41 protein-coding genes (1 of these 41 only partly in view) are annotated in these 57,671 nt (G+C 42.8%); 15 read left to right on the top strand and 26 right to left on the bottom strand.

Annotation, left to right across the window (positions count from 1 at the left end; all coding sequences use genetic code 11):
- The 5 genes in view from B5Y40_RS09000 to B5Y40_RS08980 are tightly spaced (at most 29 nt apart) and all read left to right on the top strand, a layout consistent with a single transcriptional unit that may run on beyond the window.
- Positions 1-2,226 carry the 3' portion of a SusC/RagA family TonB-linked outer membrane protein gene (locus B5Y40_RS09000; RefSeq protein WP_079686344.1) on the top strand. It extends 1,086 nt beyond the left edge of the window, so only the last 2,226 of its 3,312 coding nucleotides appear in the window; its start codon lies beyond the left edge, outside the window; it ends in the stop codon at positions 2,224-2,226.
- A gap of 12 nt (positions 2,227-2,238) precedes the next feature.
- Positions 2,239-3,693 carry a RagB/SusD family nutrient uptake outer membrane protein gene (locus B5Y40_RS08995; protein WP_079686343.1) on the top strand — a complete coding sequence of 485 codons (1,455 nt, stop codon included), beginning with the start codon at positions 2,239-2,241 and terminating at the stop codon, positions 3,691-3,693.
- A 29-nt stretch (positions 3,694-3,722) separates the two neighbouring features.
- A complete protein-coding gene (locus B5Y40_RS08990) occupies positions 3,723-4,589 on the top strand; it encodes a substrate import-associated zinc metallohydrolase lipoprotein (RefSeq protein WP_079686342.1) in 867 nt (288 codons plus the stop codon).
- Positions 4,586-5,941: a DUF4302 domain-containing protein gene (locus B5Y40_RS08985; protein WP_079686341.1), complete on the top strand. Its 1,356-nt coding sequence runs from the start codon at positions 4,586-4,588 to the stop codon at positions 5,939-5,941. Before B5Y40_RS08990 ends, B5Y40_RS08985 begins: the two co-directional genes overlap by 4 nt.
- A 20-nt stretch (positions 5,942-5,961) precedes the next feature.
- Complete coding sequence (locus B5Y40_RS08980; protein ID WP_143785663.1) at positions 5,962-6,999, top strand: hypothetical protein; 1,038 nt, start codon at positions 5,962-5,964, stop codon at positions 6,997-6,999.
- A 72-nt stretch (positions 7,000-7,071) separates the two neighbouring features.
- On the opposite strand, the gene B5Y40_RS08975 is transcribed toward B5Y40_RS08980, so the two are convergent.
- From B5Y40_RS08975 to B5Y40_RS08940, 8 genes are all read right to left on the bottom strand, one after another.
- Positions 7,072-9,747 (bottom strand): ABC transporter permease, encoded by a 2,676-nt coding sequence (locus B5Y40_RS08975; RefSeq protein WP_159453636.1) that lies wholly within the window; start codon positions 9,745-9,747, stop codon positions 7,072-7,074.
- 21 nt (positions 9,748-9,768) lie between these two features.
- Positions 9,769-12,459 (bottom strand): ABC transporter permease, encoded by a 2,691-nt coding sequence (locus B5Y40_RS08970; RefSeq protein ID WP_079686338.1) that lies wholly within the window; start codon positions 12,457-12,459, stop codon positions 9,769-9,771.
- The gene (locus B5Y40_RS08965) at positions 12,459-12,791 is read right to left on the bottom strand and encodes a PadR family transcriptional regulator (protein WP_079686337.1); all 333 of its coding nucleotides are present in this window, start codon (positions 12,789-12,791) and stop codon (positions 12,459-12,461) included. The genes B5Y40_RS08970 and B5Y40_RS08965 overlap by 1 nt, the downstream gene beginning before the upstream one ends.
- A 443-nt stretch (positions 12,792-13,234) precedes the next feature.
- The gene (locus B5Y40_RS08960) at positions 13,235-15,598 is read right to left on the bottom strand and encodes a transglycosylase domain-containing protein (protein ID WP_159453635.1); all 2,364 of its coding nucleotides are present in this window, start codon (positions 15,596-15,598) and stop codon (positions 13,235-13,237) included.
- 68 nt (positions 15,599-15,666) lie between these two features.
- Positions 15,667-16,191, bottom strand: a complete 525-nt coding sequence (locus tag B5Y40_RS08955) for a Dps family protein (protein ID WP_079686335.1) — start codon at positions 16,189-16,191, stop codon at positions 15,667-15,669.
- A gap of 101 nt (positions 16,192-16,292) precedes the next feature.
- Entirely contained in the window at positions 16,293-16,949 is a 657-nt protein-coding gene (locus B5Y40_RS08950) for an SGNH/GDSL hydrolase family protein (RefSeq protein WP_079686334.1), read from the bottom strand.
- Between the two features lie 67 nt (positions 16,950-17,016).
- Positions 17,017-17,730 carry a LytR/AlgR family response regulator transcription factor gene (locus tag B5Y40_RS08945; RefSeq protein ID WP_079686333.1) on the bottom strand — a complete coding sequence of 238 codons (714 nt, stop codon included), beginning with the start codon at positions 17,728-17,730 and terminating at the stop codon, positions 17,017-17,019.
- 3 nt (positions 17,731-17,733) lie between these two features.
- A complete protein-coding gene (locus B5Y40_RS08940; protein WP_079686332.1) occupies positions 17,734-18,756 on the bottom strand; it encodes a sensor histidine kinase in 1,023 nt (340 codons plus the stop codon).
- A gap of 176 nt (positions 18,757-18,932) precedes the next feature.
- Between B5Y40_RS08940 and B5Y40_RS08935 the strand changes: the two genes are divergently transcribed.
- Positions 18,933-19,553, top strand: coding sequence for a dioxygenase family protein (locus B5Y40_RS08935; protein ID WP_079686331.1), 621 nt, complete (start codon positions 18,933-18,935; stop codon positions 19,551-19,553).
- 21 nt (positions 19,554-19,574) lie between these two features.
- Here the strand turns inward: B5Y40_RS08935 and cysM are convergent, their stop codons facing one another.
- Positions 19,575-20,453, bottom strand: coding sequence for a cysteine synthase CysM (cysM, locus tag B5Y40_RS08930; RefSeq protein ID WP_079686330.1), 879 nt, complete (start codon positions 20,451-20,453; stop codon positions 19,575-19,577).
- Positions 20,454-20,491: 38 nt separating this feature from the next.
- Complete coding sequence (locus B5Y40_RS08925; RefSeq protein ID WP_079686329.1) at positions 20,492-21,451, bottom strand: tryptophan 2,3-dioxygenase family protein; 960 nt, start codon at positions 21,449-21,451, stop codon at positions 20,492-20,494.
- A 71-nt stretch (positions 21,452-21,522) separates the two neighbouring features.
- Between B5Y40_RS08925 and B5Y40_RS08920 the strand changes: the two genes are divergently transcribed.
- A complete protein-coding gene (locus B5Y40_RS08920) occupies positions 21,523-22,743 on the top strand; it encodes an acyl-CoA dehydrogenase family protein (protein WP_079686328.1) in 1,221 nt (406 codons plus the stop codon).
- 85 nt (positions 22,744-22,828) lie between these two features.
- Here the strand turns inward: B5Y40_RS08920 and B5Y40_RS08915 are convergent, their stop codons facing one another.
- Genes B5Y40_RS08915 through B5Y40_RS08900 form a run of 4 tightly spaced genes read right to left on the bottom strand, consistent with a single transcriptional unit; the run spans position 22,829 to position 25,677 of the window.
- Entirely contained in the window at positions 22,829-23,479 is a 651-nt protein-coding gene (locus B5Y40_RS08915) for a response regulator transcription factor (RefSeq protein ID WP_079686327.1), read from the bottom strand.
- A gap of 3 nt (positions 23,480-23,482) precedes the next feature.
- Positions 23,483-24,277 carry a sensor histidine kinase gene (locus B5Y40_RS08910; protein WP_079686326.1) on the bottom strand — a complete coding sequence of 265 codons (795 nt, stop codon included), beginning with the start codon at positions 24,275-24,277 and terminating at the stop codon, positions 23,483-23,485.
- The gene (locus B5Y40_RS08905; protein WP_079686325.1) at positions 24,247-24,891 is read right to left on the bottom strand and encodes a hypothetical protein; all 645 of its coding nucleotides are present in this window, start codon (positions 24,889-24,891) and stop codon (positions 24,247-24,249) included. The genes B5Y40_RS08910 and B5Y40_RS08905 overlap by 31 nt, the downstream gene beginning before the upstream one ends.
- Positions 24,892-24,912: 21 nt before the next feature.
- Entirely contained in the window at positions 24,913-25,677 is a 765-nt protein-coding gene (locus tag B5Y40_RS08900; RefSeq protein ID WP_079686324.1) for a hypothetical protein, read from the bottom strand.
- A 356-nt stretch (positions 25,678-26,033) separates the two neighbouring features.
- Between B5Y40_RS08900 and B5Y40_RS08895 the strand changes: the two genes are divergently transcribed.
- From B5Y40_RS08895 to B5Y40_RS08885, 3 genes are all read left to right on the top strand, one after another.
- Complete coding sequence (locus B5Y40_RS08895) at positions 26,034-27,908, top strand: transthyretin-like family protein (protein ID WP_143785662.1); 1,875 nt, start codon at positions 26,034-26,036, stop codon at positions 27,906-27,908.
- A 94-nt stretch (positions 27,909-28,002) separates the two neighbouring features.
- The gene (locus B5Y40_RS08890) at positions 28,003-28,260 is read left to right on the top strand and encodes a hypothetical protein (protein ID WP_079686322.1); all 258 of its coding nucleotides are present in this window, start codon (positions 28,003-28,005) and stop codon (positions 28,258-28,260) included.
- Positions 28,244-29,722, top strand: a complete 1,479-nt coding sequence (locus B5Y40_RS08885) for a multinuclear nonheme iron-dependent oxidase (protein ID WP_079686321.1) — start codon at positions 28,244-28,246, stop codon at positions 29,720-29,722. Before B5Y40_RS08890 ends, B5Y40_RS08885 begins: the two co-directional genes overlap by 17 nt.
- A 110-nt stretch (positions 29,723-29,832) precedes the next feature.
- Here the strand turns inward: B5Y40_RS08885 and B5Y40_RS08880 are convergent, their stop codons facing one another.
- Complete coding sequence (locus B5Y40_RS08880) at positions 29,833-31,539, bottom strand: amidohydrolase (RefSeq protein WP_079686320.1); 1,707 nt, start codon at positions 31,537-31,539, stop codon at positions 29,833-29,835.
- Positions 31,540-31,581: 42 nt separating this feature from the next.
- Between B5Y40_RS08880 and B5Y40_RS08875 the strand changes: the two genes are divergently transcribed.
- Both B5Y40_RS08875 and B5Y40_RS08870 read left to right on the top strand, forming a co-directional pair.
- On the top strand, positions 31,582-33,453 hold the full coding sequence (locus B5Y40_RS08875; protein ID WP_143785661.1) for an LTA synthase family protein: 1,872 nt from the start codon (positions 31,582-31,584) through the stop codon (positions 33,451-33,453).
- A 95-nt stretch (positions 33,454-33,548) separates the two neighbouring features.
- On the top strand, positions 33,549-34,268 hold the full coding sequence (locus B5Y40_RS08870; protein WP_079686318.1) for a hypothetical protein: 720 nt from the start codon (positions 33,549-33,551) through the stop codon (positions 34,266-34,268).
- Positions 34,269-34,328: 60 nt separating this feature from the next.
- Here the strand turns inward: B5Y40_RS08870 and B5Y40_RS08865 are convergent, their stop codons facing one another.
- Both B5Y40_RS08865 and pdeM read right to left on the bottom strand, forming a co-directional pair.
- Positions 34,329-35,486, bottom strand: coding sequence for a CapA family protein (locus tag B5Y40_RS08865; RefSeq protein WP_079686317.1), 1,158 nt, complete (start codon positions 35,484-35,486; stop codon positions 34,329-34,331).
- A gap of 67 nt (positions 35,487-35,553) precedes the next feature.
- Positions 35,554-36,201, bottom strand: a complete 648-nt coding sequence (pdeM, locus tag B5Y40_RS08860) for a ligase-associated DNA damage response endonuclease PdeM (protein ID WP_079686316.1) — start codon at positions 36,199-36,201, stop codon at positions 35,554-35,556.
- Positions 36,202-36,459: 258 nt separating this feature from the next.
- Between pdeM and B5Y40_RS08855 the strand changes: the two genes are divergently transcribed.
- Positions 36,460-37,872, top strand: coding sequence for an inorganic phosphate transporter (locus B5Y40_RS08855; protein WP_079686315.1), 1,413 nt, complete (start codon positions 36,460-36,462; stop codon positions 37,870-37,872).
- Positions 37,873-37,920: 48 nt separating this feature from the next.
- Here the strand turns inward: B5Y40_RS08855 and B5Y40_RS08850 are convergent, their stop codons facing one another.
- The 7 genes from B5Y40_RS08850 to B5Y40_RS08820 form a co-directional block, all read right to left on the bottom strand.
- On the bottom strand, positions 37,921-38,982 hold the full coding sequence (locus tag B5Y40_RS08850) for a protein-glutamate methylesterase/protein-glutamine glutaminase (protein ID WP_079687135.1): 1,062 nt from the start codon (positions 38,980-38,982) through the stop codon (positions 37,921-37,923).
- A gap of 230 nt (positions 38,983-39,212) precedes the next feature.
- Positions 39,213-39,590 (bottom strand): response regulator, encoded by a 378-nt coding sequence (locus tag B5Y40_RS08845; protein ID WP_079686314.1) that lies wholly within the window; start codon positions 39,588-39,590, stop codon positions 39,213-39,215.
- 462 nt (positions 39,591-40,052) lie between these two features.
- Positions 40,053-41,141, bottom strand: coding sequence for an ATP-binding protein (locus tag B5Y40_RS08840; RefSeq protein ID WP_079686313.1), 1,089 nt, complete (start codon positions 41,139-41,141; stop codon positions 40,053-40,055).
- A gap of 31 nt (positions 41,142-41,172) precedes the next feature.
- Positions 41,173-43,863, bottom strand: coding sequence for a PAS domain-containing protein (locus B5Y40_RS08835; RefSeq protein WP_079686312.1), 2,691 nt, complete (start codon positions 43,861-43,863; stop codon positions 41,173-41,175).
- A gap of 117 nt (positions 43,864-43,980) precedes the next feature.
- Positions 43,981-44,730 (bottom strand): LytR/AlgR family response regulator transcription factor, encoded by a 750-nt coding sequence (locus B5Y40_RS08830; protein WP_079686311.1) that lies wholly within the window; start codon positions 44,728-44,730, stop codon positions 43,981-43,983.
- A gap of 42 nt (positions 44,731-44,772) precedes the next feature.
- A complete protein-coding gene (locus B5Y40_RS08825; RefSeq protein ID WP_079686310.1) occupies positions 44,773-48,600 on the bottom strand; it encodes a PAS domain S-box protein in 3,828 nt (1,275 codons plus the stop codon).
- 144 nt (positions 48,601-48,744) lie between these two features.
- Entirely contained in the window at positions 48,745-50,241 is a 1,497-nt protein-coding gene (locus B5Y40_RS08820; RefSeq protein ID WP_079686309.1) for a sensor histidine kinase, read from the bottom strand.
- A 452-nt stretch (positions 50,242-50,693) separates the two neighbouring features.
- Between B5Y40_RS08820 and B5Y40_RS08815 the strand changes: the two genes are divergently transcribed.
- Positions 50,694-52,082, top strand: coding sequence for an alanine/glycine:cation symporter family protein (locus tag B5Y40_RS08815; protein ID WP_079686308.1), 1,389 nt, complete (start codon positions 50,694-50,696; stop codon positions 52,080-52,082).
- On the opposite strand, the gene B5Y40_RS08810 is transcribed toward B5Y40_RS08815, so the two are convergent.
- Together B5Y40_RS08810 and B5Y40_RS08805 are read right to left on the bottom strand one after the other, a co-directional pair.
- Positions 52,054-52,899: an HAD family hydrolase gene (locus B5Y40_RS08810; RefSeq protein WP_079686307.1), complete on the bottom strand. Its 846-nt coding sequence runs from the start codon at positions 52,897-52,899 to the stop codon at positions 52,054-52,056. The genes B5Y40_RS08815 and B5Y40_RS08810 overlap by 29 nt on opposite strands.
- A gap of 107 nt (positions 52,900-53,006) precedes the next feature.
- On the bottom strand, positions 53,007-56,303 hold the full coding sequence (locus tag B5Y40_RS08805; RefSeq protein ID WP_079686306.1) for a DUF7948 domain-containing protein: 3,297 nt from the start codon (positions 56,301-56,303) through the stop codon (positions 53,007-53,009).
- A 471-nt stretch (positions 56,304-56,774) separates the two neighbouring features.
- Between B5Y40_RS08805 and B5Y40_RS08800 the strand changes: the two genes are divergently transcribed.
- A complete protein-coding gene (locus tag B5Y40_RS08800; protein WP_079686305.1) occupies positions 56,775-57,557 on the top strand; it encodes a hypothetical protein in 783 nt (260 codons plus the stop codon).
- The last annotated feature ends 114 nt before the right edge of the window (positions 57,558-57,671 follow it).

Genomic DNA, 57,671 nt, shown 5'->3' with positions numbered 1-57,671 from the left:
TCCGGAACTGAAAAACATAATAGCTATTATTCCATCAGCTATATGAATGACAATGGCCAGACTATATCAGACAATGTAAAGCGATATATAGGTACAGCGAAAAACAGCTTTCAGTTCTCCAAAGATTTTGCCCTGGATCTGAAACTCACAGCAAATTATCGTGATCAAAAGGCACCCGGTACACAGAACCGTGATTTCGATCCGATTACCGGGAGGTATAAACGTGACTTTGATATAAACCCACTCAGCTATGCATTGAATACTGCACGTTCCATACGGCCGTATGATAGCAATGGTAACCTTGAATATTTTAGAAGGAACTACGCTCCGTTTAACATCATCGAAGAGTTACAGTTAAACTATATTAAGATCAATGTAGCCGATATATCTACACAAGCCGATGTAACGTACAACATCCTCGATAACTTAGTGTTCCGCAGTACAGTACAAGGACGTTATGCTACAACAAAACGTGAACACATCATTCATGAAAGATCGAACCAGGCAGAAGCATATCGTGCCGATGGCACACAATATATACAGGACGCAAACCCGCTGCTATATAGAGACCCGGCAGATCCTTCCGCACAGCCGAAGGTAGTGTTACCCGAAGGCGGCTTTAACAATCTCAATGAAGATGATCTTCGAAATTTCTATGTACGGAATAGTCTCAACTGGTCACACACGATCAACGCCATTCATTCCATCAATGTATTTGCAGGCCAGGAATTGAAATACACCAACCGGCAAAGCAGACGTGCAGATGGAATCGGTGTCGTATATGATAACGGTGGCGTTGTGAATACGGATCCGAACATGATTGCTTTTCTGAACAGCCAGGGAATTAGTATCTATGCCTTGGGAATTGATCGCGAGAAATTCGCAGGGTTCTTCCTGAACGGTGGCTACTCCTTTAAAGAAAAGTATATATTTAATGGTACCATTCGGTACGATGGTTCCAATCGCCTGGGAAAAAGTAAAAGCTCCCGTTACCTGCCTACATGGAACGTAAGTGGTGCGTGGAATCTTGATAAGGAAACGTTTATAGATTTCTCTTTTTTCAATTACCTGAAGCTGCGCGCAACGTATGGCCTATCTGCCAACCTCGGTCCGAACACCAGCGCATTATTGAACATACGCTCAGGCGTAACCTTGCGCCCCACAGATGTTGAGACTTACCTCTATATACAAGATCTTGCAAATACGAACCTGACTTGGGAGAAGTTGAAAGAGTTTAACGTTGGTATTGATTTCGGGATTCTTGGAAACAACGTTACGGGTACTGTAGATTTTTACAGACGTGATTGCTACGATCTGGTTGGCCTCTTGCAAACCAGCGGTGTTGGTGGTAATGCCTTTAAAAATGGAAACTATGCTGATATGAAAGCAACCGGTATAGAATTCGCCATCAACACGCTAAATCTACGGTTAAGAGATTTCTCATGGTCTACAAATTTCAATATCGGGTATACACATGATCAGATCACACGATTGGATTTCAATCCACGCATTGGCGATGCCATCGTACAGGGAGGCGCTGCTGTATTGGGCGGACCGCGAAGAGGTCTGTTCTCTACTAAATTTGCAGGGCTTGATCAACGCGGTATACCTACATTCTATGATGGCTCCGGTGAAGTGGTATATAATTATGATTTACAGGATCGCGATAATCTGACCAGTATATTAAAGTATGAAGGTCCTGCTGAACCACGTGGTGCGGGCGGACTTAACAACACATTCCGCTATAAAGGATTTTCACTCAGTGTATTTTTATCTTTCAAGTTTGACTACAAGATCAGACTTGATGATGCGTTCAGTCCGAGATATACCGACTTCAATTCTCTTTCGAAAAGCTTTGTAAATCGCTGGTCGGTTCCCGGAGATGAGAACGTAACAGATATACCTGTTATACTGGATCGTCAGATTGTAAATGGCAGCAATCCGGATTACCTGAGTGCGTACGATCTCTATAATAAAAGCACGGTACGCGTTGCCGATGGTGACTATGCGCGATTGAAAAGTGTTCGCCTGAGCTATACGTTCCCGGCTGCGCTCGTCCGCAGAATTGGTGCTGCATCTGCACAGTTCTCAATCGAAGGACAAAATCTGGCGCTTCTCTATTCTGACAAAAAACTTAATGGACAAGATCCTGAGTTCTTCTCAGCAGGTGGCGTGGCTTTACCACAGCCTAAACTTATTACGGCATCAGTATCATTAGGATTTTAAGATATACTACCCATGCGTAAATCCTTATATAAAAATATAGCAGCACTCGCCACAGGCCTGGTGCTTTTGAGCGGATGTGATAATTACCTGGAAGAAAATCCAGATAACCGCGTTGAACTTAACACACCTGAAAAGGCGGCACAGCTTCTCACCAATGCATACTCGAGTGCCGGATATACTTTCACTGAGTGGATGGGCGACAATGTTACGTTCACTACCGGTACGACCAAACTTACGGAGCATGTACAATTATACCAATGGGAAGATGTTACCAGCATCAACCAGGATACACCGGCTAATTTCTGGACATCAACGTATGATGCTATAGCACATGCGAACGAAGTGCTGGCTATAATAGACCAACTGCCCGGTGATCAGGCCAGGAAAGATGCCGTGAAAGGTGAAGCACTTCTCACCAGAGCATACGGACACTTTATGCTGGTGAATCTCTTCGGGAAACATTTCAATGAAGAAACAGCAGACGAAGATCTAGGTATACCGTATGTAGAAGAACCTGAAACGGAATTCATAAAGAAATATGATCGCCTTTCTGTAGAAGAAGTATATAATAAAATCGAAGATGATTTATTGGACGGGCTTGAACTGGTTGATGAAAGTTTTTATGCCAACTCCGGTAAATATCATTTTTCACGCAACGGTGCGCTTGCTTTCGCTTCACGGTTCTATCTCTATAAAGCAGACTATACCAATTGTGTAAAATATAGTTCTGAAATGCTGGGCGCAGATCCGGATGTATTTTTAAAAGATATACAGACTCTTCTGTCAGAGAGTGCTAACCCGGAAGACTTTATCCGTTCATTCGCAGATCCTACAGACCAAAGCAATTTACTTGTCGTGCGCAACGTTACGAACTTCCCGGTGAGCGTTGGTTTCTGGCCGGATCAGACATTGCTTCGCAGAATCTATAATAACAATCCATGGAGTACAGATGATGTACGCACAAGTCTTAACTACCCGATCTTTGTACGCGGTAATAATGGACTTGCTCTTGCCAAATATCAATTCCTGTTCGAGCGTACGAGTCTTACTTCAAATGTAGGGCTATACTATACCATTATGCCTGCCTTTCGCGGGGAAGAAGTATTGCTGAATCGTGCAGAGTGTTATGTATTTCAAAACAGAGTAAGCCAGGCATTAGCCGATCTGCAAGTGTTGGTTAACAAGCGGTATAGCGGCAATCGTGTAATCAATACTCAAACTTTACGTAACTACTACCAGACCACGAATGATCGCCTGAATATATTCTACTTCATTTTAGATGAGCGCCAAAAAGAGTTTATGCATGAAGGACTGCGCTGGCTCGACATCAAGCGATTCCAGATTGAAGTGACACATCCATTGGCGGACGGCAGTACTATTTCTCTTGATGCTGATGATGACCGACAGGTTCTCCAGATTCCACAGGCAGCTATAGATATAGGAGGCCTGAAACCTAATCCACGATAATTGACATTGAAGACTTCATAGCACAAAATATGAAAACGAAATTTTTAGCATTTATTTTTATAGTGGCAGCATACATTACCACATCTTCCTGTAAAGAGGATGATGTTAACGCTCCTATAAAAACCCACGAGGAGTCTGACGATGAAATCGATCAGTATATACAAACCAATTTCACCGATAAATATGGCGTTGCCGTCCGGTATACTTATGTAGATCGGTATGTTGATCCTGATAAGCGCGTAACACCTCCGAAACGTGAACTTGTAGAACCGATGCTCGACTTCCTGACGGATTTTTGGATCGAGCCCTTCGAGGCTGTGGACAATGGCAAAGTATTCTTTGCAAAACATGTTCCTGCCGAAATGGTATTCATTGGTTCAACGATCTATAATTCGGATGGAACCGTAACCCTGGGTACTGCCGATGCTGGTGCGCGCATCACACTCACGGAAGTGAACGACATTGACGTTGAAAATATAAACTGGATCTTTCGCCAGCTTGGAACGATCTACCATGAGTTTGCACACATCGTTCATCAACGGTATAACCTCCCTCCTAACTTTCAACAAATTTCCCCGCAAGGGTATACATCTGCCGGATCATGGTATAATCTAACGGAAGACGAAGCGCTGGCGCGTGGCTTTGTATCACCGTATGCTACGAGCTCCTTCAATGAAGATTTCGCGGAGACAGTTGCCCACTTACTTTTTTATCCGGAGTTCTATGAACGCTATATCGATGACGAAGTCTGTACGACTACCGATTGCCTTGCACGCAATGAAGGCCGTGCATTGATCAGAAAGAAATACAATTCGATCCTGGCGCATTACAAACAATATACCGGTGTTGATCTGTTAAAGGTGAGAGAGATAGTCCAGGCAAAATTACCATTATGAAAAAGCTTTACATCCTGTGGATATTGATCATCGTGCTGACGTCTTGTAAAGACGATGATATCAACGTGTTTGAAGAAACTGCTGATGAACGTGTAGCGGCTGCCATACAATCATTGAAAGACGATCTCGCAGCTCCTGCTAACGGCTGGCGACTCAAATATAGACCTGAAGATGGGGGCGGCTCTTTTTATGTGCTCCTGAAGTTCGATGACGAGAACAAAGTAAATATCAAAACAGACCTCGGCTCTCAGGATGGCGAATTCTATGAACAGAATTTAACGTATCGCATCGACAGTTCCCTTGGGCTTGAGTTGATCATAGAGAATTATTCATTTTTTAGTTTTCTGTTTGAACAAGACCAGGCAACGTATGGCGCTGAATTTGAATTTAACTATGCCAATAAAACTCCGGAGGGAGATCTCGTCTTCGTAAGCAAAACGGATCTATCGAATCCTACTACGCTTGTTTTCGAAGAAGCCTCTGCTACCGATGCGAATCTTCTTGGCAAGGAGCTTTCAGGGAATTTAAATGACATGAGTGACGACCTCGCTATATTCAGCTCTTCGTTCAAGCTTACATTTGAAACACGCGACCTGCTCCTGTTCCTGGCGCTCAACGAAAGTAAAAGAACAATAGACATCGGATCGGCCGCGAAAAAATCCAATACAGCAAGTATACAGTCCATTGATTTTGTATCCGGGTATACCATCAAAGGCGATTCGCTTATATTGGATACTCCTTTAGCAGGGTCTTTTGCAGGAACGAGTATATCCCTCAAGAGTATTGCGTTCAGTTCTTTCACAAATGAATCTATAGATATATGTGTAGACCCGATCACTACGCATGCTTATACGGGAGTAACGAATGCAAATTTACCGGTAACATTGGAGACAACGCTTCAAAATGCAACCGGAAAACTCTTCGCTACAGAATCTGATTTTTACTATGCACCATTGAGCTTTATCATTGATAACGGTGTATCTGCTGCCAGCGCTATTCAACAAGACATTCAAGGTGCTGTTGAAATGGATCTATTCTACAACACTCAACTGAACGATGGTTCAAGACTATACGGACTAGGTTTCACCATTATCAATAGTGATAACTCACAGACGTTTGCTTATCGCAAGTTTACACCTGTGCTGGAGGACAACAAAATCACCTTTAACTTTGATTCACAAATCTCAACACTGGGAAATCCGGTAACGGACGCAGACATTTCTAAAATCGATATATATTTAGATAAGCTCACCGAAGGCGATAACACGTTTGTATTTAAACTCATTACCGACCGTTATGAATTCAATAACCCCTGCACGGGCTGGAGCTTTGTGTTTATCAATGCGAATTAATAATTAAACTATATATGATCATGAAAAATAAACTACTCTTACTTTTATCCCTGAGCACGGTAATCGTGACGGGTGTGGGGCTGTCATCGTGCAAGGACGATGATGAGCCTTTTGTTAAACCCAAACTCTCCTTTGAAAAAGCAACACAAACAGTCAATGAAGCGGACGGAACTATTGAAGTAAAAGTAATTCTTGACAAAGCCTATAGCGAGGACATTAGTATAGACTTTGAACTTAGCGGATCTGCTCAAGACGAAGAGACAGCAACCAACAGCACTCCAGCAGCTGACTATAGAATTGAAAGCGATCATGATGAAGTAGAGATCAAAGCTGGTGAGACAGAAGGAATAATTGAGATTCTGATTGGCTCTGATACGCGTTTAGAAGATGCAGATGTAAATACTGATCCTTTTGATCCGGAAACAATTGAAATTAAAATTACCGATGTTGACAATGAAAATATTGAAATAACAAGAGATGATGAAACTGAAGTCCTGATTGAACAAGAAGATGGATTGATAGTTTACCTTGGTTGGGAATCACCGGATAATACAGATCCTAATAATATCAAACAGGCGGACATGGACTTGCTTGTAAGAGCAGGCGCTAACACAACGACATGGGAGGGAATCTTAACCGGATCCGCACAAACCAGCTATCAATCTCCTGAAATAGCTTTTATACCATCCGCCAGTCAATACGCAGCGTATGGATTTAGTTATGTATACTATGACGGCACATACGATCCGCTCGATTTTGCAGTATCTTTTATAGATTTCAAGGACGGAGCGCTCGAAGACGAGAGCGGTGTTGAATCATTTGAAGCTACCTATACAGCCGCTAACAAAAATAAATGGACGAATGAGACAATCGCCAGTACACAAGTAGTTCAGACATTAGAAAAATCAGGAACAACGTTTGGTTCTCCTTCTGAAAACATTACCATTCCACCAACCGGAAGCAGAATTGGATCATCAGACAAATTCGCTTTCTCGTGGGTAAAACGTGAACCACCTCATGATTTGAATGCTATATTGAGACGACTAAGAGTCAAGTAAGAAGCAACACCTATACCTATATTATTAAAGGTGGCCTCAGCCACCTTTTTTTTGTCCCTTTTGTTCTTCCAATCACTCATACTTCAAGGTAACCGCAGGATTTATCAACGCTGCTTTTATAGCGTGGTAACTTACCGTTATAAGCGCAAGTGACAGACCTCCCAGCATACTCAACGCGAATAGCTCCCACCCTACTTCAACCTTGAATTGAAAATCGGCAAGCCACCACTTCGTCATAATATACCACGATATTGGCGTTGCTATAACAAAGGCGATAGCCGATAGCGCTATATATTGCTTGTTCAGCAGTACAAATATACTCGCAAGCTCCGCTCCCATCACTTTGCGAATGCCGATCTCTTTTGTTCGGTTCACTGCGTTGATTCCGGCAAGACCAAATAACCCGAGACAGGCAATGATGATCGCGAAGGTTGTAGACAATCCCATTATATTCATCCAGCGGGTATAGGATGCATACTGGTGTGCTACGTCCTCATCTACGAATGTATACCCAAAGGGCTTATCAGGGAATAACGTTGTCCAGATTTCCTTTACGTGCTCAACGTTTCCGGGTATATCACCGGATGCGATTTTAACGAGGATCGTTGTAGTATATCCAACCTCTCTTTTATTTATCGACAAAAACATGGGCTCGATCTTGCGCTCAAGCGACATGAAATGGTAATCTTTCACAACGCCGATAATTTTTGCACCGAGTCCTACGGAATCCTCACGCCAGTTCAGGTGTTCGTTTAACGGATCTGCCCAATTCATTTCTTTTACTAACGCTTCGTTAACAATCAGCGCATTACTATCGGAGGCTATACGCTCATCAAAGTTCCTGCCTGCAACGAGTTCAATGCCTAATAGCGGTATATATTCAGGATCAACACGGTATACATACGCATTTTTATCTTCACCATTCACACGAAATCCATTGCGCGACCATCCACCATTGAAAGAAAAATTGGCACCTGCTACGCCCTGAATAGAAGGATCTCCTTTAGTCGTGTTTCGGAATTTTTCAACAGCGCGATCCGCTTGTTCATTCCATCCAGTTTGTGTTCCTATCACCAATACTTGCTCTTTATCAAAGCCAAGATCTTTTGTCGTAATATATTTCATCTGCCGGTACATAATAACAGAACAAATGATCATGGAAGCTGACAGGAAAAACTGAAACACCACCAACGGCTTTGTAAAGTTTGCCTGAAGCCTGGAAGTGAACCGCCCTTTCAAAACAGCAGCCGGTAAAAATCCTGACAGATATAGTGAAGGATATATACCCGCCAATACTCCTACCAACATTGAAAGTAAAAGAGTAACTCCGGAAACCTTCAGCATGCCAATAATGGTAAGCTCAATGTTCTTCCCGGTAAACTGATTAAAGAAAGGTAAAAAGAGTGCTACAAGTGCAAGGCCGATGATCATTGAAATCAATGCAAGTATAATAGACTCAAATCCAAATTGCTGTACCAGTTGCTTCCGGTGTGCGCCTACTACCTTTCGGATACCAACTTCTACTCTTCGCGTAGCGGACGTTGTCAGTGCCAATGCTATATAGTTGATACAGGCGATGATCAAAATGAGTATAGCAATTCCTCCCAATATCCATGAGTATTGCGGGTCGCTTACTTTATGCCAATCTATCTTTTTCTGGAGATGAATATCGTTCAACGCAGTAAGACCATATTCATATCCTTTGAAACCAGGAACAAGATTACGCACGCGCCATTTCTTTGTGTCCACGTCAACATGCTTTTCATAAAGCCGGTTTAAGTTATCGCTGAGCGTTTTTAAATGTGTACCAGGATATACCTGTATAAATGTAGGGTAAGAATAATTAGACCATCGCTCGCGATTACGAACGAACCACGGATTAGCCTCTATCGGCAATATCATTTCGAAATTAATGCTGGAGTTTGCTGGAGGTGCCTGTATAATTGCTGCTACTCGCAGAGTCTTCTCTCCTTCTATATCTATTGTAAACATCTTGCCAATCGGATCCTCATCACCAAAGTATTTCTTAGCGGTGGCGGGCGTTAACACGGCATCCGATAAATTTCTAAAAAGATGATCACGGTCACCCGCCAGAATTGGAAAAGAGAACATCCTGAAAAAACCACTATCAACCGATATATACTTTTGCTTCAATATTTTATCCTGGAAACGCATAACACCTTCACCGCCCTCGCTATACCGCGTCATATACTGCACTTCTGCCAGTTCATCCAATGCAGCGTAACCCAATGGTGCAGGCAAATGTGCAAATCGTTCGTAGGGATCTTCGCCTCTTTTATACTTCTCCAGATTGAAACCCGTATCATGAATACGATATATCAGGTCTTTATTTACCTGAAATTGATCGAAACTCTTCTCGTCCTGGACAAAGAGGTATATCAGTGTACAAAAGGCAATGGCGACACTGAGCCCAAACGCGTTGATAAAAGAATATAGTTTTCTTTTAGCGATGTTGCGCGCAGCAACTTTAATATAGTTTCCAAGCATGATCGTATTCATTACCGCGAATGATAATTTATTGCGTAAAATGATTTCAGGCCGGAAGAATCTGAGTACATTCAAAAAAAATCTTCGTCTTGCTTTTCTCTCTCCCCACTGCTCAACATCACACTCAAATTCTTCCAACAAATCACCTTCAACACCTTCATATAGGGCCGGAGGGCAAAACCACTCCAGAAAATTCCTTGCAAACTCCGGTGGAGATGGCTTTGATCTATCTTTGTTCATACCTGGCATTTTGCTACACGATCATTCATACTTCAACGTGTCAGCCGGATTGGACATCGCTGCACGCAATACCTGGGCGCTGATTGTAAACAACGCAATCACCAGCACCACAAATACAGGCATTACAAAGAGCATCCAGCTTAACGTTATTCTATAGGTATATCCCTGAAGCCAGTTCTGCATACTATAATACGCTATCGGCAATGACAAGAGGGCCGCAATGCATACCAGCTTCATAAAATCAACTGACAGAAGCGTTACAATGCTATAGATGGACGCACCCAATACCTTACGAACTCCGATCTCTTTGGTGCGCTGCACCGCTGTATAGGACGATAATCCAATTAGCCCCAAACAGGAAATAATAATTGCCAGTACGGTAAATATGCTGATGACCTTTCCAAAGCGATTGTCATCATTATACTGCCGCTGATAACTGTCTCTCAGAAAGAAGTATTGAAATGAATTTCCTGGAAAAAAGTTCTTATATATACCTTCAATATCAGCGATTACCTTTTGTGTATCCGCAGTCTTCAGTCGAATTGACGTTGGATTATTAGCACCATACGATGGTCTGAAGATCATAGGCTCCATGGGCTTCTTTAAAGACTCCTGATGAAAATCACCCACTACACCCACGATTGTCCACTTGCGAGTGCCGTCACCGCCCCATACAATTTCTTTTCCGACTGCATTCTGAACACTGTCAATCCCCAAGAGTTTAACAGCATTTTTATTAATGATCACTGTATTGAGATCATCGAAGTTTACTTTATGATCCGTTGGTAAAAATTTTCTTCCTGCCAAAAGCGCTACATCGTAGGTATCAAAAAAGCTATAGTCTACACCCATGTTGCTCATCGTGTAGTGTGAAGAAGAGGGTTCTTCCGCTAACCGTATACCAAACGATCTGCCTAACCGGTTACCGGGTATATTGTTTGAAGTCGCTGCGTTTACCACACCATCAATTTGCAACAACGCATGTTTATAACTTTCAGCACGTTGAATAAATGTTGAATCGTATCCGCTCAACTCCGGACCTTGTACAATCAGCGTGTCGTGTATATCAATCCCCAGATCGGCACTATTCATATATAACAGCTGGCGTGAAACAATGATGGTGCCTGTGATCAGCGCTGCAGATGCCGTGAACTGAAATATTACCAAAGCCTTACGCAGGAAATGCCCGCGTGACGAATGCTGAAATTTACCTTTCAATACAACTGCAGGCTGATACGATGAAAGTATAAATGCCGGATAAAACCCGGATAGTATGACACAGGCTATAATAACCGCCACCACGATGAGTATATTGCCAGAGCTCAGGGAAGTAACAATCGTTGCAAGGGAAAACTTATTATTTACAATCTGGTTAAAAGAAGATTGAAGCGTTATCACCAGTATAAATGCAAACACAAACGCAAGCACGGTGATGAGGAATGACTCGAAAATAAACTGTTTAATCAATTGTGATTTTACCGCTCCCATTACCTTGCGTAAGCCAACTTCCTTGGCTCGATCTATAGCGCGTGACGTGGTGAGGTTTATATAGTTGATCCAGGCAATCAGGAGTATAAACAATGCCACGATTAACATGGCCCATACAGCTTTTCCGTTTGCAGTCCTGGCGATATCATATTCATAATCGGAATATAAATGAGCGTCTTTCAGAGGCTGTAAGAAAAATTTCTCCACACTACCCGATACTTTGTCACCTTGGAAATACTTTTCACTGAAAGCTTCAAATTTTGATTCAAGGGCTTTATAGTCTGCTCCTGGCTTTAATACCAGATAATGTCTCATGTCCGACCATGTCCAACTGTTGTCGGCACCAGACTCCTCTGCACTTATCAGGGTCGAGTAAGAAACTAATCCTTCAAACTGTATATGTGAATTAGGAGGCGGGTCCATACATACTCCGGATATAGTGTAGGGCTGAACATCCAGTCCCCAATATAGAGTCTTGCCTATAATATCCGTATAATTCCCATCAGTAAGACCGAAATACTTCTTAGCAGTTTTCTCCGACAGCACAATGTTAAAGCGATCTTTCAATGCAGTGGTCTTGTTACCCGCTAACAACGGAAACGTAAACACGGACAGAAAATGTTCGTCTACAAAATGACAGTAATCGCCTCGGTAATTTTTATCGTTTACCTTTACGTTTAACTCACCCCCTGGCATTAATCGGGTATACTCTTCTATCTCCGGGTAGTCTTTCGCCATGGTCGGTCCTATAGTAGGATACATGATGGTGCCATGTTGTATAAGTTTACCATTTTGATAGCGGTCATTCGTCACGCGATAGGTGCGATCAAATTTTTCATTGAACTTATCATAACTCAACTCAAAAGATACAAACTGAAAGATGAGCAAACAGGCGGCCAGGCCTATACCAAGACCACAAACATTGATCGCTGAAAAAGCTTTGCTCTTCCGTATATTCCGGTAAGCAACGATGAGGTAGTTTGTAAACATAATGAGGTCGATTAATTGAAATAAAAATCTGTTCCTTAGAATTATACCGGGCCGAAAGAATTTAAATATATTCAACACCAGTCGCCTCCGGGCATATTTATACCCGTGGGCTTTTATATCCATATCAAACTGTTCCAGCAGATCACCTTCTATACCTTCGTATAAAGCCGGAGGACAAAACCATTCGAGAAAACGAAGTGGTATAGGGGGCGGATCGCGCAGCGGCTCTTTCATCAGCTTCCTGCAATCTTCAATTGCGGTATTAATTTCCAGAGGTCCATGCGGACTTCTTTCATAGCGCGCAGCATGGCAAGCCCTGCATTGGTAATGGTAAATATTCTTTTTCGTCTTCCTCCTCTTGCATTGGTAGCGCCGCCCATGTGTGATTTTATGAGTCCCTTATCTTCGAGTCGGTAGAGTGTTACGTGTACGGCGCTGAGGTTTACGTCTCTGCCGATACGGTCTTTTATTTCGGCAACAATAGCGTTACCATAGGAGTCTTCTGCCAGTATACCTACCATTGTTAAAACGAGTTCTTCAAATTCGCCAAGATATTCCTTGCCCATTTCTATATGTTTTGTAAGACTAATGTACGTGATTTCTATATGTTTTGTTAAACTAATTGAGAATTATTTTTGAAAGACGGCTCTTTTTTCTCGGATTGTACAGATTTTTTTAAGATAACCTAGCAGGTTATATACCCTGAGGTGGACGTCTGGAGTGGTGACATTAAATATCCGGAAGTGCATTTTAACAGGTGTGTTAGCTCCCGCAGACTGCGCAGATTTTCGCAGATGAAGTAGGTTATATACTTGAGAGAGGCGCCAAGAATTGTGACACTTAAATATAATGGATGTAGTTTAACAAATGTACTCTGGGTTTTCTCCCGCAGATTGCGCAGACTTTCGCAGATAAATACAGTAAGCTCCATATATATGTATAGCTAGCTTACAGGGTGATGGCGTGACTACTTGTATTAATCTGTATGTGTTTGAGACTACTTTACTGTTTAGCCTTTGCCGAATAGTTTTTTGAAGAAGCCTGGCTTCTTTTTCTTTCGGGGGCGGGTTCCGAAGGTTTGCTTTTGTTCTTTCTCTTCTTCCTTCTTGCCAAAGATGCGCTCGAATATATTTGTGTCTGATTTATATAGATCGCAGGAAATCCGGCTTTCAAGTGATGGTGAGAGATCTGCAAAATGTGCGCGGCTAATATAGGCTAGTTCGCGGTCGGCATTTACGCGTTTAAAAAAAGTAGCAACAATAGGCAATGCAGTTCGGGCACCCTGCCCTAATGCAGTGGTGCGAAAGCGTATGCGTGGATCGTCTGCTCCTACCCATGCTCCTACTACCAAATGTGGCGTCATCGCCATGAACCATCCGTCTGCATTGGACTGTGTTGTGCCGGTCTTCCCAGCCATATCGTTAGTTATACCGTAGCGTACACGCATGCCTGCTGCGGTGCCTTCGTCAATGGTATGCTTCAGCATGTGTACCATCATGCGTGCATTGTCGGGTGATAATGCTTGATTCGTTTTTGTATTGGGTTTGAATTTTTCAAGTACGGTGTTCTGCTGATCGGCAATGGCAGTGATATAAAAAGGTTCTACTTCTTTGCCGTTGTTCACCAGGCATGCATAGGCGCGTACCATTTCTATCATGGATATATTTGCGACTCCCAAGGCAATAGAAGGCACAGCGGGTAAGTCACTTTGAATTCCCATCTTCCGTGCAAGTGAAATTGTATTACCTATACCCGCTTGCTCAAGTACACGAACGGAGACGGTATTAACAGAATATGCGAGCCCACCTGTTAACGAATACTTGAGGTCGTAGTTATCTTCTGAATTCTCCGGACTCCATCCATCCATTTCATCATACTCAATACGTGCAGCTGAAATAAAATCACATGGATCTATACCTTTTTCCAACGCAGCAGCATATACTATAGGTTTAAAGGTAGATCCGATCTGGCGCTTGGTCGATTCACGCACGTGATCGTATTGAAAATAATGATGATTGATACCTCCTACCCAAACCCGTATAGCACCGCGTCTGGGTTCCATCGCGAGCATACCGGCCTGCAAAAATTTAAGGTAATGTTTAATTGAGTCTACAGGACTCATCATTTTTTCTTGCTCACCATTATAAGTAAGGACACTCATAAGCACCGGAGTCTTCATGATCTTTAATGCAGCCTCATGTGAGTTGCCTTCCTGAATCAATGCTTTATAGCGATCAGATCTGCGGATCGCTTCATCGAGCAAGGTCTTTTGACTTCCCCATGGATCGCGCTTTCCCCAATGACCCAGAAATACTTTTTGCAGCGATGCCATCTGCTGAGATACCGCTTCTTCCGCATAGCGTTGTAATCGGGAGTCGATGGTAGTATAGATCTTCAAACCATCGGTATATAGATTATAGGGATCTCCGTTTGGCTTCTTGTGCAGCTTACACCATTCGCGAAGTTCAGGACGTATATATTCACGAAAATACGGAGCCAATCCTGTATGGTGTGTGATCTTGTTATAGGCAAGCTTCAACGGAGCTTTCTTCGCGTCATCCGCTTGTGTTATGGAGAGCTTTTCATATTTCCGCATTTGCATCAACACCACGTTCCTGCGTTGGAGCGAACGATCCGGAAAAACGCGCGGGTTATAAAAATAGGTTGACTTCAGCATGCCGATCAACACGGCTGATTGCTCTACGCGAAGATCTTTTGTATGAACAGAAAAGAACCGCTGTGCTGCTGCTTCGATGCCAAAGGTATTATCTCCAAAGGGAACTGTATTCAGATATAGCGTTAGAAGAGCGTTCTTATCATATATATCTTCCAGGCGTGACGCAATGATCATCTCTCTAAACTTGTTGATGAGCATGGAAAACATGAAATAATTTTTGCGCGGGTATAAATTCTTGGCAAGCTGTTGCGTCAGTGTACTTCCGCCTCCGGAAGATTCCTTCTGCATCAATATACTTTTCACGATTACACGCATCACACTTTTAGTATCTATAGCGCCATGGTCATAGAAACGTATATCTTCCGTAGCAAGCACCGCATCGATCAGGTGTTTCGGAAGATCTGCATGTTGTATATTGGAACGTTCCTGAATAAAATATTTTCCGAGTAAAACGCTATCGGAACTATATACTTCTGTCGCGAGTGGATTTTCAACCGCTTTGAGATCTTCTTTTCCGGGCAGCGATCCAAACGCTCCTATCCAAACAAGAATATAGACTAAAAATATCCCAACAATAAAAGCCCCTGCTAAAAAGCCTGCCGGCAGCAGTATCTTTTTAACAGGGGATTGATTTTTATATATAGAAATAAATCTATTCCAGGTATCCTTCAAATACATCCACAGTCGGTCCGTCATTCTACGCATTTTAATCAGAACGCAATTTTGACAAAATTATTCCTTAATGCCGAATCAATTGTCGATTACTATTTTGCCAAGAATGCCGTCAACATCCAGTGATGCTTCTCTATTCTCTTAATATATCCTTTTATCATCTGTTCTGTTCCCGCATCATCATGCTCGGAAACAATGCTTAATACACTCACCAGATATCCTAATAGTATTCTGAAATCACTTAGCACTTCACGCGCCATCACTTCGGCCGTAAGGTCTGTTCCGGTTTCTTTTATAGCAGAGTGCTCCAGGTAATCACGCAACGTACTAAGCGGTGTATGGCTGAATACGCGGATACGTTCCGCGATTTCATCGATATTCTGATTTGCCTCGGTATATAAAGTTTCAAACTCTTCATGTAAATCAAAGAAGTCCGCACCCTTCACATTCCAATGATAGTTTCTGAGTTTCTGATAATGTACCTGGTAGTTGGCGAGCAATTCGTTCAGCGCACTGGCGATTCTCTCTGTCTCATCATCCGACCATCCCAGCTTAATTGGTTTGGCTTTGGCGAGACGAGTGTCCAATTGTGTTTTTGCTACATTCTCGATATTCATAATAATACAGCGATTGGTTCAACTGTATCAGGCTAAAGAATTATTCCTTCTGCAAATTCATGTAGCAACAATCGAATCGTAGACTTAATTACACACTAGCCTTATGGCAGATATGGTTTTATAGTTGCTGCCCAGATCTCATATCCCTTTTTATTCAGATGGAGTCCGTCTTCAATGAAGATATCGCTTTTAGGCTGACCGCTTGCGTCAAGCAACGGTGTCCATACATCTATATACTTTACATTCTTTTGTTTCTTGGTCCAGTCCTGAAGCATTCGATTATAGGCGATATACTGGTCTTTCAGTTTCCACCGGGCCAGGCTTGGCTTTGGTGAAATAAACAGAACAGGTACTTTTCTGGATACCTTTGTACGAATCAATTTTAATAAACTGTCTGTATCGGCAAGAATTTGTTCAGGGCTTTTTCCTCCGGCAAGATCGTTGTCACCTTCGTAGATATAGATCTGTTTGGGATGATGCGGAAGAATAAGTTTATCGAAGTAATATATTAGATCTGATGTGAGCGATCCACCGAAGCCACGGTTCACTGCATTATACTCCGGATAGTATGCTTTTATATCGCCCCAAAAACGGATGCTTGAACTGCCGGTAAAGAGAATAAGTTTCTTTTCCTTAACGGCACTATCCGATAGAACAAGTTTGTTCACTTCGTTTTGCAAACGCAAAGGATCTTGTGCCAGAACTATATTTGCTGCGAACAGAAGCGCGAATACAAAATTAATACGAGGGAGACGCATAGTTTTTTTCAGGTGAAGTTACTGTGCAGGCGCAGATTCTCAAACGTGTTTACACCAGTGGTTAAGGTTATCTTTTCAACAGGTTGTTCCCGAGGATGCGGTTCATCACTTCATCTTTCAATGCGCGACTGATCGGGACTCTCCCATTGTTGGGCAATATCATTTCATTTCCATCCACGGATTTTACTTTGTCCAACGCGATAATAAAAGACTTGTGTACTTTCATGAAATTCGGAACCGGCAACTGTTCTTCCATAGCACTCAGGGTGAGATACGTGATATACTTTCGCAACGGTGTATGCAATACAATATAGTTTTGCAAGGCTTCTATATATAAGATCTCATCGAACCGGATGCGCTCATATTTACCATCGCATTTAATAAAAAAATAGGACTGATCATTTTTCACGGACTGATGTCGCAGGAGGTAAAAATCGCGGGCTTTACTGGCGGCTTTTACAAAGCGATCAAAGGGAACAGGCTTTACCAGGTAATCGATGATATCGAGTGAATATCCCTCCAGTGCATACTCCGAATAAGCCGTTGTAAATATAGCCATGGGAGGATTCTTTAGGGATTTAAGAAAATCAATTCCGGAAAGTTTCGGCATGTGTATATCCAGCAACAACAAGTCAACCTCGGCACTTCGCAGATACTCGGCAGCCTTCATGGCATTCTCGCATGTATCAATGAGGTTAAAGAAATCGATTTCTTTCACATACTCTTCCATTCCCTTACGAGCCACGGGTTCGTCATCGATAATGAGGCAATTGAGTTTCATGGCTTATACTTTACGAATGTGAAGTTCAACGCTATATATATCGGGCTGGTCATGTATAGTGAGTGTATGCCTGCCGTTGTAAAGCAGATCCAGTCTGCGCTTTACATTCTTCAGGCCAATACCTCCGGTGTCTTTGCCATTACTCTGAATTTTATCCTTTGTATTCACAACGTTTAATACAAAGAGTGTATCAACTTTATTTAGCCTAATGGTGATCTCGTTGTCTCGATCGGTATAATTGGACACATGCTTGAAAGCGTTCTCGACAAATGCAATCATGAGCAGCGGAGCTATGGTAAAATCCCGTACGGTGTCATTGCATTCAAATGTAATCTTGTAATTATCATCCTTGCGCACACGCTGCAAGGCCACATAATTCTGAAGATACGTTAACTCTTTTTCAATGGGTATTTCTTTACCATTACATTCGTATAGCTGATACCGCAACATCTCTGAAAAACGAGAGAGCGTTTCGCGCGCTGTTACATTTTGCTTATCGATTTGAAAATAAATTGTATTAATAGAGTTGAAAACAAAATGCGGGTTGATCTGTGATTTGAGGTATTCCAATTCAGTATTAAGCTTCTCCACTTCTATTTGCTGAATGCGCTTTCGCTGAATATACCACTCCTTGCTTAGATAAAGCGCTACACTAAAGGCGAGGTAAAAAATGCCAATGGAGATATTATAATATGTATGATCGAGAATACTTTTCTCAACAGCACCCGGCATACTTTTAAAAACGTATACGCCATGTATATTCTTGATCAAAGCGTAACCGATGATTAATGCGATGACGGATCCTGCATATAGAAATATTTTTTGTCTCTGTGCAAAGCGTGGCACCAAAAAGAGCAGATGTGTATAGATCATCACGGCCAGCAGTCCGTTGCGTATCACGATCTCCGATGCTAATGCCTCCCACCCTGCGGTATAAAAAAGATCCATGCGGGTATACATGTGGAAGCCAACGGTGGCTACCCAAAACAATACGTGATCGACCCTATACTTCCAGAAGTTATGCATGCTTTACAAGATACCCACAAATGTCGGTCTTTCCAGGACATACCTGGCTTGCTGGCCGCTGCTTTTCATCAAGTAAATCCAGCAAATGATCAGAATTTATTGATCAAACCATGCCAGTTTCTGATTTTCAATGACGCGTAGCCAACCATCAATCTCACATTCAACTCTTAAAAATTATGAAAACGATCTTTATAGCAGTATATATAAGCTTTGCCGTTTGTATAGCAGGATGTGCACAATCTTCGGGACGTCTCGTAGGCGGTGATTGTGAAGGATGTGAAGCTATATTCGAATATGGAACGAAAGTACTATCGAGGATTGACACGCTTCCAGATTTTTCGGAACCGGGGCCCAAGCTGGAGATCACCGGAACCATCTATCAGCACGATGGGCGAACGCCTGCAAAGAATGTCATTCTGTATATATACCATACAGATCAAAAAGGTTTGTACGCTACTCGCGGGAATGAAAGCGGATGGGGCAAACGTCATGGCTATATCCGCGGGTGGATCAAGACCGGTGCTGACGGCAAGTATACATTCTATACCTTGAAACCCGCTCCTTATCCCGGAGGCGGAAATCCCGCGCACATTCATCCTGTCATTAAAGAAGAAGGTATCCAGGAATACTGGATTGATGAATATTTATTTGATGACGATCCTATTCTTACAAAAGAAGAACGACTCAATCAGAAACAACGCGGTGGCAGCGGCATTATTAAATTAACCAAAAACAAACACGGCATGCTTGTAGGCAAACGTGATATTGTGCTCGGTAAAAATGTACCAGGCTATTAATCAAAAGAATTAGTCAGTGGATCAGACAAACAAATCAGAACTGAGATAGCGATCACCGCGATCACAGATTATAAAAACGATAACGCCTTCTTTTAATTCACTGGCAATTTGTATCGCTGCACTCAGAGCACCACCACTGCTCATGCCTGCTAATATACCTTCTTCACGGGCAAGTCTTTTTGTAAACGTGCGCGCATCTTCTTCGCGTACATCGAGCACACGATCTACACGCTGTGGGTCGAATATTTTCGGAAGATATTCTGGCGACCATCTTCGTATACCGGGGATGCATGCACCATCGGTTGGCTGTGTACCCACAATCTGTATACCTGGATTTCTTTCTTTTAAAAATTTTGACACTCCCATGATGGTGCCGGTAGTACCCATGGCCGAAACAAAGTGTGTTACTTTACCTTCGGTGTCACGCCAGATCTCAGGGCCGGTAGTTTTATAGTGTGCGTTATAATTATCAGCATTCGCAAACTGGTTCAATATATAGTATCCTTCCTGTGCAGCCATTTCTTCTGCAAGCTCGCGCGAATATTCTATCGTCCGTGAAGCGGGAGTGAGAAATACGTTTGCGCCATAGGCCTCCATCGCGAGTACACGTTCGCGTGTAGAATTATCCGGCATAATAAGCGTCATGTCCAATCCCATCAGACGCGCGATCATCGCCAACGCTATACCTGTATTTCCACTGGTGGCTTCTACTAATTTATCACCGCGTTTGATATCACCGCGATCCAGCGCTCCTTTAATCATACCATACGCTGCACGGTCCTTTACGCTACCCCCGGGGTTATCACCTTCAAGTTTACCATAAATTGTTACGCCTTTGTTTACTGGGATGTGCTGCAATTCTACCAGCCGCGTATTGCCTATAAGTTGTTCCAGTGTCATGTGTTGGTGAATACGATTTTTACTTCGAACGAATAATTTCAGTAATCAGTTTCGTGAACGAACGCTGCTTTGCCCCACTCCTCTTTTTCTTTTTCAGTCCAGAGCTCCGGGAAGAAAATTATTCTTTTAAAACGTGGTGGAAGATATTTCTGCCAGTTGGTACCACCCGTTGCTTTAATGTCTTCAGGATCTTTATGCAAATAGTGACCTGCTGATTTTAAATGCGCTAAAGGCCAAAGTACATTTGACAAGGTATCCAACTCACGAAGTTTCGAAACGATCTCTTCTCTACGAGGAGATGCCATAAAATATTTTGTAAAGATCTTACGAAGATTTCTGTCTTTTAGTTTTACACCGGTGTCGTAGAAATCGCGCATATACTTTTGCTCGAACTGCTGAAGCGTCAGTGTTTTTTTCCCGGAAGCAAGTTCGGTGGCACCACTGCGCCAGTATAGTTTTTCCAGAAGCCTGGCGATGTCGTCCGTTTGTACAGTAGCCCGTTCGTTGGCATTCACAAGATTGATCATGTCGGTTGAGTAAATTTCAATGAGCCTGTATTGAGCCGACTGAAAACCACTCGCCGGCAACAGAGCCATTCTGAATTTCAGAAACTGATCGCGCTCCATTCCCTTCACCATAATGTCGAACGAATCTTCGAGGTGACGGAAGTAGCGTACAACGCGATCCAGACGATCAATAAAAAATTTCTCTTCCGGATTTTCCTTCTCGGTGATCTGCTTTAATTCATGCAGGATCAATTGAAAATACAATTCCGTTATCTGGTGATACATGATAAACACCTTCTCATCTGGAAACTGTGTTTTAGGACTTTGCAGACTCAGCAACGTATCGAGATGAATATAATCCCAGTACGTGAGAAAATCTGAGTATAGCAAGCCATCCAGGTATGACGACAGATCCTGACCCATGGCATCATACTTGGCTTGTAATTTCCGAAGCTGTTCATTCAGCTCCGCATCAACATTATTACCTTCCATTTTTTAGGACTAAAGAATGTAAAATACTTGTGTAAATTGGCGCTAAAGTTAACGCATTAATCCTAATCTGTATGTCAACACAAACAGCAACCGGAACCACGAGCAAAAAATCAATGAAGCAAGATGCTTTCGATCATCCTGACTTTTATGCTATTGATGATTTATTAACGGAAGAGCATAAACTTATACGCAGTTCGATCCGTGATTTTGTGAAGCGTGAAATTTCACCCTATATAGAAGATTGGGCTCAGCGCGCGCATTTTCCCTATGAGATTGTAAAGAAGTTTGGTGAGATCGGTGCATTCGGCCCCACGGTTCCAACGGAATATGGTGGCGGTGGACTGGATTATATTTCCTATGGATTGATCATGCAGGAGATTGAGCGTGGCGACTCGGGAATGCGCTCCACAGCTTCAGTGCAAGGCTCGCTGGTAATGTACCCGATCTATAAATTCGGCAGTGAAGAACAACGTAAAAAATATTTACCAAAACTGGCTTCCGGTGAATGGCTGGGATGCTTCGGCTTAACGGAGCCTGACCATGGTTCTAACCCGGGTGGCATGGTGACAAACTTCAAGGACATGGGCGATCATTACTTGCTCAACGGTGCCAAGATGTGGATCTCGAATTCTCCAAAGGCAGATATAGCCGTAGTGTGGGCAAAGAACGAGCAGGGAAGAATTCACGGACTGGTTGTTGAACGTGGTATGCCCGGGTTCTCCACACCTGAAACGCATGGTAAATGGTCGCTGCGTGCCAGCACAACGGGTGAGCTGGTGTTCGACAACGTGAAAGTTCCGAAAGAAAATTTATTGCCCAATAAAAGCGGACTCGGTGCTCCGCTTATGTGTCTGGATTCAGCGCGCTTTGGTATAGCATGGGGTGCTATAGGAGCAGCGATGGATTGCTATGATTCTGCGAGACGATATGCGTTGGAACGAGTACAATTCGGCAAGCCGATTGCTTCGTTTCAATTGGTACAGAAGAAGCTTGCAGAGATGTTAACCGAAATTACAAAAGCACAATTACTGAACTGGCGTCTGGGTGTGTTGATGAATGAAGGTAAAGCGACTACGCCGCAGATCTCTATGGCAAAACGCAATAGCGTACAGGTTGCTCTAGAGATAGCACGCGAAGCAAGACAGATCCACGGAGGCATGGGTATAACAGGGGAATATCCGATCATGCGCCACATGATGAACCTTGAATCCGTTGTTACATACGAAGGCACGCATGATATACATTTGCTGATTCTGGGAAATACGATTACTGGTATACCGGCTTTCGTATAATGAACCGTTTATTCTTCAACATATTTATGGCAAGTGTTGAGTAGTATAGCTCGTCTTTACTACTCAACGCTTCCCACTATCTATACTATAATTTAATAAGCCCATTTCGCAGCGCGTACATCACAAGTCCTACGCGTGTTTTAAGACCGAATTTTTCAAAGAGGTTATCGCGATAACTTTCTACTGTGCGCGGACTACAAAACATTTTCTCTGCTATTTCCTTATAGGTTAACTCCGTAGCGGCATAGCGGAGAAAATCCATCTCCCGATCGTTAAGTTGAATTTTAGTGGCAGTCGTTGTCTCTTTTTCATTGGACAAACTCATCAGAACTTTGTGCGCAATCCAGTCAGGATAGTAATAGCCCTTATCAACTAATGCATCGAGTGCCTTTTCGAGTTCTGTAGGATGAACGTTTTTCAGGAGGTAGCCTTTCGCTCCGCAGCGAATCATTTTGATAAGAGTCTCTTCTTCATCCTGCATAGACAACGCCAGTATACGGATACCGGGATGGTTTTGCGTAAGCCAGGTAGCGGTCTCAAAGCCGTCCATCACCGGCATATTTATATCTACCAGTACTATATCCGGTATATTTACCGCCTGCTGAAATTTATCGATCAGCATTTTCCCGTTCTCGGCTTCATACAAGACTTTATACCGCCTGAATTTTTCAATGATTCCGGTAAGTGCTTCCGCTATCAGAATATGGTCATCAACAACGACAACGGAGTGCTGCATATATTATATTTTTAATTTGTCTACAGGTATATATAGTTTCATTCTTGTTCCGGCACCGGGTGTACTCTCCAACGTAAACTCAGCGCCTATGATCTCGGCTCTTCGCTTCATGTTGCTGAGGCCGATCCCTTTGGAGTATACCGTCCCTTCTTCAAGTATAAATCCTTTTCCATTATCTGCAGCACGAATTTCCAATCTGGATTTTTGCTGATCGAAGTCCAGCGTTATTTTGGAGCATTCCGAATGTTTCAAACTGTTTTGTAAAAACTCCTGTAAAATACGCAACACAAAACTTTTAACAGCCGTGGAAGCTTGTATTTTCGTTTGATTGGTATGAATTTCCGCCTGACAAAATCCGGTAGCCTGTACTTTTGAAAATTCTGCACTGATCAACTGGTATAGATCAAGATGCATGTAGCTGCTGTTTGTCAGGTTCTTTGAAAGACTCCGCAGATCTGCTAGTGATTCGTTAATAATACCGGCAATTGAATTCACTCTCTTCTGAGACTCCGCATCGCCTTCTGTGAGTTGCTGTACATATAGCACGGCCAAGGTCAGCTTCTGCCCTACATTATCATGTATCTCTCTGCCTATATGTTGCATAGTCTGTTGCTGTACCTCGATCTGTGTTTGCAATAACTCGCGCGAAAACTTTTCATTCATTACTTCGATCTCTTCAAGGTGTTCCAGTTTACGCTTGCGATAAATAATCATTACTGCAAGCACCGTAAGCAGAAAGAGGGTCAACACGATCATGGAAGTCCCGATCAGGAGTAGCCCTTCCTTTGTATCATCCATAGAAACATTACTGTATAGGTTGTGTATAAAACATAGTTCAAAACGCTCATACCATTCTGCATCATCAGCAGTAAATCTTTGTGTGTGGTAACAAAATACAGCCAATTGCTCATAGCAAAATACGGAAGGGTGCCTACATTAAACAATAGAAAGGCAAATAACATATAGAAAAACGGGATCCTCAGAAAATTAAAATCCGCAGGATTCTGTAACATCTCGTAAAACTTAGTGAGGATGCCAATGATGATCAGAACTGACCCGAGGCAATATGCATTTACGTTGAAGTGATTTTCTTCTAGGAAAAATCCGGTTATCACACAGAATGCTATCAATACTATAGATGATACAAGCAAAAACCGCTTGTAGCTTTTTTTATTGACTGCGAGTCGTAAAATAATAAGGTAAAGCAGATGCTGAAGGGGAATCAGTATATTATAGATCCACGCATTGATCTTCCCTTTTGATCCCCAGAATAATTGATATACCTCAACCGAAACAATTACTAAAAGTAACACCGGGAACAACCGCAGGTATTTACTTTTTCGAATGACAGGAAAGGCTAATAAGGAAGTTAAAAATGCAACGAATTCGAAATAGGGTATAAATCTATTCATACAGCGATCTGCTTTACGTAATCAATATCCTCCGGTTGGATGCGCGGCATCAACTGCCTGAAGTGTACTGCTGCTTAAGGATGTGCAGGTAGGAGGACATAGCATGCCTTGATTTTTTACCATTCCTGAAGTCGAGGCAGCAGCATTCGCAGATTTTGTTTCCAACATAAACAGCTTAACATTCTTGTCGAGCTCGGTAATAGTATAGTATTTATGTTTAGGATCTATATCTTTTGATTTCCTATACGTTGTCGAATCCTGGTTATCGGTATCAGTCTTATCCTTTGCTTTCTCTATATTTTGTGCAGAATATCGCGGATCGAAATCAACGGGTATACTATCTGGTCCTTGTACGGTTGGTACCATAAAGAGTGTATGCATACTTTTATAGTTATCGCCATTCTGTACAATGGGTCCTGTTGAGGGATATACCGCGTAATAAAAGCGGATGCCCAGATCTTCGGGTTTCACATCTACCTTCCTGGAGTAATCTTCAATCAGGCAAATAAATTTCTTCAGTGTATCAATAGAATACCAGCAACTCCTGGAAGCTTCCAGGCGGTTTGATACCATATAGGGATCTGCATTTACGGCTTTAACATGCGTGTGTTTATAGCGTGCTACACCTTCCATGAATTCATCTACTGTTAATCCGTAAAATTCATCTTGCTTGCACTTATAGCAACTCTTGAAACTCTCCTGGGGAGGGACCGCGGACTTTTGACAGGCGAAAAAAATAAATGCACCAACAGTGATCATGCCGGCAGAGGTCAATAGTGATTTCATAAATCCTTTTTTTATTAAGTGAAAAATTACATTACGATTAAAAGTAGCGAGGAAAGCAAAGTATTAAAAGGGCTATACCACATTCATGCGATTGTGTTGTTTGTAGAATGCTTTAAACTGTTTGAATTACCCCTTCCGGGTACTTTACAATGTAATTTTATAGTGTATACCTCCTATACTTTCCGTTAAATGACGGTACTATAAATCGTCATTGATGGTGCCCTTTTCAGTTCACAGCACATTGTTTCCGCTTGACGTAACTCCGAATATTGTCCTACAAAACAACGCCAGCATCTTCCGGAAGAGATCGGCAAAACCCGTTTGTCAAAAGTAGTTACGTAAAATAAAGACCCATCATGAATTACATTTTTAGAGGAAAACTATGCGGCTTCATGTGCAATGATTGCTCCGAGCCGCTGGCCAATGTGAAGGTGAGATTATATAGACCATCGCGAAACGAGAACGTTACGCTGTTAGCCGTTGCTGATCCCAACCAGACTTTTCACCAAGTAAAAGAAGAAGAGCTAAAAGCAAAACAAAAATTATTGATCGCTGAAACCGTAGCCGATGCTCACGGTGCTTTCACTTTTCAATTAGGTGAAAAAGATAAATATAGTGGAGAGGCTTTTGAAATTGACTTTGTATGTGGAAATAATTTTCATAAACCTGTTCCACCTAAAAAACTGGAAGAGTATCAATTTCACATTACAACCTTGCAACCTCAGTGGCGCGAAAAAAATCACGATCAATCTGTCGTGAATTATTTCGGCTGGGAATATTGCCTGCCTTCCAAATGGTGGTGCCAGATATTGCGACTGCTTGATCTCTGGGTTATCTGTGGAAGAGTGCTGAGTAAAGACAACAACACACCTCTTCCGGGAATTCGGGTGGAAGCATTTGATGTAGACTTACTGCAAGATGATGCCATCGGATCGGGAGTAACCGATTCTTCAGGACACTTTACGATATACTATACCAGTGCAGAGTTCAGCAAGACTATATTTTCGTGGTTAAATATAGAGTGGCCTGCCGGACCCGATATATACTTCAAACTATACGACAATGCTACCAATACCCTCCTGTCGGAAGAAGACCGTTCTGTAGGTCATCAGGCAAATCGCGAAAACAGATCGAACTGCTTCTGTGTAACCCTATATATTGAAAAAGAAGCAGGTGATCCCATGGTAAGTGCCTGGACAAGCATTGGTAACTTTACCATTCCGGATGGAAGTAGTCTCAATCATTTCGACGCGCTGGGTTTCGCTTCGGCTTCGCGGTATGCATTAACCGGCATTATAACTTTGGAGGGGCAAGTTCCTCGCAGAAATACTTCCAACAACAATCCGATCGAGTATCGATTCTCGGTTAGCACCACCACCGCTGACAACGGCACACCTGCTGTTCCTGCCGCTAATTTTAGCGCACTGATCATCGGAAAAACTCCTGGACTCTTTGGAGGAAATTGTCAGCTTGGCAAAATGATTCGCTTTACTCCTTCTATTAAAATTGTAGATGTATATGCGGACATCACTGACTTCGATACTGACGGATGGATCGATGTAAACAATTCTATACTTCGAACATTTACGGCTGATCCAACCCTCAATCCAGCGGAGCTAAGTACTCCTAATCTGTGGCATTGGATCGATGACGACCCGCTGATTACGCTGAACACTGCAACCATCGTTCCTCCTATACCTGTTGCAGCTGTTACTGCAGGCAATGCTGTACCCGTTGCAAATCGTATTCAAAACAAAAAGATTGCCGTGCGCTTTGAAGTACGCGAAGTCATTAATAAAGCTGCGAATCTATTTGTGTACTTGCCCGCGAATGGACAAACCATGAATTCAATTACCGTTAACAATGACAGCTCCGTGGTTGAACTCGCCATCAATGAACAAAGCGGTGGTGGTGACTGCAATACCATCGGCAGCAATGTTCATGTGTCCTATACGGTTCATCATGCAGACCTGATGAGTGCATCCGTTCATGTGCAGAGCAATGACCTGGCGGTGAATAAATTTTTATCCGATGGTTTCGTAACGTTATCCAGCAACACAAATGATGCGGTGAATCACAACAACAACAATTCGCTGCTGGTAAACAATACACCTATAAATGATCTGAAGAAGTGTTCATACCTCGTAACCTTATCGGTACAACGAAGATTGCACACGGGTTATGGTATCGTTGGACCTGAGATCAAACAAAAAACTTTCTGTTATCAGTAATTGAATTTGGAGTCTGCTGAAAATCCACACAAAGAGTAAGCCCCGGATGCCGAAAAGGGTAAAGAGTAGGCAACTTCCTATAAATCCGTTTTGTATGAAAAAGTTGAAAAGGAATTTCGAACCCGTTACCTCCTCACCTCCTATCGTGAGAGTAACTGTACCTGCCTCGGTTGCCTATAACTTCGAGCAGCTGACAAGTGTTACGCAAAAGATTTTAGCACAACTCGGTTGTGCACCTTGCCATTCTGGTCGCTTCATTCTGTATGAGATCGAAGATCGCTTTGTGGTAAATGAAAATCTGGAGGTACGACCAATTTTTGATGACGTAAGAATCAATGAAAAAGTTTTCTAACACCGGTGGCGTTGGACTGATTCATTTCGCAGGTCTTGAGCCTGTAGTAGAATCACTTTCCAGGTATATAGATGTTCTTGAGATTGAACCTCAGGCATCTTGGTTCAAGGAGTCCCTGGAAAGTGATTCCTTTATAATCGACCAGAGAATTACATCTTTTCTGCGCGATTGTCCGCAACCTAAAATTTTTCACGGTGTCGGTTTCCCGATTGGGGGAACTATACTTCCGCATGCCACGCATTTTAAAACGTTGCAAGAACATGCGCATATACTTCAACCACTATATATCAGCGAGCATTTGAGTTTCAATAAGTATACTGATGCTGCCGGTACGATACACCAGGCAAATTTCCTATTGCCTCCCGTTCAAAATGAACAGGGAATCACTGCAGCCGTGCGCAACATCCGATACTACAAAGAACAAATCGATCTGCCCTTTGCCTTTGAGACCGGAACGAATTATTTACACCCGCAGCCCGGTGAAATTCCGGATGGCGAATTTGTAGCACGCATCGCAGAAGAAAGCGATTCCTATATATTGCTAGATCTGCACAACCTGCTCGCCAACGAAAAAAATGGCAGACAAAAGGTGAGAGACTTTATAAAGCAATTACCATTGGAACGCGTGATTGAAATTCATCTCGCAGGTGGCATGTACTATAAAGATTATTATCTTGATGCACATTCAGCGATAAGCTCTACAGAGTTGTTTGACCTGTCGCGGGAAATTATACGGATGCTTCCTGCTTTACAAAATATAATTTTCGAGATGCTTCCGGAAAATCTGAACAGAACGATTTCTATGACGGATATTGAAAAGCAGCTCATCGAAATGCATACGCTGTGGGATGTACGAGGATCTGCATCCAAACAAACTCAATTACAACGCCCGATTAGCGATTGCACAAATACCATAACACCACAGCATTGGGAATATACTTTAGGAAGTATACTAAACAATCATGCTGAAGAAAACGAACTGACGAAGGCGCTTGTAAGCGATGCAGGAACACGAATCATTCAGGACCTTGTATTTGAATTCCGCGCCTCCGCTATATTGGGCAGTTTAAAAATGACTTGCCGGTTGATCAAACTATCCATTGGCAGTAAAAATTTTGATGCGTTGTTACGCGAGTATTGTGCCACGCATCCATCTGACCTTTTCATCTTTGCAAGCGCAGAGCGCTTTGCCAAATATCTATCAACGTTGAATTTAAAAATTCCGCACCTGAAGACGCTGTTGGAATTCGAACTGGCTTCATCCTATACCTATATCGATGGGAAGACGCGTACGGTAAATTTTAACTGTGATCCATTTATTCTGATCGAGTCGCTGGTGAACTATAAAAAACCAGTATTAGCTAACCGCGTAGAAGCTATATATGCTGTCGACATCCAGCCGGATGATGTCTATCAAAAAAGTAAACCCCTTATGCAGTACAATACGGTGTTGCATACCTGATCTATAGTCTACCGTTGCTTTAATCTTTAATCTGAAACATGTCACCTGATCACAACCTGAAGATTGAAAAATCTGAAGGAAGTGATCGGTGATTTGTGATTTATACTATATCATTTCTTTTCATATACAACCTTCCCTCCTACAATGGTCATCGCCACTTCTGTTTTCAGTATATCATTTTCGGGAACCGTCATGATGTCCTGAGAGAAGATTGTAAAATCAGCAAGCTTACCCGGTTCGATGGAACCTTTTATAGTCTCTTCGAATGCACCGTATGCCGCATCCAGTGTATAGGAACGAAGCGCTTGCTCGCGGGTCATTTTTTCTTCCGGTTCATAACCACCTTCGGGTTCACCTTTAAGTGTCTTGCGTGTAATGGATGCATAAAAGCAAGGTATAGGATTGATCGGCTCCACCGGGGCATCCGTTCCATTGACAATCTTTGCACCTGACTTTAACAACGTCTGCCATTTATAGGCACCTTCCTTAATCCGTTTTTCTCCCAACCTGTCAATAGCCCACGGCCTGTCCGATGACATGTGAATCGCCTGCATAGCAGGTATAACACCAAGGGTAGCGAAGCGTGGTAAATCTTTCGGATCTATATGCTGAGCATGCTCTATACGAAAGCGATGATCTTTGATCGATGTATTTTCCTTGAAAGCGATTTCATAGCGATCCAGGATTTCTCTGTTGGCCCGATCTCCTATAGCATGCGAACATACCTGGAAGCCATGCTTCAACGCTTCGCGCGATGTTTTCAATACAGTATCCATGGAGAGTGTGGCCATGCCTGAAAAATCAGGACGATCGGTATAGGGCTCCAGTAGCCACGCACCGCGAGAACCCAAGGCACCATCACAATTTAATTTTACAGAACGAATGGTAAGTATATTTGCAGAATCGATTTCCGGGCCGTGCTTCATCCATTCATATACCAGATCACGATCCCAACCTGTTACCATCACATACATGCGCACGGTAAGTTTACCTTCTTTTTTAAACTGCTGATATAGCGCTATATTTTCACGACCGGCACCTGCATCATGTAAACTTGTTATTCCATTACGCAGACATGCTTGTATAGCCAGGTCGAGTGCCTGCGCATCCGTCTCCGCGGTAGACTCCGGTATATTTTTGGAGATCAACGTCATGGCGCGTTCATTGAACAAACCTGTAGGATTTCCCAACTCATCGCGGATGATCTCTCCGCCTTCTGTATTGCCTTGTGCTATATTTTCTTTTGAAAGCAACGATACGCCTGCAATCTCCATAGCCTTTGCATTGGCTAGCGCAGCATGACCACTCGAATGCCACAAAAATACCGGGTTGTCTGGCGACACTTCACTGAGCTTGTTGTGAACCGGAAAACCCTTTACTATTTTCTCTGGCTTCACATCCCATTTGTCCTGGTGCCATCCACGACCGACAATCCATTGTCCGGGTTTTGCTTTATGCACAGCCTCTTCTACTTTCTGAACGAGCTCATCAAAATTCTTTATGTTCATGAGGTCGAGGTTCAATTCATTATAGCCAACACCAAACATGTGCGCGTGTCCTTCTATAAAACCAGGCGTCATGGTTCTCCCCTCCAAGTCAATCAGCTGAGTTTCTCCGCCGAGATATTGTGCTGCATCTTTCTCTGATCCCGCGAAAATAATCTTGTCGCCTGTTATTGCTACGGCTTCTACCACGGGGTTCCCCGCGTCTGCCGTATAAATTTTCCCACCTTTAATTAACAGATCAACAGGAGCTTGCTGTGAACATTGTGTAAAAAGTGTTATCGCGGCAAGGTATAGTAGCAGATATTTTTTCACGGCTGTACAATAAGTTTAGTCTGTTAATGTAAAGATAAATTATTGAAGAAGTCAGCAGCTATTATCTTTACGGATCATATTCAGGATATGCGCGCGCGACTCAAGATTTTTCTCCTATTGATTCTTTACTGGCTCGGATATATGATCGTTATACGCGGATTATTTCTTGCCTATAACTACGATCTCACCGCTCAGCTTACGACCACAGAAATATTTTTAACCATGCTTCACGGTTTACGGATGGATGGGAGTATGGCCGGCTACTTTCTGGCAGTATCCGGACTGTTGCTTACGGTTTCGGCTATTATTCCGGGGCGTTGGATTCACGTTGCGCTTACCTATACCAATCTTGTTTTAATGATCATCTCTACCCTGGTGGTTGTAACCGACATGGAACTATACCGGCACTGGGCCTTTCGTATGAATAATACTCCGTTCTTCTATATGGGCTCGGGTGCGTTGGGAAGTGTCAGTTCAGATGTGATTATAAAAGTCTTAATCATCTTCATGGCGATGATCGTTGTGATGGGCTGGATCTATATACGTGTAATCAAAAGTCGCACAGCGCTTCTTACTTTACCGGCACAGAAAAAATCTGCTTTTGTTCTGCTGGCATTTTCATGCTTCATGTTCGTGCCGATCCGCGGAAGCTTTAGTGTAGCGCCTATGAACACGGGCTATGTATACTTTCACAAAACCAAGAACTATGCGAATCATGCTGCCATCAATGTAGTATGGAACTTCATATATAGTATCCGTAAAAGTTCACGCGCTGGATATCCTGAAAACTTTTTCGATAAAGAGAAAACGCAGAAGTTATTCTCCTCGCTATATCCATCTAGTGATTCAACAGCAAGGTTGTGGAACGCACAACAACCAAATATAATCTTCGTCATTCTGGAAAGTTTTACGGCTGATGTTATCGAACCTCTCGGTGGCGTAAAAGATCTTTGTCCTAACTTCACGAAGCTTTGCCACGAGGGTATATTATTCGATAACTTCTACGCCAGTGGTGATCGCACCGACAAAGGATTGATCAGTATACTCAGTGGTTATCCGGCACAGCCGCAGACTTCCATTATTAAATATCCTGCCAAGACACAGCGCTTGCCGCATCTCAATCAATACCTGAAAAAGTTGGGATACAGAAGCTCGTTTGTATATGGTGGCGATGTGAACTTTGCAAACTTCCGTTCATACCTGACGATGGGAAGTTTCGATCACATTACCGGGATGGATGATTTTCCGGAGGATCTTAATACTTCAAAGTGGGGCGTGCATGATCACTATATGTTTGCACAGGCTTTAAAAGAACTGGATACAACGCGCGCTCCATTCTTTAAAGTAATTCTCACGCTGAGCAGTCATGAGCCTTTTGATGTACCCATGGAGCCCTATATAAAAGGAAATGATGAAGAATCTCTTTTCCTGAATTCATGCCACTATACCGATAAAAGTATAGGAGACTTTATAAAGAAGTGCAAGCAGCAACCGTGGTGGAGTAATACCATCGTAGTGTTTACCGCAGACCATGGACATCGTCATCCGGGGAACAAATCGCTTTTTACCAAAGAACGCTTCCGTACGCCATTGCTCATCATTGGCGGACCCGTTAAAAAAGATACCGTGATCCATACTATGTCTGGTCAAACGGATATAGCCAATACGCTGCTGGCTCAATTGGACAAGCCTTCACCTGAATTTACTTTCAGTAAAAATATCCTGGGCAACAAGACGGTGCCGTTTGCTTCGTTCTTCTTTACGGATGGTTATGGTTTTGTTCTCCCCGGAAAGCTGATGATCTATGATAATCCCGGCAAGCAATTCATAAAGGAAGAAGGTACCACTGAAAGCGACCTGGAGCTGAGCAAAGCGTATGAGCAGATGCTGTACAGTGACTATAACAAACGATGATGTGCCGTTTTGTTCTCAACGTTAACGCGCTATAGGTATAAAATATATTTGGACACTACAGTATAAACTGTACCCACACTATAAATCAAATCGATATGAGAAAAAATAGTATACTGGCAATTATTATGTTGATCGCAGGCACTGTGCAGGCGCAACAGTTCGGACTCTCCTTCTCGTATTTCATTCCAAAGAACGGATATTTCTCAACGCCTATCAGTCCATTCTCTATTCGTGGATTGGGATTTGACATCAACCGATTTGTGGCGTTGGAGACGGGCGCTTCTCTATATCGTATGTCAGGACTTAATATGAAAGACCTTCCATTCGAAAGTAAAGATCCTTTGATCGGACCTAACTTCACAATCTTTGTCCCGGTGGAATTAGTATTCCAACTCAAGGGACAATCCGTAGAGTTCGATATCAAAGGCGGTGTTTTTGGGTTTCATGGATTTGGACAGAGAATAAATTACGGAAATTTCGATCGCGCCATTCGCAGTTATGAAGGATGGCTCGTAGCGAACAGTGATTTAAATTTCAAGAACAAACCAGGTTGGGGATACCACGGTGGAGCAGAACTAACGGTATATGTAACGGATCAGGTAGGTGTATCCATTGAAACAAATTACCTGGTGGGCGAATCCAAGTTTCCATTGAAGGGAAGCTATACCGGAGGCAATACTACCCTCGAAACAAAACCTGTTGACTATGCCGATGCAAAAATTGATTTCACCGGACTGGAATTTTCCATCGGACTAATATTCAATTCTGGCGGAGGGCCTTCTGCTCCTAAAAAAATGAAACGGAGAAGAAGATAGGGTAACGTATAGCAGTAGGCTGTAATCTTTCAGGTATAACTTGTTTGCTATATCTATAGCTTACTCCTGCTTTATGGCCGGAGCCTGTGTTTCCTCTGGTATACCCAGTGGCATTGGAATGACTTTCACTTCCTCCACAGCCTTGTTATACTTCTTATATAGCAGTCTGGAATCATCTACAAAAACTTTATAGGCACTTTTCGATACAGCATCCTTTATAACGGCTGCATCACTTTCAACCTTCGGTGCCGGCAAAATATAGTAGTCTTTATGTACATCCGTAGTGCGGTATATCCATTCCAGGTAATATGCGGCACTGTCAATAGTCGTTAGTGCACTGTCAGGTTTATAGTTGATTTTCTGTAATTCTACGTAAGCCATAGCACCACCATCGGTATACCGTTTACGTTGTCCTGATACAAAGTTTCCAAGCGAGTATGCCACGAATTGATTTTTATCTTTCCGCCATTCCATTGGCTGTATCACATGGGGATGTGCCCCTATCACCAGCTGTGCACCATGCTTGAAACAGAACTCCGTAAGATTTTTTTGCTCCTTCGAGGGAAGACTTTGATACTCCGATCCCCAATGGGTGAATACTATAATGGCATCAGGTTTTAATTCTTTTGCTTTGTGAAGATCCTTTCGCATAATGGCCGTATCCAGGAGGTTGACGATGTTCGGTTTATATACCGGCAGACCATTCGTGCCATAGGTATAGTTTAGTATAGCCAGTTTAAATCCGCTCTTCTCAACTATCAACGGGTGATCATTCATACGACTTACCGTATCCACGAAAGTGCCGGTATGTGGAATTCTAAGACTATCCAGCATCATGATGGTGCGCTCCAGTCCCCTCTTGCCACGGTCAACGCAATGATTGTTTGCCGTCACCAAAACATCAAAGCCGACATCCTTCAACGTATGGGCTAGAGCATCCGGAGAACTAAACTGCGGATACCCTTTATGAGGCGGGCCGGCCAGTGTTACTTCCAGATTTCCAATCGCGAGGTCAGCACCTTCTATATAGGGCTTCACAAACTGAAAACAACTGCTATAGTCATACTTCTTCGCTGCAGGATCATAGGCAGAATTGATCTGCGAATCGTGTCCCATAACGTCCCCTACAAATAATAAAGAGAGCCTTGTAGTATCCTGAGCCGAAACCAGCAAGCAGCTCAGCGACAGAAGAGATGAAAGCAATGTTGTTTTTATCATAGCCTAAAGTTAAACTATAAATTATAAAACTTGCAGTCGAATATAAACACGCAGGGACAACAGATTGCTATAGTATGCTCACGTCTATCACTTTATCTTCAATGATCGCGAATACGCGATCTTCTTTTTTCGGTTGAATGCGTGCTAATCCTGTGAACATACCGAACGCTGGAAGCAGCGCGAGGTTTTTTCCAAAGTAAAAACACGGTAACGTAATCGCTTGTCTTGCTTTCCCGCGAAGGTAAACACCGGGATGAATATGACCGGCCATGTTATACTTTGATGCATTCTGTTCTTCGAGAGGATGGTGTGTGAAAATGAAATTATCGATCAGCAATTCATTGTGTATAGCAATGTTCTTGCGCGTATACTGTCGTTCACTCATGATGTCGTGATTGCCAAGTACAAGTTCGAAAGATATATTCCGGAAATGATTTACAACTTCACCGAACACTTCCCACTCGGTATTGTAATGACTATGGAATAAATCTCCCAGACAGATCAGTCTTTCGGGTTTGGTGCTCTGCAGCAGTTCAATCAGTACCTCAATGTTCCGGTCATTAGCCTTTGATGGCACGGGAATGCCTGCCTTTCGGAAATGATTCACCTTGCCCAAGTGAAGGTCGGCCAGCAGCAACGTTTTATTCTTTTTCCAATACAAAGCCTTTTGGGGGCATAAGTAAAATTCATCCCCGGCAATGGTCAACTCCGTCATGCTGTCCTCACTTTTTTTGGTCTGGGGGCAAGATAATATTTTCCGATATTCAGGACGCACTCGCCTTTATTTCGGGTGCCTTGAAAATGCGTTCCACCGCAGTTTTACGTGAACAAAGCGTGTCTTTCGAAATCATTTTAACCGCCTGATAATCAATATAATTAAAACAAATTAGGTGTGTTTGAATTAAAAAAGTTAACATAGAGGTAACAATGGGTGTTTGAATTCAGCTTAGATTGCGCCCGAATTTCAACTTTTATGTTCGAATTAGACCTTTCGTACTCTATTCTGTTAATTCTGTGTCTTATTGCTGCCTGCGGATTCGAATTTGTCAATGGATTTCATGATACCGCCAATGCCGTAGCAACTGTCATTTACACAAACTCTTTAAAGCCCTGGACTGCCGTGGTATACTCAGGCATCTGCAACTTTGCCGGTGTACTGATCGGAGGCGTTGGTGTCGCTGTCGGAATTGTTAATCTGCTGCCGGTTGAATCGTTGGTAGATCAAAATATAGCGCACAGCCTTTCCATGGTGATGGCACTTTTATTAAGTGCTATTTTCTGGAACCTGCTAACCTGGTACTTCGGTATACCCTGCTCAAGCTCACACACATTGATCGGATCGATCCTTGGTGTTGGTATAGCCTACTCGTTGTTACCGGATTCACGCGAAGCTGCTGTGAACTGGGGCAAGGCGCAGGAGATCGGTTTATCGTTGCTGATATCTCCGCTCTTTGGTTTTTCAATGACTATAATCCTGATGTTCCTGATCCGTAATCTGACAAAGAAAAAATCATACGGTGATAGTCTTTTCAAGGAACCTAAAAAGAATGCTCCGCCTCCAACATTGATCCGTGCATTATTGATCCTTACCTGTGGAAGTGTAAGTCTTTCGCACGGCTCTAATGATGGTCAGAAAGGTGTAGGATTGGTGATGTTGATATTGATCGGTATAGTGCCTTCTTACTTCGCATTGAATTCAAAAGTGGCTCCAAGTTCATTGACCGGTTCGCTTCATAAAATTGAGACCGTACTGGGCTCTATCGATGCTTCTCCTCTTTCAGCACCTGACCATGCGAAATTTCAATCAGCGCTGGACATGGATAAAGAACTGATTAAAAGAGTGGAAGGATTTCCTTCCGTGGAATCGATTAAAAGCAATGAGCGTTTCGTGATTCGAAAAGATATACTTCTCATCGATCGCTATATGAAGGAGCTTCTTGACAAATCTGAATTACGAGTTAGCGAAAGCGACAAGAAAATAATTAAGGACGAATTAAAGTCCGTCAAAAAAATTACGGATTACTCACCGCAGTGGGTTATCATCATGATTGCTTTATCATTGGGACTTGGTACCATGATTGGCTGGAAAAGGATTGTGAAAACGATCGGTGAAAAGATCGGTAAAGAACACTTGAACTATGCGCAAGGTGCGAGTGCTGAAATCATCGCTGCAAGTACGATCAGTATATCAACTTATTTATCGTTGCCGGTGAGCACAACGCATGTACTCTCATCCGGTATAGCAGGAAGTATGGTTGCCAGTAAAGGTGTAAAGAATTTGCAAGCTGATACTGTGCGGAATATTTTGATGGCGTGGTTGTTAACGCTGCCAGTGGTGATCGTTCTCTCCGGTACCTTGTTCCTGCTGTTCAGATCTATATTCTAGAATATACGCTTTACAAGATATAGCATCCGCATATATACACTGACATAATCAGGTATATATGCGGATTTTTTCTGGTATCTCCTGCAACGACAAGATTTGCTCTGCTGCGCCCAGCTTGATCGCTTCTTTGGGCATTCCAAAAACAATACAGGAAGCTTCATCCTGTGCGAATGTTTTTGCCCCCGCTTCTTTCATGCGCATCAATCCTTCTGCACCATCGCGCCCCATTCCCGTCATGATAATACCTAAAGCATTTTGTCCTACATGCTTTGCAACGGAATCAAAGAGTACATCTACTGAAGGCTTGTGACGATTCACGAGTTCGCCATCGCGAACTTTAATAAAATACTTGGCTCCGCTGCGGTATACCTCCATGTGCTTGCCTCCGGGTGCTATATAGGCATGGCCGCGCATAATACGTTCTCCATCGCTGGCTTCCTTCACCGTTACCTCGCATAATAAATTCAACTGATCGGCAAATGATTTTGTAAAGCCTGGTGGCATGTGTTGCGTGATCAAAATACCCGGGCAATTTGCAGGTATAGCTTTCAAAATATAGCGTAATGCCTCCGTGCCTCCAGTAGAAGCACCAATGGCAATAACTTTATCTGTGGTGTTATAGTGCAGTGATTGCAGATTGACATCTGGTTTCACTACCGGTATTTCTTTGTACGGTTCTCTGCTTAATCCGATGCGCTTCACGGGCGACATGAATGCGGCTTTGATAGCATCCGTCACGCGAATTCGTGAATTTTCCAGATGCTCTTTTGTATTTGTTACTTCTGATTTCGCCACAATTTCAATGGCGCCTAAATCAAGCGCACGCAAGGCAAGTTGACTGCCGTTCTGTGTGAGACTTGAAATGATAACAACGGGAATCGGATACTGTGCCATGAGCGCCTTCAGAAAAGTTAGCCCATCCATGCGTGGCATTTCTATATCGAGCGTGATTACATCGGGAATATTCTGCCTGATCTTTTGCGCAGCAAGGTATGGATCGCCTGCTGTATCCATCACTTCCAAATGCGGATCGGACTCTATAATCTCTTTGAGAGTTTGACGAACGAGAGCTGAATCGTCAATGATCAGAACCTTTATAGGGTGCTTCATTGGTTCGGGATGATGTTCGGTGAGTACGCACGTCTGCAACAAAGACAAATCAGCCTCTGAACATTATTAACGTCGACAATTTGATTGGCAGTGCTTACATTGAATTCAGGCAGGAGTATACTCACATCTTGTTTCTTTTTCCGGTCAGAAATATATAGCATTCCCCGGTAAAGTGATGGCAGCGTCTGAATTTACTTTTACGATAGAACGAGATTAGCGATACTCAACCATTATCCATGGCTGATGCTTTCTTCTATTTGCGCGAAGAATTTTTCTGAACGATAAGGCTTTCGGATCCATGCGGAAAGTCCTGCTTCCTTCGCATCGTTTATTTTTTCTGAATCGGTTTCAGTGGTAAGAAAGATCACTGGCATCTTGGCCATCGATGGATTCTCTTTAATCATCTTCAACAATTCGAAACCATTGCATTCCGGCATGTTGTAATCCGAAAGCACAAGGTTTATCTCGTTGCTTTTTTCAAGCAGCATCTGATACGCCTGCGTACCGTTTGCTGCACCCAACGTATTGTACCCTTTACGTTGCAATGTTTCGCATATAAAACTGCGAATGCTCACGTAATCATCTACAACCAGAATTGTTTTCTTCATAGTGAAATTGCTTACGCTATTGTTGACCACATCGCCAACAGAAAAAGAATGAAAAAAAAGATGAACTGTTTCATAGGGGTTTTATTTAATAACTAAAGTTGGCGATAGCATCCGAGGCATAAAACCTAAAATGATTGCGCGGGAGTATTGATTGAGCAGGTGGACGGATTCGGATTATCCGCTTAAACAGCGTGTGACAACGTTTACAGAAATCCTTCTCAAACTGATTCTTAAAAAGTGCTCTGGCTGAAAAAGTAAAAAGCTCCGGGCCGTCTGCCAGCGGAGCTTTTTTGTTTCCTGTAACCTAAACCCAAAACCTATAATTGTACAGGAGAATTTTACTGTGTATGCATAGCAAAGGTATTATCGATTGTAGCGTTCTGGTAGCCGAAATGAGTAGGTGGAGGTAATTTTTGAGTATGTGGACGATCCGGCAAAGCGATGATGTCTGATCTCCAAAAATTAAGCGCCAGCGGCATGAAACGGGATCAGCACATTCATTTCCTGAATATCTTCACCAAGGAAACTGATGCGGAGTTCAGCGTTCAAAGAAAGCGCAATCTTACGTGCTGCGTAATAATTTATGAGGCTTGGGAAAATTAATAACTCGGAGTATAGCGATGTCTTCTGACGAAGTGCCTGGCGAAGTTTATATTCGATTTGAAAACCCTCGGATTGTATATCTACCGAAATTCCTTCGCTTGTAGAAGAGCAATGGAATACAATACTTGCTGCATTGCATTTTGGCAAGCTTACAATATATAACAGTATATTATTCAAAAGAGATTGTACCAGGTGTTCGTGCATCCCTCTTGCACCGGCTTGCTGCGCCTTAAAGTGAAGATCGATTTCTTCCAGTGGACAATTTTGCACGAGTGTCTCGCGGAGTGATGTTTCCAATGACGAGAACTTCAAGTCACCGGAAGGCACTTCTGCTTCGTTGGACTCTGCCAGGTATAGCAATTTAAAAAGACGTTCATCGAGGCGTGAGGCGCTCGCATCCAGCATGCCAAGCATCATGTTTATCTCAGAATCATCTTTCCGCAATTTCATCAGGTTGATCAAACCACGCATGGTAGCAAGTGGTCCGCGAATATCGTGGGCAGCACGATAGATAAAGTTGTCAAGCTCTTCGCGATCATGCTCTAACTTTGTGTTGTGCTCGCGGACCTTGTCAAGGTTTTTAACCTTGAGTATAATATATCCATTGATATCGCTTACTACACCGAGGTAAAAACCTGAAATGCTAAACATCACATGGCGGTGCTGCGCATTGTTCAAGGCGACTACAATTTCTTCAAAGAATCCACGATTCAGATTATTCAGTAATAGATTCTGAAGATTGATTTCATGATTGAGAGAAGAAATGTTCCTGCCCTTGAGTTCACCAAGCGCATAGCCCAGTGCTTCCAGTACATCTTTACTGACAAGATCAATCTCAAATTTATTTGTGAGAATGATTGATTCGACAAAAACTGATGTCAGCTTTTGCCTGACCTCATTTTCTGATATCAATCCCAGCGAAATTTCCCGAAGCGAAGTCATTGCCATTTTATCTCACGTTAAACATCTAACTATACCTCTATGCCTGATGCTTCTTTATATATACATTCGTTAATTCGGGAAGCTTTAGTTTGGCAGCTTGCCGGTTATAGAGGATCGTTGCAATTTCATCATCTTCAAAATGATAGCGCGCGCCTATATATTTCACAATTTTACCATCTGCGTCTTTCACAGGCACAATGGTGGCATCTACCCAATAATGACTTCCATCCTTTGCACGATTCTTAATGATACCTTTAAAAGCTTCGCCCTTCTTGATGGTACTCCAAAAAATCTTAAAGAGCTCCTTTGGCATATCGGGATGACGAAATATACTATGCGGTTTACCGATGAGCTCGTCCCTGGTATATCCGGATACTTTGCAAAGTTTGTCATTCACCAGCGTGATCGTGCCATGTTCATCGGCTTCCGATAAAATCGTGGTTAGCGAGAATACGCCTTCGCGCACTTCAAGTTCACGGCTAATGCGGGCTGTCTCATTCATCTGGCGGCTCATTTCATCTTGCGTTGCAGCGAGCTCTTCCATATTCTGACGAAGTTCTTCCTGCTGTGCTTGTAATTCTTCAGATTGCTGCTGCGATTCTGCCAGCAGTTTCTCCGTTTGCTTCTGAAGGTTTACCTGTGTGGTTATATCTTTTGTAAAAAGACTCACGCCCGTAATCTCTCCGGAAAGATCGCGCAATGGATTATAGGTGATCAGGTAATGATGATCGAAATAATCGCGCGTCATCTCAACAACTTCTCCGCCCAATGCTTTTTTATAAGGCATCACAAACTCTTCTACCGCTTCATTTTTCGCCAGCTCGGTAATATGAAAGCCTACATCCATAGCTATACCTTGTGCCCGAAAAGTTTTTATCATCACGTGATTTGCCATTACTACATGCAACGTTTTGTCTACGGTTAGAATGGCATCGTCAGTCGCGTTCAGCATGTTGCTGAGGTATAGCTCCTTTTCCTTAGCTTCGTTGCGTGCGTTAACAAGCTCGGTGATATCTTTTGCAAAGCACGCTATCGCGTTTACTTCGCCTTTATCATTGCGGATCGGTGAGTATAAATTTATATAGTGTGACTGCACACCATTCATATCAAACGCATCGGTCACCTGAAACACTTCTCCTTTTAAGGCCCGGTCGTAATAGCTGCGTTGTTGCGCCTGCTGCTTTGCATCCTGTTGAAAAATAGAGAGCATTTCAAAACCTTTTCCAATGGAAAGTCCCATCGCTTCCAATCCAACACCAAAGGCTTTATTAAAACTTACTATTTTATAGTCACGGTCTAATGTAAAAATGGAATCTGCAGAGGCATTCAATATTTCATTGAGATATTGTTCTTTGCTTTGTACTTCAGTAAGCACGCGTTGCATTTCTTCCTGTGTGGCCGAAAGCTCTTCCATATTCTGACGCAGTTCTTCTTCCTGCTCCTTCATTTCTTCGTTTACCTGCTGAGCATCGTGCGCCAGCTTTTCAGCTTCGTGTCGCGCATTCATCATCTCGGTAACATCTTTTGCAAAACATGCCGTGGCAAATACATTACCCTGCTCATCTCGCAGCGGTGAATAGGTGGTAACAAAATAGGTTGTTCTTCCACCCATGTCGAATGACTCGGTGATGTTGAACGTCTCTCCTGCCAGCCCGCGCGTATAGTATGTCCGTTGTATATCGCGCTGTGGTCCTTGCTGAAATACGCTGAGTATATCCAGGCCTTTGCGTGGTATTGCTCCCATCGCTTCAACACCTGTGGCGAACGCTTTATTGAAACTTATAATGCTAAAATTGCGATCGACTGTAAAGATCGAATCTTTCGATGCATTCAGAACTTCATTCAGATACCCCTCCTGACTTTGTACTTCTTTGAGAATGCGTTGCATCTCTTCCTGCGTAGCAGCAAGTTCTTCCATGCTCTGGCGCATCTCTTCTTCCTGCGACCGCATCTGTTCTGCCTGCACTTGTGATTCGTGCAACAACTTCTTTGTGCGCTCACTTACTTTTACTGCAGATATAGTAGACGCGATGCTTTCACCAAGCTTCTCTACAAATTCGATTTGATATTGTTTTACCTCCTTGAAAGAAGCAATCTCTACAACGCCCAATACGTTCTCTTCAATTTTTAAAGGGACGATCAAAAGATTGCGTGGCAAGCCTTGTCCTAATCCGGAAGTAATGCGGATATAATCTCTCGGTATAGTCTTCAGGTACGTTGTGCTTTTTTCCATCACCACCTGTCCGATTATACCCTCTCCCAACGCAAAGCGTTGATTTAAATGTTTCTGACGATCGTACGCATAGCAGGCTACCAGTTCCAATGCTATATTCTTTGAATCCTCCTCATCAATGATATATAGTGCTCCCTGGTTTGCGTCCATATACTTAACCAGATGACTGATGATCTGATTTGACAAGTCGGACAGGCTATCATTTTTCGATCTTAAAATATCTGCAAAACGCGCCAGCCCTTCCGTTGCCCAATTGCGTTGTCTCTCTTCAGATGAAAATTTCTTCATCTGATTGCGCATGCTCACAAGCGATGAGGCAAGTGAATGCTCATCGTTATCCTGATCTATATTATCGTACTGTACATCCAGGTTGCCTTGTTCAATCGCCTTTACAAATTTTGTTGCTCCGATGATTTGTTGCTGATGCTGAGAAAGTTGAAGACGCAATGCATTAAGTTGGGTCTTCTTAATGACAGAATAAGGGAATACTTTCATTTGGTAACTGAAATTTCCCGCAAGGTACCTTCGCGGCAACAACCAGATGATTCTTAATGAGTAAGTGGACGGTTTCTTTGAGTACTCGGAAACGCAAGAAAGAACGGAAACGATGCACTACATTTTGGCACCAATGCGCGCGAGGAAGCCTTCTTTTTTGCGCTTGGATACATCCAGGGATTTATCATTCGTCATTACAACATAGCCACCTTCTCCTCGCACATACTTTTTAATAGCATTCAGATTGATGAGGTAAGAATTGTGGATACGATAAAAATTATGATCGCTCAACATATCTTCGTATTCCTTTAGTGTACGACTTACCACGTATTTCTTTCCATCGGCAACGGTGATTTCAGTATAATTACTCGAAGCTTCACAATATAGGATGTCTTGCGTTTTTACAAATATTAAACCATCCGAGGTTGGCAGTGCAAGTTTATAGTTTTCAGGAATGTTACTTTTCAGATTCTGCATCAACTGCTGCAGGCGTTGTGAGATTGAATCATTCATACGCTTCTCAACCTTGGAGAGCGATCGCTTCAATTCTTCAATGTCAATGGGCTTGAGCAAATAATCTATAGCTGCGAACTTAAATGCTTTGATGGCATATTCGGCATAAGCGGTTGTGAAGATAACTTCGAAATTAAAATCACCAAGTTGTGTAAGCAGATCAAACCCGGTTTCGCGTTGCAACTGAATATCAAGAAAAACAACGTCCGGCTTATGTTGTTGAATGGACTGAACAGCTTCTGCCACATTTTGACATAGTGCTTTAACAGTGACATTATCACAAAATTCTTCCAGCAAAATTTTTAGACTCTCACGGCTTTTCAGCTCATCGTCTACAATTATAGCGTTGATCATAGTTTGGGCTTACACAAGTTAAAAAAGTAAACCTTCATAACCTCAGAAACGGACCCAAATATTTACGCGTGTCCCCAACGGCTGTCCTAAAGCATCCTGTAAATCCTGAATCTCAAAAGCAACTTTGTCACGCTCGTTGATCAACCGAAGACGCTCCTCTGTTAACACAGTACCCATCGAGTTATGCTTCGGAAAATTCTTTGCACGCAACTCCTGTGCAGCAGCACGACCGATTCCATCATCTTCTACACTGAACAGCACACGATCACCATCACTTTGGACAGATATTTTGAGAAGACCTTTTTCCTGTTTGGAGTACAAGCCATGCAGAATGGCATTCTCAACATAAGGCTGAATAAGCAGCGAAGGGATTTCAATATTCTCAAGATCAAGTGCCGGATCAATCACCAATGAAAAATCAAACTTGTTTTCAAAACGTACCATCTCCAGATTGATATAGTGCTTGAGCAGGTCAAGCTCATCTGCAATACTAATTTTGTCATTGACAGAGTGTGTCAATACACCGCGGATAAGTTTTGAAAATGTAGAGAGATAACTGATGGCATTCTGACGATCGTTCTTGGCAATAAAATATTGAATGGAGTTTAATGCATTGAAAATAAAATGAGGATTCATCACCGAGCGCAATGCCGTTAACTTCAACTCACCAATTTTTTTATTGGCTTCCGATAGTTCCTCCGTCTTTTTCTTCTGCTCCGTGATATCGCGGGTATATATAGAGGCACCCACGATTCTGCTCTTCTCAATAATCGGGTGAACGGAATTTTGTGTAGTTATTATTTTACCTTCATATTCTTCGAGTACGGATTCACCGGTGAAGGCCCGATTGTATAATCTGACCCAGTAATCAATCAGATAGTCCGGAAGTTTTCCGCGTGAAACTTCAACCATGTTTTGTCCAACACTATATTCAAGTCCGTAAAGGCTCTTCATGGTCTGCACAAACACTTCATTAATGGCGGTGATGCGATAGTCCATATCTACCGACCATATACTTAGATCCGTATTGTTGATAATCGCGTTAAGCTTCGTTTCATTCTCACGGATTTTATCTTCAGCCAGTTTTTGTTCAGTGATGTCTTCTGCAAAAACCGTTACTCCGGTTATACTCTCTTTCCCTCTGATCGGACTGATGGAGTATTTGAAATATAGGTTGTTCTGCTGTTCCTGGAATTCGTAGGACTCTCCTGCACAAGCGCGGCTATACCGTTCTTTCCATGCTTCGCGGAGTCTGATAGCATCAGGTCGATCAGCGCTATCCGGAACAATGGATTGACCATATACTATATCAATGCCATAGTTTTGTTTTATAAAGTCTTTGAACGTTTGATTGCAAATGATAAGCCGATGATGGTGGTCAACAGCCCACACCAAAAATTTCGTATTGTTAACAGTAGCATGCAGATTCGCTTCACTCAACATCAATCGCTCTTCAGCCTGCCGCTTGCTGGTGATATCATTCATGTAAGCCGTTATACCGCTGATCTCACCTTCCACAAAAATCGGGTGCAGTACACAATGGTATATATGATCGTTTGCTTCAATGTCAAACTCTTCGGTGCTGCCACCTTTTACAATTTCGTATTTACTTCGCCAGAAATTGCTGAACGATGCGGGGTTTATGAAATCAAGAATAGGCATCCCTATAAAAAGATCCGTCTTCTGAAAACGTTTAAAGTACCCGGCAAAGCGACTGTTGAACCGAAGCAATTTATAGCGGATATCTACTGACCAGATGAAGTATTCGGTGTGGTTTAAAATGGATTGGAGGTTGGCCTCGCTCTTCACCAGGTTTTGTTCGATGATCTTTTTCTCCGTTGTATCACGCACAATTACGAGCAAATGATTTTCACCATGCAACTGGATACGCTGTGCAGATATAGTACCGAGAAAGTGCGTACCGTTCTTACGAAGGAAAACGGAGTCAATGGAAACCGTGTCTTGTACGGACAACGTCTTAAAGTATTTATCGCGGTCTTCCTGTATAGCCCAGAGGTTAAAGTGCTTCGATGATTTTCCAATAACATCCTGACGAGTAAAGCCGGCCAGGGACTGTAACTTCTCATTCACTTCAACCAGAACCAGATCGCGTTCGCGGAAGATGAGCATCAGATCAGGATTCAAATCGAATGATTTACGAAAGCGCTCTTCGGCATTTCTCCGCTCTGAAACATCGCGTACAACGGACAGGATATACGGTATACCTTCAATCTCCAGCCGATTGCTCGAGATGATCACAAAAATTACACTGCCATCCTTTCGCAGCCACGGACACTCGATCTCCACCACTTTATTCTGCCGGTAGCGCTCGAAGAAATTGATACGATCTTCATTGCGAACAAAGAACCCTATATCACTGGCTTTTTTTCCAATGACTTCATGCCGCTTATAGCCCAGCACAGATTCAATGCGTTCATTTACATCGGCAATCATCAGGTCGCCTTCGCGGACGATGGTCATCAGGTCTGGGTTGCTGTGAAAGGCGCGTGAGAATTTCTGCTCACTGGTCTTCATCCTTTCTTCGGCTTCCTTCAGATAGGTAATATCGAAGACAAGCCCCACCATACGGTGTGCTATATTTCGATGCAGTACAGGATACGCCGTAATCCGTACCCATTTTTTATACCCGAGCGGTGTAGATATACTTCCCGCTATATCAAACGGAACATCATGCTGTAATTCCATCCGGTGAAAGGCCTCCTTTAGCAACTCACGCCCGGGTGTATCAAAGAGGTCTTCAATCACGCGAAGATCGTTTGTATTAAAAGTCTGGTCTACACCGAATATATTATACATCTCGTTAGACCAGAACATCGTCTTTTTTTCAGGATCGTATTCCCAACTGCCAATACGGGCAAGCTTCTGCGATTGATCCAGTATAAACTCCCGCTCTGAAAGCTGCTGCACATGGTGTGAGAGTTGATCATTGCTTTGTCTGAGTTCTTCTTCGGTTGTTGCAAGTTCCTCTTCACGCACGCGCAATACCTGGTTCAGCATGCGCTGTTGTTCCAGCGATCGTTCCAATACCTCCTCGCGGTTACGTTCTCTGGTTATATCAATCCAGCTTCCTACAGCCCGTATAGCTTTACCAGTTTCGTCACGATCAAATGTACCCTGGTCGATTACACAAACGGTCGATCCGTCTTTTCTGTAAAACCGATATGTATCAAAAAAATTTTCCTCTGTGGCAGCAGCACGTTCGAAATTCTTCGCTACGCGCTCACGGTCGTCTTCATGTATAGCGTCTATCCAGTCCTGTAAAGTATAATTAGGGTCGTTAAAACCGAATTCTTCCAGTGTTGTGTTTCCGGCACTCCAATACAATCGATCATTCAAAAAATCCACTTCCCACATTGCGGCATTGGACAGCTCAGCAATTTTTTTAAAACGGTTCCGCTCATCTTCCAGCTTAACAACAAGTTCTTCCAGCTTTTGATCACGAAGACGCGCGGTCGTTATATCACGCCACGAACCTATAGCACGTGTCACTTCGCCTTGGTCGTTTCGCAAGAAACGTATTGTATCTTGAATGAAATATACCTCGCGGTTAGCGCCATGGAAACGATACTCATGTGTATAGAAATATACCGCAGGCTTATGCAGCGATTTTTCAAACCCGCTTACAGCACGATCGCGATCTTCCGGATGAAGGTTGTTTTTCCAGAAGTCATCCGGCACTGTACCGGAAGGAATGCCATACTTGGATTGGTTGGAAGCGGATGCAAACCAGTATAGATGATGCTTATTGAAATCAATAACCCAGATCGCTTCCCCAATGGTATCGAGGATGGCCGAAAACAATTCCGGGTCGGGAAGTGTATGAAAATCTTTTTCAGTGATGTTATTCAATCGCCCTTACTTTATAATAGTTAAAGTTAAGAGACAGCCGGGATTTGACAAGGAATATTCAGCGATCAAATCATCGCTTACGCCATGTAGTGCGAAACCTCAACGAAATAACAAAAGAGCTTGCTAATAAAGGATCGCCTTATATTACGCACACAGATTCGGAACCTCAATCACAAAGGTAGTACCCTGCCCTACTTTTGATTGTACATTTACAGTTCCCTCCAGTTTTTCCAGTACACCTTTTACGATATATAGTCCAAGCCCTGAACCTTTGCTATCCGCATTGGCACGGAAGAACATTTTGAAGATCTTATCTACATATTCCTCGGGAATACCAATACCGTTATCAGAGAAACGAAGTGTTGCTTTGGCAGCGTCTACCTGTATATCTATTTTCAGATACGAATCGTCCTTGCGCGTGTCGCGGTAGAGAACAGCGTTCGATATAATATTATTAAACACCATCAGCAGCCTGCTATAGTCTGAACAGAATGGCGCTGTCACGGTAATGTTGCGTATACTTTGCACCTTGTCGGCACCCTCCATATACTTTAATGTATCGATCGACTCCTGGAGCAATTCATTAAAGTCAATTTCCTTTTGCATCACATCCATGCGCGCGTTACGCGAGTAATGAATGATATCGGAAATAAAATGATCAAGCTTGTTAACGCTTTTTTCGATCAACGCCAGATACTGATCTGCATTTTTCTTTTCAGGATCGAGCTTGATCATATTGAGTAAACCCTTTACAGACATAAGGGGTGCCCGAAGATCATGCGAGGCACTATATACAAAACGATCAAGTTCAGAGTTGATCTTGATCAGCTCTTCATTTTGTCTTTTTAAAAGATCTTCTGTGCGCGTCTGGTTTGTAATGTCGCGTGAGTACATTGTTAAACCTGTTACTGTTCCGTTCTCCACTATAGGATAAGTTTTTATTTCAAAAGTTCTAGTATCCTTTTCTATCTGGTATGTATCATAATATTTACCAGGTCTTCCTTTCAATCCACTTTCATAACGACTGCGCCACATCTCGCGCACTTCCGGCAATTCTTCCGGTATCAACTCCAGTATACTGGCGCCTCTCAGCAACCTAACGCCATAAGCTTGTTTATATTTCTTAAAGAATTCTTTATTGAAGTCGATCAGTTCAAAATCGGTGTTCACTAACCAGATGCTGTCTTCAATTGTATTTAGAATCGACCGAAGGTTCGCTTCGTTCTCGATGATCTTTTTCTGATACGCTTTACGAACCGTTATATCACGACTGAATACCGATATAATTTGTGAGCCATCCGGTCGTGTACTGGATTTGAAATGTATCTCCCAGTAGTAATTGCGTCCGTCTATTTCAAAAACATCTTCTACTTTAATAGCAGTACCACTCAACGCTACCATGCAACGACTTTTCCATTCCTGGGTAAGCTCTACATTTACCCGTTGCATAGACTCTATGATTGATGTACCCTTCTTCAATTCTATACCATAGGTCTCTATAAAGATCCAGTAGAAACCTGAGTTGAGATTTATGATATTGAAATCTTCATCCAGCAATAAAATATTTGAGTCAGCATCTTCAATGATCGAAGTAAAAATATCCTGCCACACGCTTATCTCTGCATGTTCAAGCATTGTCATACGCTTATAAGTGTTTTGTTGATAATTATCAGACCCGCTCAACGTCCGCTACATTTTAAAATACTATTCATGATCGCAGAATATTGTCTGGCAACAGACCTATTGACACATCTTTGAACGCATACGTTGGTTTATGCGAATGCACTTGTGGTTGCACCAGGAATATCAGAAAGTAAGATCATGGCGTGTGTACGCATACACCACGATTTGGGATGCATTGGCGGCATAAAAAATTGTCACTCTTTCGGTTCAACCTGATTTAAAAACTCTGAAGCCACATTTTCGTGGGGCTGGTCCCTGAAAAAAATCATACTGTATTTTCCGTGTTGAACAATTTTCTAAAAAAGATGGACGCTTACTGTAAAGTGTTAAAAGGATAATTCTACCCTTCTTCACAACGTTTAAACGGGTAAACTATAATTTCCTATCTTTCCGAATTAACGCGATATCCTTTGCAAGATTTCAATCAACTTTTAGCCGACATTGCTTCCTATACCTGGTGGCCTGTTTTATTCCTTATTATCGGTGGTGGACTTTTCTTTCTGATATACTCCGGCTTTGTTCAGTATAAATATTTCATACATGCCATTCATGTGTTGATGGGCAAGTATCATGACGTTAACGCTCCGGGACAGATCAGCCCCTACAAAGCATTATCAACGGCACTGGCTTCCACGGTTGGTATGGGTAATTTATCAGGTGTAGCAGCCGCTATAGCGATGGGTGGTCCGGGTGCATTGTTCTGGATGTGGGTCACATCTTTCATAGGTATGTCCACGAATTACTTTACCAGTACACTCGCGAGTATGTATCGTGGTAAAGATTCAACAGGCGAATTACAAGGCGGCCCGATGTATGTGATCCGCGAAGCGCTCGGAAAAAACTGGCAGCCATTGGCTACTCTTTTCTGTTTGTGTAGTCTGGTAGGTATGCTTCCCATCTTTCAAGCTAATCAGCTTACACAAGCGATTATAGACATTGGATTGAAACCAATGGGTATAGAAGAGCATATGTATATGATCGGTAGTACTCCCATCAGCATTCAAAAATTCATCATCGGAATATTTATTACTATACTGGTATCGGTCGTTATTATAGGAGGTATACAACGCATTGGGAACTGGGCTGGAAGGCTCGTACCGCTGATGATCATTCTGCACTTTATTTCTGTAGCGGTGATTCTTATTGCGTATGCCGACCAAGTGCCATACTATATCAAGCTTGTTTTTACAGATGCATTTGCAGCAGAACATTATCATGGTGATCCGTTTTTAGGAGGTGTGCTGGGTGGTATCATTATGCTGGGTGTTCGCAGAGCAACCTTCTCCAACGAAGCCGGCATTGGTACTGCGCCTATGGCAATGGGAGCCTCGATCAGCACGGAGCCTGTACGGGAGGGATTAATATCGATGTTGAGCCCGGTAATCGACACGCTGATATCATGTTCGCTTACGGCCTTTGCAATTTTAGTAACCGGTGTATGGCAAACGAAAAATGTCACCGGCATTACGCTTACATCGCTCGCATATCGTGCTGCGATGCCTTCGGGTGAATATATATTACTACTCTGCACATTTGTGTTTGCGATCAGTGCATTATTTTCCTATAGCTACTACGGAAGAAAAGCACTCTCCTATTTGATTGGTGAAGAACGAAGCCGGTGGTATGATTACTTCTACCTGTCGATGATCGTAGTGGGTGCTGTGGTTTCGATGGATCTCGTGCTAAACATTATAGATATATCTTTCGCATTGATGGCGATCCCAACAATGCTTTCAGGATTTGCGTTAGCCTCGCATGTAAAACGTGAGTCTAAAAAGTATTTTGAGAAGCTGAAATAATATACTTCTCAAGTATAGCCGCGACCCCATCTTCTTTATTCGAAGCTGTGGTGTAGCGCACCACGGCCTTTACTTCTTCGCGCGCATTTTCGACAGCAACGCCATAGCCTGCGGATTGCAGCATATCTATGTCGTTGTAGTTATCACCGAAAGCCATAGCCTGTTGTATATCAAGTTTATAGTATACCTGCAGTACTTGTATCAATGCCGATGCTTTTGAAATCGACCGTGGTGCGATTTCTATATAGGTTGATTTGGAGCGGTATATATGGATCTTGTCTGCGAGAGTTTCATTCAAAGCAGACTCCAAAGCATTCATATCTTCTTCGGGGCCCATGCACATTACTTTGTGCGCCCCGAGTCCCTCATTCTGCCAGCGTGATAAAACATCCTGCCACGAGGCGATCTGGGGCAAAACTTTTGTAACACGTGCTTCGCGCTCAGTCCAATGATCAACCTGTGGAGCATACCAGTGATCTTCGGTATATAAACTCACATGCGTTGTTTTCGTATTGACATGTTGTAGAATCGCCTCACAAACCGGAACTGGTATAGTAACAGAGTCTAGTACTTCCGGTGTTACTCCGTCAGCTTTATAACGAATAATATACCCGCCATTATAACAAATGAGTGGATGATCCAATATATCAAGCTCACGCTGGAGATGGCGCATAGCGCTTGGCATACGCGAAGATGCCAGGATCACCGGCATTTTGTCTTTTATACTTTTGATTGCCTGAATAGTTCGGGTAGAAAGCTCTCTCCTATTGTCCAGTAACGTACCATCAATATCGGTACAGATCGCGCGGATATCCATTTGTATACTTCTAATTGGAGAGCAAGATAGCACGCGAAATCTAAACCCGCCCGATAAATCTCTTCACAAAAGAAGTATATAGTCTACCACTTGTAGCGGTGAAATATTTAATCACCCTTGATTACCTGCACCCAACTCTTGCAGGTAGCATGGTTCTGAACCGTGACTTCGAAAAAATAAACACCCGATGCAAGGCCTTCAGCCGTCCAATCGTTTTTATAGTCAGCAGCTTCATATACTTTCTTCCCCCACCGATTGTACACTACCAGTGCCGTTGTAAATCCAAAGTTGGAAGGCGTTTCTCCTTTTACCTTTCCATATTGAACAAACAATGCCTGATTCAAATCATCGCCATTGCCCGGTGTGATCACGTTCGGGATTTTCAGTGTGTATACCGGAATAGGCTGTATATTCTCTGTGATGCATACACTGTTGCCAATGGTTCTAACAGCCACCAACTTTACCGGGTAGGTACCATCGTCTTTATACTCATGATCGGTTTCGGGTTCATCTGAAGTAGTGCCATCTCCGAAATCAAAAAATATACGGTCCGTTACTTCCAGGCTATCCGTCAAACTGCGCACATGTATAGCAGGTAAGGTGAAACAATTTTCCTGACGTTGCATTTCAAACTCTGGCGTCACTACCGGAATTACACTTAGCTGAATGGTGTCTCTATGAATACAACCACTCGCTTCGGTAACGGTTATATAGTACGTGGTAGTATCGGTCGGCTTTACTACGGGGTTAGCAGCGTTGGACTTAAACAAGCCATCTGCACTCGTCCAGGAATATATAGCACCTCCGCTCGCCTTCAGCCTATATTCCTTGCCCAGGCACAATTCATCATCCCCCTGAATGGTCGCTTCTGCATTGAATATGTCCACAATGGTAGAGACTGAATCTTTTACTTTACACGTTCCCGGGTCAATGGCTTTCAACCACACTGTATATCTTCCGATGTCCTTATACTGATGTATAATCATGGACTTGTCCGTCTTGGTAATTACTGTACCATCACCCAACCTCCATTCAAACGTCTCACCTCCGGTACTGAAATTCTGGAATACAATTTTATCAGGCATGCAAACTTTGTTTAGACCCGGCATATCAAGTGTTACCGAGTTTGTTTGCAGCCGTGCCTTCAGTGATGAAAGATCGAATTTGAAAGCGAGGTTATTACAATTCCGACTTCGGTTTGTTCGCGACCACGCACCCGGTGTTGTGGGGAAATCAGAAAATGGTCCACGGCATCCCGAACATACAGCATGGTACACAATTCCGTTTTTATCAAAGCGACTTGTACCACCGTCCACATGTGTTTGCGACTGACCGCCTCCTAAAAATGTACCGTACAAAAACTGAGTAGCATCATCGGTGAGCACTATAAAATAAAAGTCATTACCGGAGGTTTGGGATTGCAATGCATCCGCGGAAACGCGCATACCGCTTGTACCGCTTCCTGGCCAATTATTCGAATTAAGATCTCCTCCCCACCCCGACATATATAGGTTGTTACATTCGTTCACCAAAAATGCTGTAGGAGAAATATCCGGTGTACCACGCCCTGATCCGAACACGGTAGAAAATTTGAGAGCCCTCAACGTATTATCAAACTTCTGAATAAACTGGCCACTGTTTGCATTGCGATATACATTGGAAGGCGTTATCGGCATCTTTCCGGAAGTCTGTCCATATACATATATCTCTCCGGCTTCATTCATATCCAGAAAGTATATCTGATCAAAGGAGGATGTACCGGTATAGGTGGCATAATATATATCGTTTCCCGTATTGCTAACTTTTGCAATCCATCCGTCAGCATCCCCTGCCAATGTTTTCTGGTAAGGAAGTGCCGTAACAGGAAAATCACTACTGGTGGTACCACCCGCAACAAATATATCGTTGTTGGCATCGAGTTTCAATGTATGAGAAGCATCTGAACCACTCCCTCCCAGGTAAAGGGAAAACATCAGCTGGCTGAGATTCGCATCCATCTTAAACACGATAGCATCCGTTAGTCCTCCATTGTATGTATTGTCTTTACTGAGCGCTTCCGGAAAATTATCTGATAGTGTAACCGAGCTCACATAAATATTACCCTGTACATCTGTTATAACATCTCCACGGAGTTCATCACCATAATTTTTTGTCAGGGCACTGCCATCAGGATTCAACCCATCGTTCTTAGTCCCGCCTATATATGTAGATGCCAGCAATGTACTTCCATCTTTACTGATACGGGAGATGACTATATCTGAGCCATTAGTATAAGTCACCACGTGTGACACCTCATCACCGCCGTTGTACGATCTGTCGAACGCAGTAGCCGTAGTTGGGAAATTTGAAGAGCTGGTGGTACCCATCACAATGAGTTCTTCGTTTGCATTCATCACCAGGCTATGCGGTGATTCTGACTGGGAGCCACCCAGGTAAGATGCATATAACATCTTGCTTCCGGCTGAATCATATTTCAATATACCTATATCATACAAGCCTCCATACGAAGTTTGAAAAGCTCCTGCTGTGGCCGGATATACCCCGCTATATACTGCCTGAACATAATGATTGGTAACACCGGCAGAATACAGATTACCTTTTTCTCCTGGTGTGGCTGTGCTGCCCCAGTTATCAGCGGCCGAGCCGGAATAGGTTGAGAAGATCAGCAACGGATCAATGGTAAGTTCATAACACGGATCATAGCCGGCAGGAAAATGAAAGGAAAGTATATTGTTTACCAGTTGATATTCACATTCCACTAAAACTTTACGCCCCTCGATAAACTGCCAGGCTACAGGCTTCTTTTCGATGATGTCAGCAAGGGGTGTTGATACATGTAGATCGCCTTGTCGAAGCTGAAGCGATGCAGCACCGCTATACTCTACAACGATTTGTGCAGGATCTGCATTGGGAGCAACGATGAGATCGTACTTCACGTGTTCTCCGGATGAATATACTTTGAGGTCTATACCGGTATATAATGAAGGGTATATAAATCCCTGGTAAGCATACGCCCGGGATGCCCAACGACATGAATCACTTCCGATAAAATAGTTATAGTATTCAGATGATTTACCAAAAGGAAGCGGTGTACCTGATCGGTTAGCTCCGGCAAAGTTCACGTGCACAGCATACCCCTCAATCTGGTCGTCCAGAATGTCAGCTTCATTCTTATCGTTTGCATGGTGGGAGCGCTCATGGATCTGCTGAATCTTCTGCTCATCCAAAAAATAGTATACAAAGCGCCCGGGCTCAACTTGCATGTTGACACCCTGCACCCGCGTTGCAAACTGGATCGAGGAAGGCCATTGATTCTTATTCTCAATAAACTTTACAGGAGGTGCCGGATCGGTGGCCATTGCCAATCGGGCAGTAAAAAGTAACCAGGCTAGCAAGACTCTCATAGTAACCTTCGTAGTAATCCAATATTAAAAAATACCCGGCTCTGAGTGGTTAAGATAAGCGTAAATCCGGACATGTAAAAGAGCCGAAAGATTAAACCAAAGCAAGGAAAATGCACCCCTTGATAAGGGCTTCTGCTTTAGGTCATCTTAATGCGTTGTCTGGGTTGGAATTTTCGAAATCAACAAAATGCGACCTGTAAAGCCGCGAATTTATACCGCACATGCAAACGTTTTATTGGCGGCCGAATGGACATATTACTTTTTATAAAAATATTTATATGTGAAAACATGTATATATCCATAAATCATCCCTAATCTTGCGCCTCCTAATCCCGACCGCAGTCATTATATATAGGCATTTTAATTTTTGTTTTGCGTATGATTTAATCTCCTGATTACACAAAAAATCTCCCTTCATTCAGGCCCCCTTCCTGAAGTAATCAATCTACTTTACCTAATTATTTACAACTAGTGAAAAAACTAATTGGCATTTTCATTGCCATTACGTGGACCTTTTGTGCTTACGGACAAAACAAATTCGGAAATCTATACGTGACATGGGGATACCACAGAGATCAATATAGCAGAAGCGACCTTCATTTTAAAGACAATCAAACCGATGACTATAACTTTACTTTGGAAAATGCCAAAGCTAAAGATAAGCCGGATATGCATGATCTCTTTCGTACACCGCTTACAGTTCCGCAGTATGTTATAAACTTCGGATACTTCTTTGCCAAGAAATCTGATTGGGGGATTGAAGTAAGCTGGGATCATTTAAAATATGTAGTGGTTGATAATCAGATGATGCACCTGAAAGGAGACATACGTGGTAAACATTACGACCTCGATACACTCGTTACTCCTTCTTTCGTTCACGTCGAACATACCAATGGCAATAACTATTTAATGGTGAGTGCTGTAAGAAGAATCAGAGTCCTTCAGCAGACGCATGTAAAAAATCATCTCAGCCTTCTTATCAAAGCAGGTGCCGGTGGTCTCATCCCTAAAACAGACTCGTATATTATGGGCAATCACAACGATGGTCCTTTTCGCCTGAGCGGATTCGTAGTTGGTTCCAGTGTTGCGGCTCGTTATGACCTCTTCAAGTATTTATATGTAGAAGGAAGTATAAAAGGAGCTTTCGCTGACTATACATCGGCGAAGGTATATGAGCAAGGGCGCATTAAACACACATTCTTCTCCGTACAGTATATTTGGTCTGCGGGAATCAATGTTCCCTTGCACATCTAAAAAATCCGACACGCTTTACGTTCAGTATACGTTACTTTATAATCTTCCGAAAAATGCCATTCAGTATTGAGTGGCATTTTTGATTTACAGACTCCGGATAAAAGAAATTGTGTA

It is taken from the genome of Ohtaekwangia koreensis (assembly GCF_900167975.1).
In the GTDB taxonomy this organism is placed as follows: Bacteria; Bacteroidota; Bacteroidia; order Cytophagales; family Cyclobacteriaceae; genus Ohtaekwangia; species Ohtaekwangia koreensis.
This window is presented reverse-complemented; position numbering and strand designations above follow the sequence as displayed.

Bases quoted from the DNA above. Each gene is read 5' to 3' on its own strand.
- B5Y40_RS08835 (WP_079686312.1), bottom strand. From the start codon at position 43,863: ATGAAAGTATTCCCTTATTCTGTCATTAAGAAGACCCAACTTAATGCA.
- B5Y40_RS08855 (WP_079686315.1), top strand. From the start codon at position 36,460: ATGTTCGAATTAGACCTTTCGTACTCTATTCTGTTAATTCTGTGTCTT.
- B5Y40_RS08980 (WP_143785663.1), top strand. From the start codon at position 5,962: ATGAAAAATAAACTACTCTTACTTTTATCCCTGAGCACGGTAATCGTG.
- B5Y40_RS08870 (WP_079686318.1), top strand. From the start codon at position 33,549: ATGAGAAAAAATAGTATACTGGCAATTATTATGTTGATCGCAGGCACT.
- B5Y40_RS08910 (WP_079686326.1), bottom strand. From the start codon at position 24,277: ATGGATGATACAAAGGAAGGGCTACTCCTGATCGGGACTTCCATGATC.
- B5Y40_RS08920 (WP_079686328.1), top strand. From the start codon at position 21,523: ATGTCAACACAAACAGCAACCGGAACCACGAGCAAAAAATCAATGAAG.
- B5Y40_RS08995 (WP_079686343.1), top strand. From the start codon at position 2,239: ATGCGTAAATCCTTATATAAAAATATAGCAGCACTCGCCACAGGCCTG.
- B5Y40_RS08915 (WP_079686327.1), bottom strand. From the start codon at position 23,479: ATGCAGCACTCCGTTGTCGTTGTTGATGACCATATTCTGATAGCGGAA.
- B5Y40_RS08955 (WP_079686335.1), bottom strand. From the start codon at position 16,191: ATGAATATCGAGAATGTAGCAAAAACACAATTGGACACTCGTCTCGCC.
- cysM (WP_079686330.1), bottom strand. From the start codon at position 20,453: ATGACACTGGAACAACTTATAGGCAATACGCGGCTGGTAGAATTGCAG.
- B5Y40_RS08965 (WP_079686337.1), bottom strand. From the start codon at position 12,791: ATGGGCAAGGAATATCTTGGCGAATTTGAAGAACTCGTTTTAACAATG.
- B5Y40_RS08925 (WP_079686329.1), bottom strand. From the start codon at position 21,451: ATGGAAGGTAATAATGTTGATGCGGAGCTGAATGAACAGCTTCGGAAA.
- B5Y40_RS08950 (WP_079686334.1), bottom strand. From the start codon at position 16,949: ATGCGTCTCCCTCGTATTAATTTTGTATTCGCGCTTCTGTTCGCAGCA.
- B5Y40_RS08990 (WP_079686342.1), top strand. From the start codon at position 3,723: ATGAAAACGAAATTTTTAGCATTTATTTTTATAGTGGCAGCATACATT.
- B5Y40_RS08810 (WP_079686307.1), bottom strand. From the start codon at position 52,899: ATGGATATCCGCGCGATCTGTACCGATATTGATGGTACGTTACTGGAC.
- pdeM (WP_079686316.1), bottom strand. From the start codon at position 36,201: ATGACGGAGTTGACCATTGCCGGGGATGAATTTTACTTATGCCCCCAA.
- B5Y40_RS08865 (WP_079686317.1), bottom strand. From the start codon at position 35,486: ATGATAAAAACAACATTGCTTTCATCTCTTCTGTCGCTGAGCTGCTTG.
- B5Y40_RS08970 (WP_079686338.1), bottom strand. From the start codon at position 12,459: ATGAAAGAGCCGCTGCGCGATCCGCCCCCTATACCACTTCGTTTTCTC.
- B5Y40_RS08975 (WP_159453636.1), bottom strand. From the start codon at position 9,747: ATGAACAAAGATAGATCAAAGCCATCTCCACCGGAGTTTGCAAGGAAT.
- B5Y40_RS08885 (WP_079686321.1), top strand. From the start codon at position 28,244: ATGAAAAAGTTTTCTAACACCGGTGGCGTTGGACTGATTCATTTCGCA.
- B5Y40_RS08850 (WP_079687135.1), bottom strand. From the start codon at position 38,982: ATGAAGCACCCTATAAAGGTTCTGATCATTGACGATTCAGCTCTCGTT.
- B5Y40_RS08935 (WP_079686331.1), top strand. From the start codon at position 18,933: ATGAAAACGATCTTTATAGCAGTATATATAAGCTTTGCCGTTTGTATA.
- B5Y40_RS08940 (WP_079686332.1), bottom strand. From the start codon at position 18,756: ATGCATAACTTCTGGAAGTATAGGGTCGATCACGTATTGTTTTGGGTA.
- B5Y40_RS08900 (WP_079686324.1), bottom strand. From the start codon at position 25,677: ATGAAATCACTATTGACCTCTGCCGGCATGATCACTGTTGGTGCATTT.
- B5Y40_RS08820 (WP_079686309.1), bottom strand. From the start codon at position 50,241: ATGACAATGCTTGAACATGCAGAGATAAGCGTGTGGCAGGATATTTTT.
- B5Y40_RS08945 (WP_079686333.1), bottom strand. From the start codon at position 17,730: ATGAAACTCAATTGCCTCATTATCGATGACGAACCCGTGGCTCGTAAG.
- B5Y40_RS08840 (WP_079686313.1), bottom strand. From the start codon at position 41,141: ATGGCAATGACTTCGCTTCGGGAAATTTCGCTGGGATTGATATCAGAA.
- B5Y40_RS08830 (WP_079686311.1), bottom strand. From the start codon at position 44,730: ATGATCAACGCTATAATTGTAGACGATGAGCTGAAAAGCCGTGAGAGT.
- B5Y40_RS08890 (WP_079686322.1), top strand. From the start codon at position 28,003: ATGAAAAAGTTGAAAAGGAATTTCGAACCCGTTACCTCCTCACCTCCT.
- B5Y40_RS08985 (WP_079686341.1), top strand. From the start codon at position 4,586: ATGAAAAAGCTTTACATCCTGTGGATATTGATCATCGTGCTGACGTCT.
- B5Y40_RS08805 (WP_079686306.1), bottom strand. From the start codon at position 56,303: ATGAGAGTCTTGCTAGCCTGGTTACTTTTTACTGCCCGATTGGCAATG.
- B5Y40_RS08895 (WP_143785662.1), top strand. From the start codon at position 26,034: ATGAATTACATTTTTAGAGGAAAACTATGCGGCTTCATGTGCAATGAT.
- B5Y40_RS08845 (WP_079686314.1), bottom strand. From the start codon at position 39,590: ATGAAGAAAACAATTCTGGTTGTAGATGATTACGTGAGCATTCGCAGT.
- B5Y40_RS08905 (WP_079686325.1), bottom strand. From the start codon at position 24,891: ATGAATAGATTTATACCCTATTTCGAATTCGTTGCATTTTTAACTTCC.
- B5Y40_RS08960 (WP_159453635.1), bottom strand. From the start codon at position 15,598: ATGACGGACCGACTGTGGATGTATTTGAAGGATACCTGGAATAGATTT.